Origin of the sequence: Mesorhizobium australicum, from assembly GCF_900177325.1 — a bacterium.
In the GTDB taxonomy this organism is placed as follows: Bacteria; Pseudomonadota; Alphaproteobacteria; order Rhizobiales; family Rhizobiaceae; genus Mesorhizobium_A; species Mesorhizobium_A australicum_A.
Map to the genome: position 1 here is coordinate 4,285,671 of NZ_FXBL01000004.1, position 55,222 is coordinate 4,340,892.

The window sequence follows — 55,222 nt, forward strand, 5'->3', positions numbered from 1 at the left end:
AGGGATAGGGCGCGAGGCCGGAGACCTGCGCCCGCTTGTAGGCGTGAATGATCAGCCAGTGCCCGAGCCCGCCGAAGAAGCCGAGCGAGATCAGCACGGCCCAGTGCAAAAGGTCGGGCGGCACCGATCCGGCGAGCGGAAGGGCGGGCGACATGAACACCACGGGCGCGAGCGCCGAGTAGAAGATCAGACTCGCCGACGTCTCCGTCGCCGCCATCCGCCGCGTCATCAGCACGTAGAGGGAATAGGAGAGCATCGACAGCAGCGCATAGGTGTGGCCGAGCCCGAACGTGCCGAAGCCCGGACGGATCACCACCACCATGCCGACGAAGCCGACGCCGATCGCCACCCACCGCCGCCAGCCCGCCCATTCGCCGAGCAGCGGCCCTGCCAGCGCGGTGATCACCATCGGGGCGAGGAAGTAGATCGCCATCGCATCGGCGAGCGGAAGCGTGAGCAGAGCCAGGAAGTTGAAGATGGTGGAGCCGAAGAGGAACACGCCGCGCAGGACCTGCAGCGGCAGGCTCCTCACCCGGTACATCTCGCGGTTGCGCCATCCCTGGAAGAGGATCAGCACCAGAACGACATGGACGGCGAACCGCACCCAGACGACGAAGGACGCCGACATGCCCGACAGAACGAGCCATTTCGCGCCGGCGTCGAGGAACGAGAACAGGATGCCCGAAGCGAGGATCAACAGGATCGCCGCGACGGGCGTCGCCTGTTCGCTACGTGGGGAATCACTCGCCAAGGGATGGGGCCGTAAAATGTTAGATTGAACGGCTCTTCATCCTTGATGCGCCGGCGGATCGCAAGTGCAAAAAAGCCGCGCCTGCTATTCCTCTTCGTCCGGCTCGTCGTCGTCGGTCACGGCGCCGAGGCTCTGCGACAGGTTCGCCTCGATCCGGCTCAGCATCTTGGCGAAGGCCTTGACGTCCTTCTTGTCGAGGCCGCGCATCGCCTGCTTCTCGGTCTTGCGGACGGACTTCTCGATCGCCCTGATCGCGTCCGCCCCGCGCTCGGTGAGGAAGATATGCGCCTGTCGGGCGTCCGAATCGGAGGCGCGCTTCTCGAGGAAACCTTGTGTCTGCAGGCGGTTGATCGTCTTGGTGATGGTGGGCGGGCGCACGCCGAGCCGCGCCGCCAGCTGTCCCGGCGTCTGGCCGCTCTCGATGCTCAGCGCCATCATGATCTGGTCCTGCCCGGCATAGAAGCCGTGCGCGAGCAGCCGCGAGGCGAGCACCGTGCGGGCGAGCCGCGCGGTGGACTGGAGTCTGGCCATCGTGGCGCCCTTGGCAGCTTTCGCCATGTCGTCCCCCCGCTCCTGGACCCGTTGCTGCCGCGGATTGTCGCGACGCGCCGGGAATGCGCAAGCCGTTTCTTTGCCGGCAACACGGCCGGTGCGCGGGAACATCTGGCAGAGCAATATTGCAGCGGAATGACAGCCGGCTGGCGGACCGGCGGCACACACGCCTCAAGGACGCCGGGGAGGTGCAATCGGCATCGCGGCATCCTATATGGATTTCGACCCATCACCTTCCTGCGAGCAGACCCATGGCAGACGCCCAGACCAGTGCCCAGATTCCCGTGACCGTGCTCACCGGCTATCTCGGGGCAGGCAAGACCACCCTCCTCAACCGCATCCTGTCCGAGAATCACGGCAAGCGCTACGCCGTCATCGTCAACGAGTTCGGCGAGATCGGCATCGACAACGACCTCATCGTCGAATCGGACGAGGAGATCTACGAGATGAACAATGGCTGCATCTGTTGCACGGTGCGCGGCGACCTGATCCGCACCGTCGAGGGCCTAATGCGCCGTCCGGGCCGCTTCGACGCGATCCTGGTCGAGACCACTGGTCTTGCCGACCCCGTTCCCGTCGCCCAGACCTTCTTCATGGACGACGACGTTCGTTCCAAGACCAAGCTCGACGCGGTCGTGGCGCTGGTCGACGCCAAGCACCTGCCGCTGCGGCTGAAGGATTCGAAGGAGGCCGAGGACCAGATCGCCTTCGCCGACGTGATCGTGCTCAACAAGACCGATCTCGTCACGCCGGAAGAGCTGGCGAAGGTGGAAGACCTGATCCGTGCCATCAACCCGACCGCCCGCGTCCACAAGACCAGCCGTTCGGCAGTCGAACTGTCCGCCGTGCTCGACCGCGGCGCCTTCGACCTGAAGCGCGCGGTCGAGAACGACCCGCATTTCCTCGACGCCGACGATCATGACCACCACGACCACGACCACGACCACGATCACCATCACGACCATGGCCCGTCCGACATCCACGACGTGACCGTGAACTCGATCTCGCTGCGCGGCGGCGAGATGGATCCGAAGAAGTTCTTCCCCTGGATCGAGAAGATCACCCAGGCGGAAGGCCCGAACATCCTGCGCCTCAAGGGCATCATCGCCCTCAAGGACGACCCCGACCGCTACGTCGTGCAGGGCGTTCACATGATCATCGAGGGCGACCACCAGCGCCCGTGGAAGGACGGCGAGAAGCACGAGAGCCGGCTGGTCTTCATCGGCCGCAACCTCGACGCCGACCGCCTGAAGCGCACCTTCGAGGCCTGCCAGGCGGCCTGACGTGCCGCTGCTGACTGAACTGGAGGACGCGCGGCTCTATGCGGGCGATATCCTGCGTCTGCCGCACAGCTATGATCTCGGCCCGGGCTCCGGGCCGGTCGACCTTCTTGTGTTCGACCCGCGCGACGGAAAGGCAGGGCTCGGCCTGATCACCGCTTCGGGCTACAAGGCGGGGCTTGTGTTCTGCGTTCTCCCGAAGGACAGCACTCATTCCGGCGGCGCCGGCCTCAGCGCCAAATGGCTGATCCGCAACTGGGATCGGTGGATCACCTACACCTACCATCCCGAAACGCGGATTCCGGTTGAAAAGGCGGTCGTTCTGCGCAAGGACGCCCGCACGCTTCCCGAGGAACGCTGAACAGACATGCCCACAGTCGCCCCTTTCGATCTCTCCGGCCACTGCATTGCCGCCGTCTTCCTCGACGACATCCCGCATTTCGCGCTGGCCGACGGGACGATCCATCGCCTCGACCATGGGGCGAAGTCGGTCCAGGCGCATGACGGCCTGCTGTGCGCCGCCCTGACGTGGGACGGCAAGGCACTGGTGACCGGCGGCGAGGACGGCAAGGTCGTGCTGACCCGTTCCGACGGATCGACCGAGACGCTGGCGGAGGTGCCGCGCAAGTGGATCACGTCGGTCGCGACCGGCCCGCAAGGCGCGGTCGCCTATGCCACGGGCCGCACGGCCTTCGTCCGCTTCGCCGACGGGAAAACGAAATCCTTCGATCATCCGCGCTCGGTGGAAGGCATCGCCTTCTCGCCCAAGGGCATGCGCATCGCGGTCGCCCGCTACAATGGCGCGACGCTGCATTTCCCCGCCACCGACGGCAAGCCGGCCGAGCTCGAATGGGCCGGCGCCCACACCGGCATCACCTTCTCGCCGGACGGCAATTTCCTCGTCACCACCATGCAGGAAAACGCCCTGCACGGCTGGAAGCTCGCCGACGGCCGCCACATGCGCATGACAGGCTATCCGGCCAAGGTGAAGAGCTGGTCGTGGAGCGCGAAGGGCAAGTGGCTCGCCAGCTCCGGCGCGCCCGCCGCGATCGTCTGGCCCTTCTCCGCGAAGGACGGGCCGATGGGCAAGGCGCCGGTGGAACTCGGCACGCGCGGCAACATGATGGTGACGGCCGTCGCCTGCCACCCCGGCGACGAGATCGTCGCCATCGGCTATGCCGACGGCATGATCCTCGCCGGCCGCATCGCCGACCTGAAGGAAGTGGTGCTGCGACGCGGCGGCAAGAGCGCCGTCACCTCGATGGCCTGGGATACCAAGGGCATCCGTCTCGCCTTCGGCTCCGAAGACGGAGACTGCGGCGTGGTCGACATCACGGCCTGAGCGCTATTCCACCATGCATTCGACCTTGCCGCTCGCAGTGTAGGTCTTGCCCTCGGGCGTTGCATCGTTGACGCCGTCGAACGCGGTCAGCTCGTAGCGCCCTCGCAGGCCTTCCTCGTCGCCCTTTGTCCGGATGACGACCTGGACATAGCCGTGCGGCTTGTCACCCTCGCGTTCGCGGTAGATCACCAGGTTGAGCTGGCCGTCCTCCGACCAGTACTGCGCCAGATGCGCGCCATCGAACTCCATCTGCCGCAGATCGGCGGCTACATCCTTCGATTTGATATCGACAGAGCCGCGAAAATTGAACACCGGCGACCCCATGCCGCGCGTCATGCCGCTCTCGAACAGGAACTCGACCTTGCCGTCCTTGGCATCGCAGCCGAACCCGCCGGATGCGACCGCGCCCGATGTCAACGGGAGGAGGGACATCAGAGCGATCGTGATCCGGCGCATCGGCTTCTCCAGAGTTCCCCGGGGCACGTCCCGGGCCGCTGGGCCTCTCTTTCGTCGCCCCGCGTTTCGGCCGCATGTCACATGGACAAGCCAACGTATCCGCCACCGTGGCGTTTGCTCCCTTTCGTGATAGCATCACGTTGGGAGCATCGTCATGAACGCGAACGTCAGCATCAAGGTCACCCTGCCTGCCGAACTGGCGGAGGCCATGCGCGTCAAGGTGGAAGCCGGCGAATACGCATCGGCCGAGGAGATGCTGAAGGCCGGCGTCCAGACCCTGATCGATCGGGACAAGGCATTGGACAGGTGGCTGCGCGAGGAGGTGGTTGCCGGTCATGCCGAGTATCTCGCCGATCCGGGCAAGGCCACGGATGCCGAGGATGTCCTTGCGCATCTGAAGGATCGCCGCACGCGCAGAGCCGCGAACGGCTGATCTTGCGTGTCGTCTTCACGCCTCGTGCGATCCGCCACCTCGAAGCCCTGCATGATCATCTCTGCGACGAGGCGAGCGAGCGCATCGCCAACGGTTACGTCGGCCGGATCGTGTCGGCCTGCCAGAAGCTGACGCTGTTTCCGCAACGCGGAACCCGTCGCGACGAAGTGCTTCCCGGACTTCGCACCGTCGGTTTCGAACGTCGGGCGACCATCGCATTTCTCGTCGACGGCGATCTCGTTCTGATCGAAGGGATCTTCCACGGCGGGCAGGATTTCGAATCCGCATTGCGCGCCGGGGAGTTTCCTCCGCCCGAGGAAGGGTGATATCCAGAAATCCTCTTTGCCGTTTTCAAACCGATGACATCGCAGACTTCGCCATCCCAGCCATCCGTGCAGCAGATCAACGCGTTTCGAGAACGCGAGGCGCGCGTCTATGCCAAGGCACGCCCCAAGTCGAAGAAGCGTTTCGCCGATGGTGTCGCTGGCTTTCTCGACGGCGTGCCGATGCACTGGATGCTCGACTGGCCGATGCCGTTTCCCATGGTCGTAGAGAAGGCCTCGGGTGCTGCGATCACCGACATCGACGGCATCGAGCTCGACGATTTCTGCCTTGGCGACACAGGCTCCATGTTCGGTCATTCGCCGCCGCCGGTCGCCCGCGCCATCCGCAGGCAGGCGCGGCGTGGGCTCACCTATATGCTTCCCTCCGAGGATGTGCTGGAACTCGGCCACCTGCTGACGACGATGTTCGGCCTGCCGCAATGGCAGATCGCCACCACCGCCTCCGACGCCAACCGCTTCGCGCTGCGCGTGGCCCGCGCCGTCACCGGGCGCGCGAAGATCCTCGTCTTCAACGGCTGCTACCACGGTGCGGTCGAGGAAACCTTCGTCAGGCTGAAGGACGGCAAGCCGGTCAACAAGCCGGGCCTCTCCGGCCAGTTCCGCGACCTGACCGAGGACACGAAGGTCATCGAATTCAACGATGTCGCAGCCCTCGAAGCCGTGCTCGCGCCGGGCGACGCCGCCTGCGTCATCGCCGAGCCGGTGCTGACCAATTCCTGCATGGTCCTGCCCGATCCGGGATACCACGCCGAACTGCGCCGGATCACCCGCGAGACCGGCACGCTGCTCTTGATCGACGAGACGCACACGATCTCCAGCGGTCTCGGCGGCTACACCCGCGTCCACGGCCTCGATCCGGACATCTTCGTGCTCGGCAAGCCGATCGCCGGCGGCGTGCCGGCGAGCGTCTGGGGCCTCTCGGCTGGCGTCGCCGAACGCTACAGCGACTACACGCGGAGAAAGCCCTGGGGCTATTCCGGCATCGGCACGACGCTGTCGGCCAATCCGCTGCAGTTCGCCTGCATGAAGGCGACGCTGACGGACGTGATGACCGCGAAGAACTACCGCCACATGGAAAAGCTCGCCGCGCGTCTTGCAGATGGCCTTTCGGACGCGGTCGCACGGGCGAAGCTGCCCTGGCATGTCGCCCGCGTCGGCGCGCGCGTCGAGTTCATCTGCGCGCCCGGCCCCTTGCGCAACGGCGCCGAGGCGGAAGCCGCGCATGCGCCGGCGCTGGAAGCCGCGATCCATGTCGGCCTCGTCAACCGCGGCTGCCTCATCGCACCGTTCCACAACATGATGCTGGTCTCGCCGGCGACGAGGAAGAAGCAGGTCGACCGGCTGGTGGATGCGTTCGGCGAGATTTGCGGGGAGCTGGCGGGGTGAGGTCTGCTACGTCGGCGTTCCTTCACGCCCCCCTCTGTCCTGCCGGCCATCTCCCCCACAAGGGGGGAGATCGGCCATCCTCTATGGCTTCGCCAATCGCCAACGTCTCAAAACAGGCATCATTATCGGAACTGCCAATCTCCTCCCGTGTGGGGGAGATGTCCGGCAGGACAGAGGGGGGCGCCGTGGAGCGCCAGCGGGCATATCCATGAGCGACCAGGTGACCTCCCCCTCCGGCTCCACTCCCGCCGAAGCCCAGGCCTTCCTCGACGCCCATCCCCAGATCGAAGCCATCGACATCGTGCTGACCGATTCCAACGGCGTCGGCCGCGGCAAGATCGTCCGCCGGCACGAGCTGATGTCGCTCTACCGGGGCGGGCGGCACATGCCGATCTCGGTGCTGGGCCTCGATATCACCGGCGAGGATGTGCACGAGACCGGCCTGATCTGGGATTCAGGCGACGAGGACCTGCGCGCCTGGCCGATCCCCGGCACGCTGAAGCCGCTCCACGGCACCTCGCCCGCCCGCGCGCAGGTGCTGATGTCGATGCATCTGCTCGACGGCACGCCGATGACGTCCGACCCGCGCCATGCGCTCGCGGCCCAGGTGGCGCGGCTGAACGCGATGGGGCTGAAGCCCGCCGGCGCCTTCGAGCTCGAATTCTTCCTACTCGCCAATGACCGCGACGCGGATGGCCGCGTCCGCCCCGCTTCCGCCGTGCTCGACGGCCGCCGCTCGCCGAAGACCGAAGTCTATTCGGTCGACCACCTGCATGGCATGGAGCCGTTGTTCTCCGACATCTATGCCTCGGCGAAGGCGCAGGGAATCCCGGCCGAGACCGTCATCTCCGAATATGCGCCCGGCCAGTATGAGCTGACGCTCAACTACCGCACCGACATCATGCAGGCGGCCGACGACCTGGTGATGCTGAAGCGCATCGTGCGCGCCGCCGCCCGCCGCCACGGCGTAACCGCCTGCTTCATGGCCAAGCCCATCGCCGACTATGCCGGCTCCGGCATGCACCTGCACGTCTCCATGCGCGACGAGGCGGGACAGAACGTCTTTACCGAGGCCGATGGCGAAAAATGGTCGCCGCGCCTTCTGCATGCGCTGGGCGGGCTGGCCGCGACCATGGCGGAATCGATGCTGGTCTTCGCCCCCCACGCCAACTCCTGGCGCCGCTTCGTGGCGCAGTCCTACGCGCCGGTGGCGCCCACCTGGGGCGTCAACAACCGCTCCGTCGCGCTGCGCGTGCCGGCCGGCGACGCCAAAAACCGCCGCATCGAGCACCGTCCCTCCGGCGTCGACGCCAACCCCTATCTCGTTGCCGCGACCGTGCTCGCCGGCATCGTGAAAGGCCTCGAGGAAAAGCTCGATCCGGGTCCCGAGATAGAAGGCAACGGCTACGAGCAGGCCGCCGGCCACGCGCACGACATGCCGGCCGACTGGCGCGAGGCGATCATGCGGGCGAAGGCGTCGGCATTTCTGAAGGAGGCGCTGGGCAAGGACATGCACCGCACCTTCACGGCCATCAAGGAAGCCGAATATCTCCGCGTCGCCCGCACGGTCAGCGAGCTGGACTACCACCTCTATCTGCACGAGGTGTGAGAAAAAATCGACGCGTATTAAAATTGTGAATAGCGAAGGCGTTTGTTGGAACATATCATGAACATATGCCAGCGCCCACCATCCGCGAAAAACTCGCCATCCTCGCCGATGCCGCCAAATACGACGCCTCCTGCGCTTCGTCGGGCGCGGACAGGCGCGACTCGCTGAAATCGGGCGGCATCGGTTCCACCGAGGCCACAGGCATCTGCCACGCCTATGCGCCGGACGGCCGCTGCATCTCGCTGCTCAAGATCCTGCTCACCAACTTCTGCATCTACGACTGCGCCTACTGCATCAACCGCTCGTCCTCCAACGTGAAGCGTGCCCGTTTTACAATCGACGACGTCGTTACCCTCACGCTCGACTTCTACCGCCGCAACTACATCGAGGGCCTGTTCCTCTCCTCCGGGGTCATCCGCTCGCCGGACGAGACCATGGCCGAGATGGTCGAGGTCGGCCGCCGGCTGAGGCTCGACCACGCCTTCGCCGGCTACATCCACCTGAAAACCATTCCGGAAGCCTCGCAGGAGCTCATCGAGCAGGCGGGACTTTATGCCGACCGGCTGTCGATCAATGTCGAGCTCCCCACCGACGAGGGTGTGCAGCGCCTGGCGCCGGAGAAGCGACCGCAGACCATCCGCCGCTCGATGGCCGGCCTGCGCGAGAAGCTGGACGCGGCGGCCGAACCGACATTGCGGACGAAGAAAAGGCCGCGCTTCGCGCCCGGCGGGCAGTCGACGCAGATGATCGTCGGCGCCGATCCGACGCCGGACGCGACGATCCTGAAGACCAGCGCCCGGCTCTATGGCTCCTACCGTCTCCGCCGGGTCTATTACTCCGCCTTCAGCCCGATTCCCGATTCCTCCGCCGCGCTGCCGTCGATGAAGCCGCCGCTGATGCGCGAGCACCGCCTTTACCAGGCCGACTGGATGATGCGTTTTTACGGCTTCGAGGAGCGCGAGATCCTTGCCGGCCGGCCCGACGGCATGCTCGACCTCGCCATCGATCCAAAGCTTGCCTGGGCCCTGGACCATCGCGCGATCTTCCCGGTCGACGTCAACCGCGCGCCGCGGGAACTGCTGCTGCGCGTGCCGGGCCTCGGCACCAAGGCGGTCAAGCGCATCCTCGCCTCGCGTGTCCATCGCCGGCTGCGGCTGGAGGACGTCGGGCGCGTCTGCCAGTCGATCGCCGCGGTCCGGCCGTTCATCGTCGCCGAAGGCTGGTCGCCCGGCGGAACGATCGACTCCGAACGCCTGCGCGAGACGGCGGCGCCGAAGGCCAGGCAGTTGGAGCTTTTCTGATGGGAATGGTCGAGAAGCGCCCGCTCTCCGCGCACCATGCAATCCTGCTCGCTTCCCAAACCGATTTTTCCGGCTGGCGCGAGGCGGCGCGAGCGCTCGCGCTGAATGGCGTCGACCCGTCGGATGTTGCATGGGCGGTGGAGGGCGAGGAGACGGGCAACCTGTTCGCCGCACCGCCGGATTCAACGCCACTGCCGGCAATCCCCCCCGGCGCCGAACTCCGCGTCCCGCGCCGCTTCGTCGACCTCGCCGAGGCCGTGATCTGCCATTCCGACCCGGCCCGCTTCGGCTTCCTCTACCGCATCCTCTGTCGGCTGCAGCGCGAGCCGCATCTGCTCGACGTCGCCACCGATCCGGATGTGCGCAAGCTCGAGGAGATGGAAAAGTCCGTCCGCCGCGACATCCACAAGATGCGCGCCTTCGTCCGCTTCCGGCGCATCGCCGACGAGACCGGCGAGCGCTTCGTCGCCTGGTTCGAGCCGGCGCATTTCATCGTCGAGCGCAATGCGCCCTTCTTCATGCGCCGGTTCACCGGCATGCGCTGGACGATCCTCACGCCCCATGCCACGGCCGACTGGAACGGCGAACGCCTGGCGATCGGTCCCGGCGCCTCCAGGGCCGACGCGCCCGCCGAGGATGCCGCGGAGGAGCTGTGGCGCACCTATTTCCGCTCGATCTTCAACCCGGCCCGGCTGAAGGTGAAGGCGATGACGGCCGAGATGCCCAAGAAATACTGGCGCAACCTTCCGGAGGCCTCGCTCATTCCTGACCTGATCGCCGGTGCTGAGAAATCCGCCCGCGACATGATCGAGAGGATGCCGACCATGCCCGCCCCCCATCATGAGACGGTCCAGGCAAAACACTGGCGCAACCGGCCCGCGGAGACGCAGACGGACGGGGCGGATGCGACGTCGATCGCCGAGTTGAGGAAGGCCGCCGCCGGCTGCCGCCGCTGCCCGCTGTGGCGAAACGCCACGCAGACCGTGTTCGGCGAAGGCCCGGACGATGCCAGAGTCGTCTTCGTCGGCGAGCAGCCGGGCGACCAGGAGGATATCGCCGGAAAACCCTTCGTCGGTCCGGCCGGCCGGCTGTTCGATACGATCATCGAGGAGGCCGGCATCGACCGCGCGACAACCTACGTCACCAATGCGGTGAAGCACTTCAAGTTCGAGCCGCGCGGCAAGCGCCGTATCCATTCCAGGCCGAACGCCGGCGAGGTGCAGGCCTGCCGCTGGTGGATCGATCGCGAGCTGAAGCTGATCAGGCCGGATTTCGTCGTGGCGCTCGGCGCGACCGCGGCGCAATCCCTGCTCGGCAAGGCAGTGCCGATCACCAGGATGCGGGGCCAGACGGTCACGCGGGAGGACGGCCTGAAGGTGTTCCTGACCGTCCACCCCTCCTACCTGCTGCGCCTGCCGGATGATGCCAAGGCGGCGGAGCGGGAGCGGTTTCTTGAGGATCTCAAGCGTGTGAGAACGCTCATGGACGACACGCGGTCGATGGATGCTCGCGGGCGTTGACTCTCTGCCGCCTCGGCGCGCACCTTGCCGTCCACGCGAGGGGAAACGGTCGCATGCGGCTCCATCAGGACGTATTCACCGAACCGGATTTCGACCCGGATACGCTCGCCAACCTCGGCCCGTTGCGGCCCCTGGCCGGCAGTTGGAAAGCGACGAAGGGCGTCGACCTCAATCCGAAGGCCGATGGTCCCGAACGCGACGTCTATATCGAGCATGTTCGCATGGACCCGATCGATCCGCAGACCAACGGGCCGCAGTTGTTCTACGGCCTGCGCTATCACATCCACATCAACACCGCCGACGAAGACATCACCTTCCACGATCAGGTGGGCTACTGGCTTTGGGAGCCGGCGACCGGCCTTGTCATGCAGACGATCGCGATCCCGCGCGGCCAGGTGGTCCTCGCCTCCGGCCATGCAAAACCGGACGACACGACGTTCGCCGTGGCAGCCAAGCGCGGCCAGACCAATTATGGGTTGTGCTCGACGGATTTTCTCGAAGCCAACTTCCGGACCGACAGCTACAGGATCGTCGTCACGATCCATGGCGAAGACCGCTGGAGCTATGCGCAGCATTCTGTTCTGCGCGTCGGCGGCCAGCCCGACCCGTTCGATCACCATGACACCAATACGCTGATGCGCACGGGCAAACCAAAGCCGAATCCGCTTGCGGTGATCATGTCCAGAAAGGCGGAGAAAAACCCGGCGGCCGGAACTACCTGACGAGAACGACCCTCAGGTCGTTCACATTCGTCCCCGTCGGCCCCGGCTGGAACAGGTCGCCGAGGGCATCGAAGGCGCCCCAGCTGTCGTTGACGTTGAGAAGCGCCTTGGCGTCCAGGCCTTTTGCCCGCAGCCGCGCGACACTGGTCGAATCCGCGAAGCCGCCGGCGTTCTCTTCCGATCCGTCGATGCCGTCCGTGTCGGCCGCGAAGGCATGGACACCGTCGACGCCCTCGATACCGATCGCCAGCGACAGCAGGAACTCGCCGTTGCGGCCGCCGCGCCCGCCCGTTCCGCGCAGCGTCACCGTCGTCTCGCCGCCGGACAGGATCGCAACCGGCTTGCGGAAGGGCCGCTCCTTCGCAGCCACTTCCCGCGCGATCGCCGCGTGCACCTTCGCCACCTCGCGCGCCTCGCCCTCGATCGCGTCGGAGAGGATGACGGCCTCCAGCCCGGCCCGGCGCGCGACCTCGGCCGCCGCCTCCAGCGACCTGGCGGCGGACGCGATCACGCGCACCTCGTTGCGGGCAAAGCGCGGATCGTCCGGCAGCGGCGCATCCGCCACCTGAGAGTTGAGGTGTCGCATCACCGCGCCGGGCAGGTCCATGCGGTATGCCTCGACGATCCCGAGCGCATCCGCGCGAGTAGAGGCGTCCGGCACGGTCGGGCCGGACGAGACCAGCGAAGGCTGGTCGCCGGGGATGTCGGACACGATCAGCGACACGACCTTGGCCGGAAAGGCCGCGGCCGCGAGCCGGCCGCCCTTGATCGCCGAGACGTGCTTGCGCACCGTGTTCATCGCCGAGATCGGCGCCCCGGAGGCGAGCAGCACTCGGTTGACCGCGATCTCGTCGTCCAGCGTCAGGTCTCCGGCTGGACAGGGCAGCAACGCCGAGCCGCCGCCGGAGATCAGCGCCACGACGAGGTCGTCTTCGCCGAGCCCGCTCACCGTCTCGAACAGCCGCCGTGCGCCGACAAGTCCCGCCGCATCCGGCACCGGATGCGCCGCCTCGATGACCTCGATCCGCTCGCAGGGCGCGGCATAGCCGTAGCGCGTGACGACCAGCCCGGAGAGCGGTCCGTCCCAGGCGCGCTCGAAGGCGCGCGCCATCTGGGCAGAGCCCTTGCCGGCGCCGATCACCACCGTCCGCCCCTTCGGCTGCGCAGGCAGAACGTCGCGCATGATCCGCTCCGGATCGGCCGCCGCCACCGCCGCTTCGAACATGGCGGTGAACAGGCGCCTGGCGTCGAACGCGCTCATTCGGATCCCCCAAGCCACGGCCGCGCCCAGCCCAGCCCGTCCTCGGTCTTGCCCGCCGGCCAGTATTCGCAGCCGACGAAGCCAGCATAGTTCGCCGCGTCCAGCGCGGCGAAAGCCGCCTGCCAGTCCAGCACGCCGACATCCGGCTCATGGCGGCCCGGCCAGCCGGCCACCTGCACGTGGCGGATGCGATCCGCGTGTTTCAGATAGGGCGAAACAAGATCCTCGCCGACGAAGCGGCGGTGGTAGAGGTCATACTGGAGAAAGACGTTGTCCTCACCCGCCTCGTCGATCAGATCGGCCGCCATGTCGAGCCCAGTCAGAAAATAACCCGGCACGGATTCGCGGCTGATCGGCTCGATCAGCACCTGGATGCCGGCCGTCGCACAAAACTGGGCCGCGTAGCGCAGATTGTCGACATAAGTGGCGCGCAACGTCTCCTCGTCGTCACCCGGCGACACGACGCCGGCCAGCATGTGCAGCCGCGTGCAACCGAGTTCGAGCGCAAGATCGATCGCCTGGCCGACGCCCGTGCGGAACTCCTCGCGCCGGGCGGGTCGCGCCGCGAGCCCCCGGTCGCCGTGCTCCCAGTCGCCCGCCGGCATGTTGAACAGCGCCGGCGTCAGCCCGGTGCCGGAGAGCCGCGCCGCGATCTCAGCCGGCTCGAAGACATAGCCAAACTGGAACTCGACGGCCGTGAAACCGACCTTCGCCGCCCGCTCGAACCGGTCGAGGAACGGCGCATCGGTGAACAGCGTCGAGAGATTGGCGGCGAGACGCGGCACCCCTCACTCCGGCCCGAGCGCGAGGGAAGCGCCGTCAGCGCCGAGCAGGTCCGCGAGAACGGCCACGACCGAGTTGTGATCTTCTCGCGACGGCAGTCCCGAGATCGCCACGGCGCCGATCACGCCTGCATTGCGCACGCGAATCGGGAAAGCCCCGCCGGCGAAGATGTAGTCCGTCGCAGGCAGGCCGTGATGCGCGGCGATGACCTGATCCTTTCCGCCCTGCTCGAGGAACAGCCGATAGCTCGGCTTCAGGAAGTGGCGCACGGCATTGATCTTGCGCCGCGCCCAATCCTGGTTCGAGGACCGTGAACCCGGCATCGCGGCATAGAACAGCGGCCGGTCCCACAGCCGGATGTCGATGTTGATCGGCAGGCTGTCCGCAAGCGCCCTCGCCCGCAGCGCACTGCCCAACTCGAACGCCGCCGCCTCGTCGAAAGCATCGAATACGAGCGCCTTCTCCTGCTCGATGATCTTCGCGATGTCGTCGGCTGCGGGCATGGGCTCCTCCGGGCGGCGACCCTATCGTCGCGGCCCGGGAAGTCAAACCTCCTTCGCGGCACGCCCCGCAATATAGACCTGCTTCACGGCGCGGTCGTCGCCCAGCGTCTGCAGCAGGAAAAGTTCCTCCGACAGCGTCTTCACTGTCTCCATGCGCAGCGCCATGCCGGGCGTGGCGCGGGCGTCGAGCACGACGAGGTCGGCATCGGTGCCTGTTTCCAGCGTGCCGGCGCGGTCGGCGATCGACAGCGATTCGGCGTTGCCGCGCGTCAGCTGCCAGAAGCTCCTCAACGGATCGAGCTTCTCGCCGTTGAGCGCGATTACCTTGTAGGCCTCGTCCATCGTGCGCAGCATCGAATAGTTGGTGCCGCCGCCGACATCCGTGGCCGTCGCGATCCTCAGCGGCTTCGCGCGCCGCCGGTAGCGCTGGTAGTCGAACAGGCCCGAGCCGAGGAAGAGGTTCGAGGTCGGGCAGAACACCGCGACCGATCCCGCCTCCGATATCGCATCCGCCTCGCGCTCCGACAGGTGGATGCAGTGGCCGAGCAGCGTCTTTCGCCCGAGCAGCCCGTAGCGCGCGTAAACGTCGGTATAGTCCTGCGCCTCCGGATAGAGTTCCTCGGTCCAGCGGATTTCGGCGTGGTTCTCCGACAGGTGCGTCTGGATGTGGCAGTCCGGATGCTCGCGCGCCAGCGCCCGCGCCATCTCCATCTGTTCGGGCGTCGAGGTGATCGCGAAGCGCGGCGTGATCGCGTAGAGCTGCCGGCCTTTGCCGTGCCATTCGGCGATCAGCGCTTTGGTGTCGTCGTAGCCAGACTGCGGCGTGTCGAGCACGGTGTCGGGCGCGTGCCGGTCCATCATCACCTTGCCGGCGATGTTGAGCATGTTGCGCGAATGGCTCTCCTCGAAGAACGCTTCCGCGCTGGCCTTGTGCACCGAGCAGTAGGCCGCGACCGTCGTCGTGCCCTGCCGCACCATCTCGTCCAGGAACAGCCGCGCGATGCGCCGGGCGTGCTGCGCGTCGGCAAACTTCGATTCCTCGGGAAACGTATAGGTGTTCAGCCAGTCCAGCAGTTCCGCGCCGTAGGAGGCGATGATCTGCATCTGCGGCACGTGCACATGGCCGTCGATGAAGCCGGGCAGGATCAGGTAAGGCCGGTGATCGACGGTCTCGGTGTCCGGCCCAGCCTGCGCCTTCACCGCATCATAGTCGCCGCTCGCGACGATCTTGCCGTCACGTACCAGCACCGCGCCGTCCTCGTCATAGGCATAGGCCGCATGGTCGTCCGCCGCCTCGGGGGCGCGGAGGAAGGAGAGCGTACGGCCGCGGATGAGGAGGGAGGTCACTTCCCCGCCCCCTCGAACCACGCCGTGAGCAGTGCGCGTTCCTCGGGCGTGACCTCGGTCACGTTGCCCGGCGGCATGGCGTGGCTGCGGCCGGCCTGGAGATAGATCTCGCGCGCGTGCTCGGCGATGTCGGCGTCGTTGTCCAGAATCACGCCCTTCGGCGCGCGGTAGAGGCCGTCCCAGGCCGGCTCGGCCGTGTGGCACATCGAGCAGCGGCTGATGACCGTGTCCTTCACCGCCGGGAAATGCGCCGAGGCGATGAAGGTCTCGGCCGCACTCGACACCTTTTTCTCGCCCGTCAGCACCGCCGGCACGGTCGACAGCCACATGATGATGATGAACAGGACGACGGTCGCGCCCCAGGTCCAGTGCGGATTGCCCTTCCGCGCATGCACGGTGTTGAAATAGTGCCGGATCAGCACGCCGATGATGAAGATGATCGAGGCGATGACCCAGTTGAACTCGGTCGCGAAGGCGAGCGGGTAATGGTTGGAGAGCATCAGGAAGATGACCGGCAGCGTCAGGTAGTTGTTGTGCAGCGACCGGGTCTTGGCGATCTTGCCGTATTTCGGGTCGGGCTTGCGGCCGGCGATCAGGTCGGCCACCACGATCTTCTGGTTGGGAATGATCACCAGCGCAACATTGGCCGACATCACCGTGGCGGTGATCGCGCCGAGATGCAGGAAGGCGGCGCGGCCGGTGAAGAGCTGCGTATAGCCCCACGCCATCGCCACCAGGAACACGTAGAGTACCAGCATCAGCGCCGTGTCGTTGTTGCCCAGTGGCGATTTGCAGAGCTGGTCGTAGAACAGCCAGGCCAGCGCCAGCGAGGCGAGCGAGATCAGGATTGCGACCGTCGGCGACACGTCGAGCACGTTGCGGTCGATTAGGAACAGATCGGCGCCGGCGTAGTAGACGACGCAGAGCATGGCGAAGCCGGACAGCCATGTCGCGTAGCTCTCCCACTTGAACCAGGTCAGGTGCTCCGGCATCTCGGCCGGTGCCACCAGGTATTTCTGGATGTGGTAGAAGCCGCCGCCATGCACCTGCCACTCCTCGCCATGCGCGCCTGCCGGCAGGCCGGGGCGCTGGCGCAGCCCCAGGTCCAGCGCGATGAAATAGAAGGAAGAGCCGATCCAGGCGATGGCCGTGACGACGTGCAGCCAGCGCACGGCGAAGGAGAGCCAGTCCCAGAAAAGCGCAAGGTCCTGCATCGATCCGCCCCTGTTCGTCAGCCGGTTCACTGTAAATGCTGCGTTGCGAAGGGAAAGGGCCGGCACGCCCGATGACTTTCAAAAAAATCTGGATAATGACCCGACGATTGCCTAGGAAAGATGCAAAGCGAGGCAATTCATGGCCTATCTCGACAACATTGCCGTCTTCGTCCGCGTCGTGGAGCTGGAGAACCTGTCCGCCGCCGGCCGCGACATGCGCATCTCGCCCGCGGTGGCGTCGAACCGCATCAAGGAACTGGAAAAGTATCTCGGCGTGCGGCTGTTCAACCGCACCACCCGCCAACTCACCCCCACCGAGCATGGCCGGGTGTTCTACGAAGGCGCCAGGCGGGTGCTCGAGGCCGTCACCGAGGCCGAGGCCGCCGTCAGCGCCCTGTCGGGCCGGCCGCGCGGCACGATCCGCGTCACCGCCCCGCTCGGCCTCGGCCGCCGGCTGATCGCCTCGGGCATCCCGGAATTCCGTCGCCGCTATCCCGAGATCGAGGTGCGGCTGAGGCTCTCCGACCACGACGTCGACATCATGAAGGAAGGCATCGACGTCGCCTTCAAGCTCGGCACGCTTGAGGATTCCAGCCTGAAGATGCGCGGCATCATGGAGTGCGAGCGCGTGCTGGTCGCGGCTCCTTCCTATCTGGAGGAGCGCGGCGAGCCCGGGACGCCCGAAGAACTGGTCGATGCCGGCCACGACTGCCTGATGCTGCGCTATCCCGGCATCCGCGAGCATTTCTGGACGCTGAAGACGGCGTCCGGCTACCGCAAGTTCGACGTGCGCGGCCCCTACGATTCCGACGACGGCGACGTGCTCACCGGCTGGGCGCTCGCCGGCCACGGCATCGTCAACAAGCCGCGCTTCGAGGTCGAACCGTTCCTGCGCGACTGGCGGCTGAAGGTCATCCTGCCGGACAACGCCCCGCCGCCGGTGCAGCTTGCGGCGGTCTATCCGCACCGCAATTTCCAGGACCAGAAGATCAGGCTGCTGCTCGACTTCATGGCCGAGCGCTGCCAGCGCCTGATCCGCGAGACTCTCAAAGGCAGCTGAAACAAGGGCAAGCCTGCGGCGCGCCTCTCCAAGCTCGCGTCATTCTCGGGCTTGTCCCGAGAATCTATTGCCGCTGGCCGGAGCGGCCTGTCGCAAAGATCGCCACGGCCGGCAGATCCTCGGCACAAGGCCGAGGATGACGGAACCGTCTGCAAGCAGAAGGCCGCCTCGCGGCGGCCTCCGGGACGTCTTTCTGCCCGCTCATCACCAGGGACGATACCACCCCTCGACCACGGTCTGCTTGTCGCGATGGTTGCCGCCCATCGTCGCGGCGCCGTAGGACACGGCCGCACCAACCAGCAGCGAGGCCGCCGCCAGGAAGGCCGCCACAAGCGACGCTCTCCTCGCCTGCTCGGCCGTCTCGCGGGCCTGGGCCTCGATCTCCCTCGCCTGCACCACGGCCTGGTCGATCCGCTGGCCGGCTTCCTCGGGCGAAATGCCGGCCCGCGCGGCGACCACAGAGGCGAGATAGTCGCGATCGGCAGGATCGATCGTGTCGCCGGTGGCGGCCGAGACGAGAATGCGGCCGACCGCAGCCCGGTCCGTATCGGACAGCGGTGCGGCATCCGGACGGCCGCGCAGGGTGCGGTCGATGAGCAGGTCGGACGGATCGGCGACAGCCGCGGCGGCATTGCCCGCCGCCGACGCCACCGCACCTGCCGTCTGCCCGGCGACATTGGCTGCGCCCATAAGCCCGGAATACGCGATCGCGCCGGCCACCAGTGTGCCGAGCGCCCAGGTGACGAGGCCGTTTGAGCCGTCACGTACGTCCGATTCATATTCGCTAGCGTCGCCGATACGCCGGCGCATGCGACCGGTGAGATAACCGCCGGCGAAGGAAGCGATGACCTGAACCCACAGGATCCAGAGGCCGCCGACGATGGCGATCCAGAACAGCGAGGCCGACTGGCCTTCCCGCGCCGAGGTCATGGACAGGCCGATGGCCGATCCGAAGGTGAGAAGGACCAGCGACAGCGCGCTGGCGAGCACGACGCCGGCAAAGATCGCCGGCCAGTCGACATAGGATGTTCCGTCCGCAGGTCCGGTTTCCGAGACCACGACGGTGGCGGGGGCTTCGCTGATGGACATTGTCTTGTCTCCTGTTCCCGAGTTCAGCGCAGGCCGAGAGCGGACAGGATGAACAGGATCACGACCACGAGGCCGACCAGATAGATGATGCCGTGCATGTTGGGCCCTCCAGTTGATTGCGGAGGAGTAACAATCGTGCGCTGACAAGGTTCCGCCACATTCGCGACACCCGCCGGGCGGTCCCGTTCTCGGTGAGGCTATGCCGCTCGGTTCCGGCTCAGCGCGGTCATGATCTCGGCTGCCGCCAGCGCGGCGATCACCGCCGGCCGCTTGTCGCGCACGTCTTCGCCGCCGATCGGGGAGACGAGGCGCGATAAAGCCGCCTCGTCGCCGCCGGCCTCCTTCAGATACCAGCTCCGGAAGGTGGCGCGCTTGGTCTTCGAGCCGATCATGCCGACATAGGCCGCGCCGTCGCGCTTCAGCGCCTCCGCGACGATCAGGAAATCGAGCGCGTGGTCATGCGTCAGCACCACGAAGGCGCTGCCGGGCGGCGCATCGCGCACCGCCTCTTCCGGCACCGGCGTCAAGAGTGTGTCGACGGCCGGCGGCATCCCGTCCAGCGCCTCGGCACGCACGTCGACCACGATCACCTTCACCGGCAGCAGCGCGAAGGCCGCGGCCAGCGCATGGCCGACATGTCCGCCGCCGAAGATCAGAATCCGCGGCAGCTTCGCCTCTTCGGCTTCCGCCTGCCGCAACAGCTCCGCGCGGATCTGGTCGTCCGCAACCCCGATCGACAGCTCGACCCGCCCGCCACAGCACTGTCCGATCTCTGGCCCGAGGGGGATCGAGAGACGCTCTCCCTTCTCCCCGTTTGCGGGGAGAAGGTGCCCGAAGGGCGGATGAGGGGCAGCGCCACCGCCAGCCAGCATCTCCCGCGCGCGGTCGATCGCCATGAATTCGAGCTGGCCGCCGCCGATGGTCCCGAACATCGCGCCCGGCGAAACCAGCATCCACGCGCCCTTCTCGCGCGGGGTCGAACCCAGCGCCTCGACCACCTTCACCAGCGCGACCTGCGGATGCGCGTCGAGGAAACGGACGAGATTGGCGCGGGAGGCGGTCATCGGCGTAACCGGTCGAGTTGCCGGAGGCCATTGCGCCCCGTCACGCCCCCTCTGGCCTGCCGGCCATCTCCCCCACAAGGGGGGAGATTGGCTGTCGCAACTGCCTTCGCCAACCTCCGACGTTCGGATAGGAGCGCCGACACGGAAACTGCCGATCTCCCCCCTTGTGGGGGAGATGGCCGGCAGGCCAGAGGGGGGCGTGACGGGGCGCTGACATATCCGCAGGATAACGCCGCCTCGGCGCCCTCGCTACATCCCCGCCTCGCGCCGCACCCGCTCCACCGCCATCAGCACGCGCTCCGGCGTGGCGGGTGCGTCGAGGCGGGGGCAGATGCGATGGTCGGCGACGCTGGCGACCGCGTCGGACAGCGCGTGCAGCACCGACATCGCCAGCATGAACGGCGGCTCGCCCACGGCCTTCGACTTGTGCACCGTCGGCTCGACGTTCTCCGGCCAGTCGGCCAGCGTTACGTTGAAGATCTTCGGCCGGTCCGAGGCGAGCGGGATCTTGTAGGTCGAGGGCGCATGCGTCCTGAGCCGGCCCTTGTCGTCCCACACCAGCTCCTCGGTCGTCAGCCAACCCATGCCCTGGATGAAGCCGCCCTCGATCTGGCCGAGGTCGATCGCCCGGTTCAGCGACTTGCCGGTCTCGTGCAGGATGTCGGTGCGCTCGACGACATATTCGCCCGTCAGCGTATCGATCGATACTTCCGAGCAGGAAGCGCCGTAGGAGAAATAGTAGAACGGCCGCCCTTGCCCCTTGTCGCGGTCCCAGTGGATCTTCGGCGTCTTGTAGAAGCCCGCGGCGGAAAGTTGCACGCGCGCCATATAGGCCTGCCGGATCAGGTCGGCGAAGGCGATTTCCTGGTTGCCGACCCGTACCCGGTTGGGCAGGAACACCACCTGCTCCTTGGGCACGCCGTGCTTCTCGGCCGCGAAGTCGATCAGCCGGTCCTTGATCTGCCGCGCCGCGTTCTGCGCCGCCATGCCGTTGAGGTCCGTGCCGGACGAGGCCGCCGTCGCCGATGTGTTCGGCACCTTGCCGGTCGTCGTCGCGGTGATCTTCACCTGTTCGATGTCGATCTGGAACTCCTCGGCCACCACCTGCGCCACCTTGACGTAGAGCCCCTGCCCCATCTCGGTGCCGCCATGGTTCAGGTGCACCGATCCGTCGGTGTAGACATGCACCAGCGCGCCGGCCTGGTTGTAGAAGGTCGCTGTGAAGGAGATGCCGAACTTCACCGGCGTTAATGCGATGCCGCGCTTGACGATCGGGCTGTTGGCGTTGAACGCCGCGATCTCGCGCCGCCGCCGCTCATAGTCCGAACTCGCCTCCAGCTCGCCGACGATCCGCTCGAGGATGTTGTCCTCGACCGTCTGGTGGTAGGGCGTCACGTCGCGCTCGCCGACACCGTAGAAATTGACCTTGCGGATTTCCAGCGGATCCTTGCCCAGCGCGAACGCCACCTCGTCGATGATGCGCTCCGCGCCCACCATGCCCTGCGGCCCGCCGAAGCCTCGGAAGGCTGTGTTCGAGACCGTGTTGGTGTAGAGCGGCGCCGAGGTCGCCTTCACCGCCGGGTAGAAATAGGCGTTGTCGCAATGGAACAGCGCACGGTCCGTCACCGGCCCCGACAAGTCGGAGGAGAAGCCGCAGCGCGCCGCGTAGTGGAAATCCGCGCCGAGGATGCGCCCCTCGTCGTCGAAGCCCACCTCATAGTCGATCAGGAAGTCATGCCGCTTGCCGGTCGCGGTCATGTCGTCGTCGCGGTCCGGGCGGATCTTCACCGCGCGATGGAGCTTCTTCGCCGCCACGGCCGCGATCGCCGCGAACTGGTTGCCCTGCGTCTCCTTGCCGCCGAAGCCGCCGCCCATGCGCCGGATCTCGATGGTGACCGCGTGCGAGGGCACGCCCAGCACATGTGCCACCATATGCTGCACCTCGCTCGGATGCTGCGTCGAGGAATAGACCGTCACGTCCTGGTCCTCGCCCGGCACGGCAAGCGCGATCTGGCCTTCGAGATAGAAGTGGTCCTGGCCGCCGCAGCGCATCTGGCCGCTGATCCGGCGCGGGGCGGATGCGATCGCGCCCGCCGCGTCGCCGCGCTCCAGCTTCAGCGGCGGCGTCACCATTTTGCCGTTCCGGCGGTCGGTCTCTCCAACATCGGTGAAGAACGGCAGGTCCTCATATTCCACCTTCGCCAGCCGGCAGGCGCGCCGCGCCTGCTCGCGCGTCTCGGCGATCACGGCGAAGATCGGCTGACCGTAGAACTGCACCAGCCCGTCGGCGAGCACCGGCTCGTCGTGCCGGCCGGTCGGGCTGATGTCGTTGGAGGCCGGCATGTCCTTGCCGGTCAGCACCAGCTTCACACCCGGCGCGGTGCGCACGGCATCGAGATTCATCGACAGAACCTTGGCATGTGTAGCCGTGGACAGGCCCAGGCAGCCGTGCAACAGGCCGGCTGGCTCCGGCATGTCGTCGATGTAAACCGCCGTGCCGGTGACATGCTTGTGCGCGGAATCGTGCCGCCGGTCGGTCGCGACGCCGCCGGAGATTTTTTCGGCGCGAAGGTTCGGGGCGTGATGGGTCATGCCGCGCGCTCCCGCGTGACAGTGATCGGCTTTTTCGTGCCGGTCGTTTCGAAATAGAAGCGCAGCAGCAGGTTCTTCGCCACGGTCATGCGATAGTCCGCCGAGGCGCGCATATCGGACAGCGGAGTGAAATCCTTCGGATATTCCGCCATCGCCGCCTCGACGGTCGCGACCGACCATTCCTGGCCGACAAGCGCCGCCTCAACCGCGCTCGCCCGCTTCGGCGTCGCCGCCATGCCGCCATAGGCGATGCGCGCCGAGGCCACGCGACCGCCCTCGACCTCGACATGGAATGCGCCGAGCGTCGCGGTGATGTCCTCGTCCCGGCGCTTGGTGACCTTGTGCACGCCGAAATGCGCGCCCGCCTTCGGCAGCGGCACGTGCACCGCCTCGACGAACTCGCCCGCCTGCCGGTCCTGCTTGCCATAGGCGACGAAGAAGGTTTCGAGCGGGATCGTCCGCCGGGCACCGCCCTTGCGCAGCGTGATCGAGGCCCCCAGCGCGATCAGCGGCGGTGGCGTGTCGCCGATGGGCGAACCGTTGGCGATGTTGCCGCCGATCGTGCCCATGTTGCGCACCTGCTCGCCGCCGATCCGGTCGATCAGCGGACCAAAGGCCGGGATGCGCGCCGCAAGCGTCTCGCGCGCCTGGGTGTAGGTGACGCCGGCGCCGATCGTCAGCATGCCGTCCGTCTCCTCGATGCCCTTCAGGTCGTCGAGATGGCCGACGAAGACGACCGGCGCGATATCGCGCATGAATTTGGTCACCCACAGGCCGACGTCGGTCGAGCCGGCGACGATGCGCGCGCCCGGCTCCGCGTCGAGAATCTCGGCCAAATCATCCGCCGAGACGGGAATGACCAGCCGGTCCTTGCCCGCACCGATCTCGACCCGCGAGCCGTCACGCATCTCCCACAGCGCGTCGCTGATCCGGCCGCGTTCGGCGGCGAGCTCGCTGTCGGCCGCGACGCCATATTCCGAGATCGCCTTCGCGGCCTTCACGATCGCGTCGTAGCCGGTGCAGCGGCAGAGATTGCCCTGCAGCGCCTTCTCGATCGCCGCCTCCGACGGCCACGGCTCGCGCATCCACAAGCCGTAAAGCGACATCACGAAGCCGGGCGTGCAGAAGCCGCATTGCGAGCCGTGAAAGTCGACCATCGCCTGCTGCACCGGATGCAGCCGGCCGTTCTGGCCCTTGAGATGCTCGACGGTGACCACATGGCAGCCGTCGAGGCTGGCGAGAAACCGGATGCAGGCATTGACGCTCTCATAGACCAGCCCGTCGCCGGCCAGCCGCCCCACCAGCACCGTACAGGCGCCGCAGTCGCCCTCGGCGCAGCCCTCCTTCGTGCCGCGCAGCGACCGGCGCAGCCGCAGCCAGTCGAGCAGGGTCTCGTCGGGCTTGAGGTCGGAGATCTCGACCGCCTCGTCGTTCAGGAGGAAGCGGATCGTGGAGCGGATCGTGGGCATCAGCGCGCTCCAGCCAATATGAGGTGCTGGCACTCCACGGCGCCCCCCTCTGTCCTGCCGGACATCTCCCCCACGAGGGGGGAGATTGGCAGCTTCAATGAAAGTGTTCGCCTTGCAACGTGTGCAATTGGCGAAACAGATCGCGACAGCCGATCTCCCCCCCTGTGGGGGAGATGGCCGGCAGGCCAGAGGGGGGCGCCGTAGAGCACCGAGCGACGCGAACTAAGCATCCAAGCCGCCATCAGCTCCCCCTGTAGGTCGAATAGCCATAGGGCGAGATGAGCAGCGGGACGTGATAGTGCGTCTCTTCCGCCATGCCGAAACGGATCGGCACCTGGTCGAGGAACAGCGGATCCGGCAGCGCCGAACCCTGCGCCCGCAGGTAATCCCCGGCGAGGAACACCAGCTCGTATTGCCCCGTCTTGAAGTCCTTGCCGGCCAGCAGCGGCTCGTCGCAGCGGCCATCTGTATTGGTCGTCACGGCCTTGATCTTCTTGTGCGAATTGCCGCTGACCCGGTAGAGCCAGATCTCCAGGCCGGCCGCCGGCTTGCCCGTCGCGGTGTCCAGCACGTGGGTTGTCAGCTTTCCGCCGCTGCCTTGCGCCATTCGTCCCTGCCTCTTGTCCAGGCACGGCATTCGCCGTGCCTGCAGATTGTGCGGCATTTCAAGGGAATGGATAAGCCCTGGCGCGGCGCGTGGCTACACAAAGACTTTCAAAATTTTCGAGGGGTATCGCACTCATCCCCTTTGATAGTGTTGAATGGGAGCAGTTGACCTCCCGGCAGGACACCGATGACCGAACCAAGACGCTATGTGCGCGACATGCGCGGCTACGGGGCCAATCCGCCCGATCCAAAATGGCCGGGCGGCGCCCATGTCTGCGTCCAGTTCGTGCTGAACTACGAGGAAGGCGGCGAGAACTCGATCCTGCATGGCGACGCCGCCTCCGAAGCGTTCCTGTCCGAGATCACCGGCGCCCAGCCCTGGCCGGGCCAGCGCCACTGGAACATGGAATCGATCTACGAATACGGCGCACGGGCCGGCTTCTGGCGGCTGCATCGCATGTTCACCGCGGCCGGTATCCCGGTGACGATCTACGGCGTCGCCACCGCGCTTGCGCGCTCGCCCGACCAGGTCGCGGCGATGCAGGCGGCCGGCTGGGAGATCGCCTCGCACGGCCTGAAATGGATCGACTACCGCGACACGCCCGAAGAGGTCGAGCGCGCGCATATGGAAGAGGCGATCCGCCTGCATGCCGAGGTGACCGGCGAGCGGCCGCGCGGCTGGTACACCGGCCGCACCTCGGTCAACACCGTGCGGCTTGCCGCCGCCGAGGGCGGCTTCGACTACGTGTCGGACACGATGGACGACGACCTGCCCTACTGGCTCGACCATGACGGCCACGGCAACGCAATCCCGCCGCAGCTGATCTTGCCCTACACGCTCGACGCCAACGACATGCGCTTCGCCATCCAGGCTGGCTATGCCGAAGGCCAGCAGTTCTTCACCTACCTCAAGGACGCCTTCGACACCCATTACGCCGAAGGCCGCGCCGGCCGGCCGTCGATGATGAACATCGGCCTGCATTGCCGCCTCGTCGGGCGTCCGGGCCGCGCGGCGGCGCTGAAGCGCTTCATCGACTATGTCCAGTCCCACGACCGGGTCTGGATCGCGCGACGCACCGACATCGCCCGCCACTGGCGCGAGCACCACCCCTACCGGCCGGCAGCGCTTCGCCCTTCGCGCATGAACCGCGAGGATTTCGTCGCCCGCTTCGGCTCGATCTTCGAGCACTCGCCCTGGGTTGCCGAGCGCGCCTTCGAGCTGGAACTCGGCCCGGCGCACGATTCGGCCGGCGGCCTGCACAACGCGCTCTGCCGCGCCTTCCGCTCGGCGGGCGAGGACGAGCGGCTGGGCGTGCTGAAGGCGCATCCGGACCTCGCCGGCAAGCTCGCCGCCGCAAGGCGGCTCACAGCGGAATCGACCTCGGAACAGGCCTCTGCCGGCCTCGACGCGCTGACCGACGCCGAGCGTGAGACCTTCACGCAGCTCAACGCCGACTACGTCGCGAAATTCGGCTTCCCGTTCATCATCGCGGTGCGCGACAACACCAAGGCCTCGATCCTGGAAGCCTTCGGCGCGCGCCTGGCGAACGATCGCGACGAGGAATTCGCAGCAGCCTGCCGGCAGGTGGAGCGCATCGCCTGGTACCGGCTGCGCGACCTGCTCCCGGCCTAGGAAGGACAACAGAGATGGCCGGACCCCAATATGTCGCCCCGCCCGGAGGCCATCCGCCGCAGACGGACCTGCTCACCGGCCGGGCAGTCTTCACCGAGGCCTATGCCTTCATCCCGCGCGGCGTGATGCGCGAGATCGTCACCTCCTACCTGCCGCACTGGCAGCGCACCATCGCCTGGATCATCGCGCGGCCGCTCTCCGGCTTCTCCGAGACCTTCACCCAATATGTGATGGACGTCTCGCCAGGCGGCGGCAGCGACCGGCCCGAGCCGGACGCGGAGGCCGAGGGCGTCATCTTCCTGATGGACGGCGAGCTGACGGTCACCGTCGACGGCGCCGCGCACCGCATGCTCAAGGGCGGCTGGGCCTTCCTGCCGCCCGGCAGCGGCTGGACGCTGCGCAACACCGGCACCGTGCCGGCGAAATTCCACTGGATCCGCAAGATCTACGAGAAGGTGGACGGCATCGACATGCCGCCGCTCCAGTTCTCCAACGACCAGGACGTGGTGCCGCTCTCCATGCCCGGCACCGCCGGCAAATGGGCGACGACCCGCTTCGTCGATCCCGAGGATCTGCGCCACGACATGCACGTCAACATCGTCACCTTCGAGCCCGGCGCGATCATCCCCTTCATGGAAACCCACGTCATGGAGCACGGGCTCTACGTGCTGGAGGGCAAGGCGGTCTACAAGCTCAACCAGGACTGGGTGGAGGTGGAAGCCGGCGACTTCATGTGGCTGCGCGCCTTCTGCCCGCAAGCCTGCTACGCCGGCGGCCCGGGCAAATTCCGCTACCTGCTCTACAAGGATGTGAACCGGCATCCGAAGCTGTGGCGGCGATGACGATGGAAAAAGCGGTTGGCGCCCCCTCCACCGCCTTCGGCGGTCCCCCTTCCCCGCTTCGCAGGGGAGGATCCAGGGTCGCGGCCGGCCTCGACGTTAATCCTCCGTTTACGGGGGAGGGGGACCACGCGAAGCGTGGTGGAGGGGGCGCAGTTCCTTGCCCGTGACCCGCACCCTCACCGCCCGCCCCCTCACCCGCGAGGCGTTCGCTCCCTTCGGCGACGTGCTCGATACAGACTGGCCGAACCACTATCCGATCAATGCCGGCAAGTGCGAGCGCTACCACGGCCTCGCCATCGCCGAAGCGGCAGGCACCGATGCGCGCGTCATCCTCTCCATCTTCCGCGCCACGCCCTACGCCTTCCCGCTGGTGCTGACGATGATGGAGCGCCACCCTTTCGGCAGCCAGGCCTTCATGCCGCTGTCGCCGCGCCCTTTCCTTGTCGTCGTTGCTCACGACGACAATGGCGCGCCCGGCACCCCGCACGCCTTCGTCACCGCGCCCGGCCAGGGCGTGAACTATCCGCGCAACCTCTGGCACGCGGTGCTGACCCCCATTGGCGCGCCACAGGATTTCCTCGTCGTCGACCGGGCGGGCGTGGAAAAGAATCTCGAAGAGCACCATTTCGCCGAACCCTGGACAATCATCTTGCCGGAGGGCCTCGCATGACCGACACAGCCCTGATCGAACGCCTGCTCGACGTGATGGAACACGACATCGTCCCGAAGACCGCGGCCGGCGTCGCGGCGGGCAACAAGCTGTTCGGCGCCGCGATCCTGAGGAAATCCGACCTCTCCGTTGTGATCGCGGAGACCAACAACGAACTGGAAAACCCGCTCTGGCATGGCGAGGTTCACGCGCTGAAGCGCTTCTACGAACTGCCGAAGGCCGACCGTCCCGAGACAAAGGACTGCATCTTCCTCGCCACGCACGAGCCCTGCTCGCTCTGCCTCTCGGCCATCACCTGGACCGGCTTCGACAATTTCTACTATTTCTTCAGCCACGAGGATTCGCGCGACGCCTTCGCCATCCCGCACGATCTGAAGATCCTCAAGGAGGTCTTCACTCTCGATCCCGGCGGTTACAACGCCACCAACGCCTTCTGGACCGGCCGGTCGCTGCGTCGCATGATCGCCGCCCTGCCCGAACCCGACCGCACCCGCCTCTCCGCCCGCGCCGACGCGCTGGCCGCGACCTACGACAGCCTGTCGGCGACCTATCAGGCTCAGAAGCAGGACAACGACATCCCGTTGAACTAGGCGGCAACCGCGACCGCACCCACCTCGCTCCTCTGCCTGAAACGACCCGGGCAGCGTGCGCCGCTCCTATCGCATCAATCCCGCGGCCTTCAACGCATCTTCAATGATCGTTTTCACGCCAGACGCGTTGGCGGCCGAACCCGGGGAGGAACGAGGTTGCCGGGTTGTAGCATCGACCTTCACCTTTTCTGCAGCGGACAGGCCCAATGACGGTCGCTCTCCTTTGGCGGCTGCATCAGGCCTCAATGGCGCGGGTTCGCGCTTGTCGGCATCCGCGATACCCCAGACGCGGGCGATCTCCCGCGTCGAGGAGATGCCGACATCGAGCATGAACGGTCCTGGAGTGCCGAGGCCATCGCCTCCGAGGGGCGTTCCGTGGGCCATGCCCGCAATGATGTTGACCTCGATGGCCGCCAGCCCCTCGGCGTCGTGCCACACATGTCGGGTATGACGCCCAGATGCTTCGGAGCGCGTCGGGCGTTTTTCAAGCGCATGGACACCGCGCCACTGGGTCACCAGGGCTTCAGCGTTCGAAGGGGCCACGGTTGGATCGGCCGAACCGTGCCAGATCGAGATTCTCGGCCACGGACCTTCGTGCGTGGAGGCATTCTGGACGAGCCGTTGCAGGTTTTCCTCGGAGGGACCACCATGGCCGCGCATTCGGTCGAAGGCTTCCGGTATCGTGGTCGCGCTGCCATAGGGAAGCCCGGCGATGATCGCGCCACCCGCGAAGACCTCCGGATAGCTGGCAAGCATCGCCGAGGCCATCGCGCCGCCCGCCGAGAGCCCGGTTATGAAGATGCGGTTCCGATCGAGACAGTGCGTCGCGACCATCGTCTCGATCATCTCCCGTATCGAAAGAGCCTCGCCCGAACCGCGTCTGGCATCACCCGGAAGGAACCAGTTGAAGCAGAGATTCGGATTGTTGGCGCGTTGCTGCTCGGGAAACAGGAGTGCGAAGCCCGCTTCGTCCGCGAGTTGCGACCAGCCGGAATGATGGTCGTAACCGGCCGCGGTCTGTGTGCAGCCGTGCAGCACGACGACGAGCGGAGCGCCTTTGTCTATACCGTCGGGGACGTGGAATTTGGCTGCCAACGCACCCGGATTGGTGCCGAAACGCGCAAGGGCATGGAGACGGTCTGAGACGCCCGAGGTAGCGGCCTGAGGCGCAAGCCGCGCCTGCAGCGCGGTGAGCCGCGCGATCGTGTCGGAGATTTTTCGCAATGGAGGCGTCCCTTCTGTGACGTCCGGGATGGACGCAATCTCTGCAACACGGTCGCAGCAATATCGTTGCTGCACTGCACAATAACAAGAGAAGCGGACGACCGCCCCTTTCGGCGCGCCAGTCGGGCCGTGTCGCATTCAGGCCTTGCCTCGCCACGCGCCGCATAGTCGGATGCGGTCATGAAAACCGTCACCTCCTTCCCGCGCCGGGTGGTCGAGCATCCCGACATCGGCATCGTCATGCCCGACGGGTGCCGGCTCTCGGCCCGCATCTGGATGCCGGACGATGCCGCGGAGAACCCGGTTCCGGCGATCCTTGAGCATCTGCCCTACCGCAAGCGCGACGGCACGACCGCGCGGGATGAGCTCACCCACCCGTATTTCGCCGGCCATGGCTATGCCTGCCTCCGCGTCGACATGCGCGGCAACGGCGACTCCGACGGATTGATGGAGGACGAATACGCGCCGCAGGAGCTGCGGGACGCCTGCGACGTCATCGCCTGGGCCGCCGCCCAGCCCTGGTGCAACGGCAGGGTCGGGATGATGGGCATATCCTGGGGCGGCTTCAATTCGCTGCAGGTCGCGACGCTGAGGCCGCCCGCGCTCAAGGCCATCATCACGCTCTGCTCGACCGTCGACCGCTACGCCGACGACATCCATTACAAGGGCGGCTGCCTGCTGAACGAAAACCTCGGCTGGGCGGCCAACATGCTGTCCTATTCCTCGCGCCCGCCGGACCCCGCCCTTGTCGGCGAGCGGTGGCGCGAAATGTGGCTGGAGCGGCTGGAAAACACGCCCTTCCTCGCCGAGACATGGCTCTCGCACCAGACGCGCGATGCCTACTGGAAGCATGGCTCTGTCTGCGAGGACTATGCGGCGATCGAGGCGGCGGTTCTGTCGATCGGCGGCTGGCACGATGGCTACCGCAACACGATCTCGCATCTGGTGACGAACCTGTCGGCCCCGGCGAAGGGCATCGTCGGACCGTGGATCCACAAATACCCGCATTTCGCCGCGCCCTTGCCGGCGATCGGCTTCCTGCAGGAGGCGCTGCGCTGGTGGGACCGCTGGCTGAAGGATCTCGACACCGGCGTGGAAGACGATCCGGCCATGCGGCTGTGGTTGATGGACAGCGTGCGCCCGGCCTACTGGCATCCCGAACGTCCCGGGCGCTGGATCGCGGAAGGCCAATGGCCCTCGCCCGACATCTCGATGCGCGCACTGCACCTCACAGCCTGGGGACTTGCCGAAACGCCCTCTCCGTTCCTGCGTCTCGTCGCCTCGCCGCAGGATTGCGGCCTCGCCACCGGCGAATATTTCCCCTTCAACTTCGGCCCCGAGCTGCCGGGCGACCAGCGGCCGGACGATGCGCTCTCCGTCTGTTTTGACGGCGAAGCTCTGGACGAGGCACTAGACATCGTCGGCGCCCCGTCCATCGAACTCGCCTTCACGCCGGATCGACCGCAGGCGAACCTCTGCGTCCGCCTCTGCGACGTGCATCCCGATGGCGCGTCGGAACTGATCTCTTACGGCCTGCTCAACCTCACGCATCGCGCCTCGCATGAATCCCCCGAACCGCTGAGGCCAGGAGCATCGGCCGATGCGACGGTGGTCCTCGACCAGTGCGCCTATCGAGTCCCGGCAGGCCATCGCCTGCGCATCGCGATATCGACGTCCTACTGGCCCGCCATCTGGCCGTCGCCGCAAGCGGCGTCGATCGAGCTGACCGCCGGCACGCTGGCGCTTCCGGTCCGTCCCCTGGCCAAAGGCGACGGATGGCGCTTTGAGGCGCCACAGGCCGCGTCGGCATGGCAGGTCGAGGAGCTTCGCCCGCCGTCCTCCGAACGCCGCATCGAGCGCGACCTGGAGACCGGGCTGGTGACGGTCGTCGTCGCCAACGACTTCGGCGAGGTGCGCGACCTCGACCACGGTCTCGTCAGCGGCTCGCGCATGTCCGAGCGCTGGACGATCAGGCCGGACGATCCGCTCTCGGCCCGCGCGGAGATCTGGTGGGAGCAGACTCTCGGCCGCGGCGACTGGTCGGTCCGCACCGAGGCGCGATCCGCTATGAGGTCCGACCCGGAGCACTTCCATCTCACCGCCCGGCTGGACGCGTGGGAAGACCATGCGACGGTGTTCGGGCGGGACTTCGCGGCGTCGATTCCGAGGCGCCATCTCTGACAAATGCCCTCACCGAGGGCATTTGTTTGCCCACATTCATTTACGCCACGGAATGTCGCATACGGCCTTGCCGGTTGCGTGCTTTCAGCGCCAATATCCCTGTCACAATGAGGCCGTCTAATTGGCCCAGGGGCAACACAATTCGAGTGAGGAGAATACCATGTCCAATGAACTGGAATTCCTGAGCCGTTACGTCGTGGTCGGGAAGCTGAGCCGCCGCGACTTTCTCGGTCGCGCCGCCGCGCTCGGCGTCACCGCAACCTTCGCCAACACCCTCCTCGGCAGCGCCGCGCGCGCTCAAGGTGCGGTCAAGGGCGGCATCCTCAAGGCCGGCCTGCAGGGCGGTGAGGCGACCAACAGCCTCGACCCGGCTTCGTTCCTCAGCCAGGTTCCCTTCTCCTTCGGCAAGTGCTGGGGCGAGTATCTCTTCCGCCTGAAGCGCGATGGCTCGGTCGAGAATCGTCTCTGCGAGGAGGTCGGCGCCTCCCCCGACGCCAAGACCTGGACGATGAAGATCCGCAAGGGCGTCGAGTTCCACAACGGCAAGACGGTGTCCCCGGAAGACGTCGCCGCGACCATCGAGCGCCATTCCGACGCCAACTCCAAGTCCGGCGCGCTGGGCGTCCTCGGCAACATCGCTGGCATCAAGGCGAGCGGCGACGAGGTCGTCGTCACCCTCAAGGAAGCCGACGCCGACTTCCCCTACCTGATGGCCGACTACCACCTGATCATCCAGCCGAACGGCGGCAAGGACAATCCGACCGAGGGCATCTCCGCCGGACCGTACAAGGTCACCGTCAACGAGCCCGGCGTTCGCCAGGGCGGGGAGCGTTTCGCCAACTACTGGGGCGGCGACGCGATGGGTCATGCCGACCAGATCGAGATCATCGTCATCAATGACGCGACCGCGCGCACCGCGGCCCTGCAGGGCGGCCAGGTGCACATAATCAACCGCGTCGAGCCGAAGATCGTCGAGCTGGTGAAGCGCGTCCCGGGCGTCGTGATCCAGAACGTCGCGGGCCGCGGCTTCTATCCCTTCAACATGTTCTGCGACACCGCTCCCTTCGACAACGTCGACCTGCGCATGGCACTGAAGCTCGCCATGAACCGCGAGGAGATGCTGGACAAGATCCTGTTCGGCTACGGCTCGGTCGGCAACGACTTCCCGATCAACGCTGCCTATCCGCTGTTCCCGGAGGGTATCGAGCAGCGCAAGTATGATCCCGAAGCGGCGGCTGCCGCCTACAAGAAGTCCGGTCACTCGGGCTCGATCCTGTTGCGAACCTCCGACGTCGCCTTCCCGGGCGCGGTCGACGCCGCCCAGCTCTACCAGCAGTCCTGCGCGGCCGCCGGCATCACCATCGAGATCAAGCGCGAGCCCGGCGACGGCTACTGGTCCGAAGTCTGGAACAAGCAGCCCTTCTCGCTCTCCTACTGGGGCGGCCGCTCGACCCAGGACCAGATGTATTCCACCGGCTACGTCTCGACCGCCGACTGGAACGACACGCGCTGGAAGCGTCCGGACTTCGACAAGATGCTGTTCACCGCCCGTGCCGAGCTCGATCAGGAGAAGCGCAAGGCGATCTACCGCGACATGGCGATCATGATGCGCGACGAAGGCGGGCTGGCCATTCCCTTCTTCAACGAGTTCATCGACGCCTCGTCGGGCAAGGTCGGCGGCTACGAAAAGCATCCGGCCGGCGAGATGATGGACGGCTACGCGCTCGCCGAGTGCTGGGTCGCGGCCTGACCTCGCGGCGGCCGGTCCGATGTCGCCCATCCTCAAGCTGATTGCCCAGCGCGTTGCGCTGGGCGTCATCCTCCTGTTCGCGGTGTCCGCGCTGATCTTCGCGGGCACGCAGATCCTGCCGGGCGACGTCGCCTCCTCGATCCTCGGCCAGTCGGCCACGCCGCAGGCGCTCGCCAACCTGCGCCAGGAGCTCGGCCTCAACGATCCGGCGATCGTGCGCTATTTCCGCTGGGTCGGCGGCGTGCTCACCGGCGATCTCGGCACGGCGCTCACCACGCGCCAGGACATCGCCACGACGCTCGGGCCCCGCCTGTGGAACACCCTCTTCCTCGCCTTCTGGACCGCGGTGGTTGCCATTCCCCTGGCGATCGTGCTCGGCATGCTCGCCGTCATGTATCGCAACGGACCGGTCGACAAGGCGATCTCCGGCTTCGCATTGGCATCGACCTCCGTGCCGGAGTTCTTCGTCGGCTATCTCCTCATCTTCTTCTTCGCCGTGAAGCTGCAATGGTTCCCGTCGATCTCGACCGTCTATGACGGCATGCCTTTCCTGCAGAAGCTGCAGGCGATCGTGCTGCCCGGAACGGCGCTGCTGCTCGTCGTGCTGGCGCATATGATGCGCATGACCCGCGCGGCGATCCTGAACGTCATGCAGTCGGCCTATATCGAGACGGCGGAGCTGAAAGGCGTGTCGCCGTTCGAGATCATCCGCAGGCATGCCTTCCCCAACGCGATCGCGCCGATCGTCAACGTCGTCATGCTCAACCTCGCTTATCTCGTGGTCGGCGTCGTCGTGGTCGAGGTGATCTTCGTCTATCCGGGCATGGGCCAGTATCTGGTCGACCATGTCGCCAAGCGCGACGTGCCGGTGGTGCAGGCGGTCGGGCTGATCTTCGCGGCGGTCTACATCAGCCTGAACATCGTGGCGGACGTCGCCTCGATCCTCGCCAATCCACGCCTGCGGCACCCGAGGTGAGCCCGTGCTGAAGACCATCACCCCAGGCTCTGCGATCGGCCTCGTCGTCACGTCGCTGTTCCTTCTCGTCGCGATCTTCGCGCCGCTGATCGCCCCCTTCGGCAACGGCCAGATCGTCGGCGGCGTGTGGGAGCCGATGTCGGCGACCCACTTGCTCGGCACCGACAATCTCGGCCGCGATCTCTTGTCGCGGATGATCTATGGCGCGCAGGTGACGATCTTTATCTCCGTCGCAGCCACGGCCCTGTCATTCACGCTCGGCTCCGTGCTCGGTTTCGCCGCGGCGGTCATCGGCGGCTGGTTCGAAACCGTCATGTCGCGCTTCGTCGACCTGATGATGTCGATCCCGACGCTGATCTTCGGCCTCGTCGTCCTGTCGGTGCTGCCGACCACGATCCCGGTCCTGATCCTGGTGATGGGCCTGCTCGACTCCACTCGCGTCTACCGTCTCTCGCGCGCGGTGGCTGCCGACATCAACGTCATGGATTTCGTCGAGGCGGCGAAGCTGCGCGGCGAGGGCACGGGCTGGATCATCTTCCGCGAGATCCTGCCCAACGCGCTGTCGCCGCTCGTCTCCGAGCTCGGCCTGCGCTTCATCTACGCCGTCCTGTTCCTCTCGGCCCTGTCCTTCCTCGGCCTCGGTGTCCAGCCGCCGGCCGCCGACTGGGGCGGCATGGTCAAGGAGAACAAGGAAGGCATCGTCTTCGGCATTCCGGCGGCGCTGATCCCGGCAGGCGCGATCGCGCTGCTCGCGATCTCGGTCAACCTCGTCGCCGACTGGGTGCTGAACCGCACGTCGAGCCTGAAGGGAGGACGCGGCTGATGGCTTCCCCCACGCATCACGTCGACACTCCTCCCCGGCCGAAGCCGGAGGATCTGCTCCTCGACGTCCGCAACCTGAAGATCGAGGCCAAGGTCTTCCCGCCCGGCGAGGCGCCGCGCATGGTGACCATCGTCGACGGCGTCTCGCTGACGCTGGCGAAGGGCAAGGTGCTCGGCCTCATCGGCGAATCCGGCGCCGGCAAGTCGACCATCGGGCTCTCCTCGATGGCTTATGGCCGCGGCAGCGTGAAGATCACCGGCGGCGAGGTCGTGCTCAACGGCCGCGACATTCTTAAGGCTGGCAAGGACGGCGTGCGCAAGCTGCGTGGCAGCGAGGTCTGCTACGTCGCGCAGTCGGCCGCCGCCGCCTTCAATCCTGCGCACCGCCTGATGGATCAGGTGGTCGAGGCCGCGATCCTGCACGGTTCCGCCACCCGCGCCGAGGCCGAGAAGCGGGCGAAGCAGCTCTTCCGCAAGCTCAGCCTGCCGAACCCCGACACGATCGGCGACCGCTATCCGCACCAGGTCTCGGGCGGCCAGCTCCAGCGCGTCATGACGGCGATGGCGCTCTGCTCTGAGCCCGACCTGATCGTCTTCGACGAACCCACGACCGCGCTCGACGTAACCACCCAGATCGACGTGCTCGCCGCGATCAAGGACGCGATCCGCGACACTGGCGTCGCGGCCCTCTACATCACGCACGACCTCGCTGTGGTGGCACAGGTGTCAGACGAGATCATGGTGCTGCGCCACGGCAAGCTGGTCGAATGGGGCGGCACGCGGCAGATCATCAAGGAGCCGCGGCAGGAATACACCAACGCCCTCGTTTCGGTGCACCACATCGAGCACAAGGAGAAGGCGCCGGGCACCACGCCGATCCTCTCGGTCAAGAACGTCACGGCCGCCTATTCCGGCGGTATGGCCAAGGTGCTGAAGAATGTCAGTGTCGACATCTTCCCCGGCCAGACGCTGGCCGTCGTCGGCGAATCCGGCTCCGGCAAGTCGACGCTCGCCCGCGCCATTACCGGCCTTCTGCCGCCGGAGGAGGGCACCGTAACCTTCGCCGGTCGGCTGCTGTCGAAGGCGCTCAAGGATCGGACGCGGGATGACCTGCGCGAACTGCAGATGATCTACCAGATGGCGGACGTGGCGATGAACCCGCGCCAGACCGTCGGCACGATCATCGGCCGCCCGCTCGAATTCTACTTCGGCGTCCGAGGCCGCGAGCGCGACAAGCGGGTCGCCGAACTGCTCGACAAGATCGAGATGGGCAAAGGCTTCGTCGACCGCTATCCGGCCGAGCTCTCGGGCGGCCAGAAGCAGCGCGTGTGCATCGCCCGCGCGCTCGCCGCCAAGCCGAAGCTGATCATCTGCGACGAGGTCACCTCCGCGCTCGACCCTCTGGTGGCGCACGGCATTCTGGAACTGCTCCTCGACCTGCAGAAGGAAGAGGACGTCGCCTATCTGTTCATCACCCACGACCTCGCAACCGTGAAGTCGATCGCCGATTCCATAGCCGTGATGTATCGCGGCGAAGTCGTGCGCTACGGGCCGAAGAGCAAGGTGCTCACGCCCCCCTTCGACGCCTACACCGACCTGCTGCTCTCCTCGGTTCCCGAGATGGAACTCGGCTGGCTGGAGAAGGCGATCAAAGGCCGGCGGATGGAGAGCGCAGGGAACTGAGCCGGAGACACGTTGGCGGTTCGGGCGAATTCTGGTAGGTTGCAGGCCATGAACAAGCACACGACCCTGTCGCTGGATGACCACTCCGCCGAGTTCATCGAACAGCAGATCGATGGTGGCAATTTTGCGTCAGCCAGTGAAGTCGTCGCGGCAGGATTGAAGCTGCTGGAAAAGCGGCAGGCATATGTGGAGGCGGTTCGAGCGGCATTGATCGAGGGCGAGGAAAGCGGCGAACCGCAGCCCTTCGACTTGCAGGAATTCCTGGCAGAGATGCATCTCGAACACGCGAAATGAACCGCTTCACGGTTTCTCCCGCCGCGCGGGCCGACCTTCGCAAAATATGGTTCTATACGGCGGAGAACTGGAGTGTCCGACAAGCGGACCGGTATGTGACACTGGTCGAGAGTGCTTTCCGTCGCATCGCGTCAGGCAAAGCAAGCGGCCGCAACGCTGATGAGTTCAAGCAGGGATATCTGCGCCTGCCGGTTGAATCTCATTTCGTATTTTACCGAACACATGCATCCGGAAGCATCGAAATAATGCGCGTGCTTCATCAGCGAATGAACCTGGCCGAACGACTTAGAGACGATTGAGAAGACGCATGCCCCTCTCCTCCAAGCTCCTCCTCATCATCATCGACGGCGTGCCGGAGCGGAACTTCCGCCGCTATTTCGGCAATCTCGAAGGCTGGGTGAAGAACGGCGACGCCCGCGTCTGGAAGCTGCGCAGCACGCTGCCGTCGATCTCCGGCCCCTGCTACGCCTCGATCCACACCGGCGTGCCGCCGCAGGAGCATGGCATCCTGTCGAACGAGGCCCGCTTCCGCGTCTCCCAGCCCGACCTCTTCTCGGAGATCTCGAAGGCCGGCGGCAAGACGGGCGCCGTCACCCATTCCTACTGGTCCGAGTTCTTCAATCGCTATCCGTTCGATTTCGTCCGCGACCTCGAATATGACGAACCGGACAGCCCGATCACCCACGGCCGCTTCCACACGATGACCGGCTATGGCCGCGACAACCAGATGACGCCCTCGGACGTCGACCTCTTCGCGACGCTGACCATGCTCACGGAGCGTTTCGGCATCGACTACGGCATCCTGCACACCTGCACGCTTGACTCGATGGGCCATCGCTTCGGCCACGACTGCGTCGAGATGGACAATGCCTGCCTGCACATGGACGGCATGCTGGCCGCCTTCCTGCCGCGCTGGCTGAAGAACGGCTACGAGGTGATCGTCACCGCCGACCACGGCCAGACCGATCGCGGCACGCATGGCGGTCACGAGGACCTGCAGCAGGACACGGCCTTCTATTATTTCGGCCCGGCCAAGGGCCCGAAGCCGGATGCGCTGCTCGACCAGCTCGCGCTCGCGCCTTCCATCCTCAAGCGGCTGGGGGTGAAGATCCCGGCGACGATGAAGGCGAAGCCCTTCTTCTGAGACGAGAGGACAACGGCATGGCGCAGGCGACCTTTACCGATGTCATGCTGCCGGAAGAGGCAAACCATCTCGCTCCGGATGGTTCGCAGGTTCGCGAGCTCGCCCGGCTGGCGGGCGGAACGATGGCGCATTTCACCTTGCCGCCCGGGGCCGTCTCCAAGGCAGTCAGGCATCGCACGGTCGAGGAGATCTGGTTCATTCTCTCCGGCCGCGGCCAGATGTGGCGACGCAGCGGCCGCATGCACGAGATCGCCGATCTCGCGCCCGGCCTGTCGCTGACCATCCCGCTCGGCACAAGCTTCCAGTTCCGCACCGACGGCGATGCGCCGTTGACCGCCGTCGCGATAACTATGCCGCCCTGGCCGGGCGCCGAAGAGGCCGAGTTCGTCGACGGGATCTGGTGAGGCTCAGGCGAAATCGTAGGGCCCGGGAAAGGTCCCAATCGGCACCACATGCGAGACGAGGCCCGCATCCGGCCGCCAGTGGTGCAGCAGCATCGCGGGCGGCTCGACGAACGAGGCCGGCTCTGCGTCGGGCCATGGCCGCAGGGCGATGCTCGTCGTCGTGCTGGGCGCCGTCATCAAGAGCGTGCCGCCGAAGCGCACCTGCATCATGCGGTGGACATGGCCGCACAACACGCGCTCTACGGCCGGAAACCGGCGCACGATCGTCTCCAGCCGCGCCGCGTTGAAGCAGCGATACGCGTCCAGATACGGGACGCCTGTCTCCAGCGGCGGCTGGTGCATCATGATAATCGTCGGCCGCTCCGGATCGGCCTCCAGCGTGTCGACAAGCCATGCCGCAGCCGCCTCGTCGACCTCGCCATGATGCGCGCCGGGCACGGTCACGTCGAAGCCGATGATCCGCACCGGTCCGAACCCGTCGGCGACAACGTGGAGCGGGCCTGAACGAACCATCCACGGCCTGTCGAGAAAGGCCGCGCGAAACGCCTCCCGCTCGTCGTGATTGCCGGGGATGGCCAGCAGCGGTTTGCCGATCGTCGCCAGCAGGTCGAGCGCATGGGCATACTCGTCGCGCGATCCGGTGTCGACGAGGTCGCCACTGAGGATCACGAGGTCCGGCTCGGGCCGCAGTCCGTTGAGATGGTGGATCGCTGCCTTAAACATCGCGTTGGAATCGACCACGCCCTGATACAGCACGCCGCGCGGACGCAGGTGCGGGTCGGACAGGTGGGCAATCAGCATGAGGGCGAATCCGCAAGAGGCGGCCGCCACACTGCTGTCGAACGTCGTGCACGGCAACCCCGGATGGCCCCTGAAATGACGTCCTCCCGACCGGGTTCGAAACGGAACGGATTTCCGCAGCGTTCGGATCAGGGGGTAATCCGGCGCTGGTATATCGATCGCGACCGATATACATATCGTCCATCTCCGATTTCGGAAAGATCATGGACCGCGACACAATATTGAAAGCACTGGCGCATCCGGTGAGGCGCGACATGCTCTCCTGGCTCAGGGAGCCGGAGAAGCACTTCGCCGGCCAGGCGCATCCGCTCTCGATGGGCGTCTGCGCCAGCCAGTTCGAGCGCTGCGGCCTGTCGCAGTCCACCGTCTCGACCCACCTCTCCACCCTCGTCTCCGCCGGCCTGCTGAAGCAGCGCAAGGTGGGGCAATGGGTGTTCTACAGCCGCGACGAAGAGGCGATCGACGCCTTCCGCGCCTCCCTCACCGACCTCTGACCTCCCTGCAAAAAGGACTGCCCATGCCCACCCTCTACGATCCGATCAAGCTCGGCGACCTCACGCTGCCAAACCGCCTCGCAATGGCGCCGCTGACGCGCAACCGCTCGCCGAAGGCCGTGCCCGGCCCGCTCGCCATCACCTATTATACGCAGCGCGCGACGGCCGGCCTGCCGATCAGCGAAGGCACCGCGATTACCCAGCAGGGCCAGGGCTACGCCGACGTTCCCGGCCTCTACGGACCCGAACAGCTTGCCGGCTGGAAGAAGGTCACCGATGCCGTCCACGCCGCCGGCGGGCACATCTTCACCCAGATCTGGCATGTCGGCCGCGTCTCGCACTCGTCCCTCCAGCCGAACGGCGGCCAGCCGGTGGCGCCCTCGGCGATCACCGCGAAGACCAAGACCTACATCATCCACGCCGACGGCAACGGCGAGTTCGCACCGACCTCCGAGCCTCGCGCGCTCGACCGTTCGGAACTTGCCGGCATCGTCGACGACTATCGGCGCGCCGCCCGCGCAGCGGTGAAGGAGGCCGGCTTCGACGGCATCGAGATCCACGGCGCCAACGGCTACCTCATCGACCAGTTCCTGCGCTCAGGCACCAACCAACGCACCGACGACTATGGCGGCTCGATCGAGAACCGCGCCCGCCTGTTGTTCGAGGTGGTGGACGCGATCGTCGCCGAGATCGGCGGCGCGAAGACAGCGATCCGCATCTCGCCCGTGACGCCTGCGAACGATGCTGCCGATCCCGACCCGCAGCCGCTCTTCGAGCATGTCGTGCGCGGCCTCGCCTCGCGCGGCCTCGCCTACGTCCACGTCATCGAGGGCGCCACCGGCGGCGCGCGTGACTTCCAGCAGGGCGAAAAGCCGTTCGACTGGGTAGCCCTGAAGGCCGCCTATCGCGCTGCCGGCGGAACGGGCGTCTGGATGGTCAACAACGGTTACGACCGCGAGCTCGCCGAAGAAGCCGTCGCCAGCGGCCGCGCCGACATGGTGGCATTCGGCCGGCTCTACATCGCCAATCCCGACCTCGTCGCCCGGTTCAAGGCCAGGGCTCCGCTCAACGAGCCGCAGCGCGCGACCTTCTACGGCGGCGGCGCGGCAGGCTACACCGACTACCCGGCAGCCGACCTCTCGGCCGTAGCGGCCTGACCTCGCAACGCTGGGCGGCGGTCACGCCGCCGTCCAGTCCTCGACGGTGAGACCGGGAAAGTGCCGGAAGGCGCTATCTGATGAAACCAGCACCGCCCCCGCTTCCAGCGCATGCGCTGCGATCAGCATGTCGAGGGGCTCGAGGGTTTTACCAAGCTTCCGCATCACTGCGCGCAGACGACCATAGGTTTGAGCCGTTAGATCTGTCCAAGACAACACTTCTATCTCGACAAAGAAATCGGCGATCGCCTCTGCTAGCCTCTTTGAATCAGGCCTTTGCGCCAGTCCACGTTGAACCTCGCCATAAGTTATCGAAGAAACCTTGAGCTGGTTTGTATCAAGGTCCAGCAGTCGCTTCGCCACCGCGTCCGAGCGCCTGTGGACCGCATTGCTCACCACGTTCGTATCGAGCAGATAGATCGTCATTCGAACGGATCGTCGCGCAACTGAACGCCCTGGTCGCGATCCTCCATGAACCCCTCCAGTTCTTCAGGGGGGATGGTATCGCGCAGTTCAAAGAAACGGGCGAGAGAACCGGTCCGTTGTCTCTTTGCAGAGAGGATAACGTCCCCCGTTCCCTCGTCTCGCCTGATCTCCACTTCGTCTCCGTCGAAGCGAAAGTCCGCAGGCAGGCGCACCGCCTGGCTGCGGCCGTTCTTGAAGAGTTTCGCTGTCCGGACTGGCCTGGCATGCTCGTTCATGAGCACCTCCGCAATGATCTATACCACCCCGCCCCTCACTTCAACGCTCACGCCCTTCTCATCAGCGCCGGCGCCTTGCCGAACCCGGCCTTGAACGCGCGGCTGAAGGCAGAGGCGGACGAGAATCCCGTCCGCGCCGCGATGTCGGCCATCGGCTCGGCCGTATCGAGCACCAATCTCCGCGCGGCGTTCAGGCGCAGCCTGAGATAATAGGCGCCCGGCGTCTCACCGATCGAGCGCGAGAACATCAGTTCGAGCGCCCGCGCCGACAGGCCGACGCGCCGCGCGATCGCGGCGACGGTGAGCGGCCGGTCGACATGGCTCTCCATAAGCCGGATCGCCTGCGCCAGCCGCGGGTCGTAGCCGTCGAGCCGGCCGAGCGAGACCAGCGGCTGCGCATCGGTCGCCGCCCGCGCCTGGTCGTAGATGAACACCGATGCGACATCGAGCGCCACTGCCATGCCGAGCCGGCAGCGCACCAGATGCAGCATCAGGTCGAAGGTCGGCGAGGCGCCGCCGGTGGTGAACACCGGCCCGTCGATCACATAGCGGTCCGGTCGCACGTCGGTGTCCGGAAAGCGCGCCGCGAAGTCCTCGAAATCCTCCCAGTGGGTGGTCGCCGGCCTCCCCTCGAGCAGGCCGGCATGGCCAAGCAGCCAGCCGCCCGCCTCGATCCCCCCGACGGCGCGCGCAACCCGCCCGGCGCGCCGAAATCCCGAGACCAGCGCGGCAGACGTCTCGTGCCGCGTGCCGAACCCGCCGATGGCCATGAGCACGTCCACCTTGGCCTGCGGATCGAAGCGGCCCGACACCGCGACCGGCAGGCCGGCGGTGGTGACCGGCGCTTCTCCATCGGCGGAGACAAGCGTCCAGTCGAACACCGTCCGGCCCGCGATCCGGTTCGCCGCGCGCAGCGGATCGACCGCCGAGGCCACGCACATGATCGAGCAGCCGGAGAACACCAGCATCGTCAATGTGAGCGGTGAAGGATCGACCGTGAAGACAGATGGCCTTTCGCTTTTCGGCATACGGAATTCGTAAATCGTGAAGCGCCAAGGCGCAAGGCGGGAGAAGCTGCGTGCAGTCGAAGACAGGGGTTCGTCCGACGCCCGGACGGAACGCCACGGAGGAGAACTGCCCATGCCGCTCGAAATGAACCGCGAGGTCTTCATCACCTGCGCCGTCACAGGCTCGGGCGGCACGCAGGACCGCTCGCCGCATGTTCCCCGCTCGCCGAAGCAGATCGCCGACTCCGCCATTGCCGCCGCCAAGGCGGGCGCCGCGATCGTCCACTGCCATGTCCGCGATCCCGAGACCGGCAAGCCGCGCCGCGACGTGCATCTCTACCGCGAGGTCACCGAGCGCATCCGCGACGCCAATGTCGACGTGGTGCTGAACCTCACCGCCGGCATGGGCGGCGACATGGTGTTCGGCAGCGTCGAGAAGCCGCTGCCGTTGAAAGAAGCCGGCACCGACATGGGCGGCGCCACCGACCGCGTCGAGCATGTCCGCCAGTGCCTGCCCGAGATCTGCACGCTCGACTGCGGCACGATGAACTTCGCCGAGGCCGACTACGTCATGACCAACACGCCCGGCATGCTGCGCGCCATGGGCGGCATGATGACGGCGATGGGCGTGAAGCCGGAGATCGAGGCCTTCGACACCGGCCATCTCTGGTTCGCGAAACAATTCGTCGAGGAAGGCGTGCTCAAGCCCGACGCGCTGGTGCAGCTCTGCATGGGCGTGCCGTGGGGCGCGCCGGACGACCTGAACACCTTCATGGCGATGGTCAACAACGTGCCCAGGACCTGGACCTTCTCCGCCTTCTCCCTCGGCCGCAACCAGATGGCCTATGCGGCGGCGGCGGTTCTCGCCGGCGGCAATGTCCGCGTCGGGCTGGAGGACAATCTCTGGCTCGACAAGGGCGTACTCGCCACCAACGCACAGCTGGTCGAAAAGGCGGTGACGGTGATCGAGAACATGGGCGCGCGCGTCATCGGCCCGGAGGAAGTGCGCAAGAAGCTCAACCTGACCAAGCGCGCGCCGGTTTCGGCGAAGGCGGCGTAAAGATCCGGGAGCGGCGAACGTCGTGATCCTTCGCGCCCCCCTCTGTCCTGCCGGACATCTCCCCCTCAAGGGGGGAGATCGGCAGCGTAAACTTTGGCTCCAGGCTTCCAAAGATTGGCGAAACCATACCGGTCGTCCAATCTCCCCCCTTGAGGGGGAGATGTCCGGCAGGACAGAGGGGGGTCTGACGGATTGCTCCCTCGCTAGGGAGATTTCCACATGACCATCACCAAAGCAGCCTGCATCGGCGGGGGCGTCATCGGCGCGGGCTGGGTCGCGCGTCTCGTGCTCAACGGCATCGACGTCGCGGTCTTCGATCCGGACCCCGAGGCCAGGCGCAAGGTCGACGAGGTGATGAAGGGCGCCCGCCGCGCCTACAAGCGCCTAGCCACCGCCGGCCTGCCGAAGGAAGGAAAAATCACCTACGCGAAAACCATTGCCGAGGCGGTCGCCGACGCCGACTTCATCCAGGAGAGCGTGCCGGAACGGCTCGACCTCAAGCACAGGGTCCTGGCCGAGATCGATGCACACGCCCCCTCCTCCGCACTGGTCGGCTCGTCCACCTCCGGCATCAAGCCGACCGACATGCAGGTGGCGATGAAGAAGCATCCGGAACGGCTGGTCGTCGGCCATCCGTTCAACCCGGTCTACCTCTTGCCGATCGTCGAGATCGTCGGCGGCGAGCAGACCTGGCCGGAGGCGATCGAACTCGCCCGCGAATATTATGCCGAGATCGGCATGAAGCCGGTCGTCATCCGCAAGGAGATCGAGGCCTTCGTCGGCGACCGCCTGCTGGAGGCCATGTGGCGCGAGGCGCTGTGGCTGATCAAGGACGGCATCTGCACGGTCGAGGAACTGGACGACATCATGCGCTACGGCTTCGGCCTGCGCTGGGCGCAGATGGGCATGTTCCAGATCTATCGCGTCGCCGGCGGCGAGGCCGGCATGCGCCATTTCATGGCCCAGTTCGGCCCCTGCCTCTCCTGGCCCTGGACCAAGCTGATGGACGTGCCGGAGTTCAACGACGAGTTGGTCGACCTGATCGCCGGCCAGTCCGACGAACAGTCCGGCAAATGGTCGATCCGCGAACTCGAAAAGATCCGCGACGACAACCTGGTCGCGATCATGGAAGCGCTGTCGAAGGAGAACAGGGGCAAAGGCTGGGGAGCCGGCGAGCTGCACAAGACCTATGTGAAGCAGCTCGGCGCGGCGGCCAAGGCGAAGGTCTCGAAAGCGGCAGAGAAGGCGAAGGCGACGAAGCCGAAGAAGGTGGCAAAGGCGAAGAAATGACCGCTCTTTCGCCCCCTCGAAACGGAGCCACACCCATGAACTTCGGCCTCACCGACGAACAGAAGCTGATCGTCGACACCACCCGGTCCTTCGTCGAGACCGAGCTCTATCCGCACGAGGCGAAGGTGGAGCGCACCGGCAGGCTCGAGCTCGATCTGATCCGCGAGTTGCAGAAGAAGGCGATGGCCGCGGGCCTCTACGCCGCCAACATGCCGGCCGAGGTCGGCGGCGCGGGGCTCGATACGCTGTCCTGGCTGCTCTACGAGAAGGAACTCGGCCGCGCCAACTACGCGCTGCACTGGACCTGCGTCGCACGCCCGTCGAACATCCTGCTCGCCGGCACCGATGCGCAGAAGGAGAAGTATCTCTATCCCTGTATCCGCGGCGAGACCTGGGACTGCCTGGCGATGACCGAGCCGGGCGCCGGCTCCGACCTGCGCGGCATGAAAGCGACCGCGCGCCAGGACGGCGACGACTGGGTGCTCAACGGAACGAAACATTTCATCAGCCACGCCGACATCGCCGGCTTCGCCATCGTCTTCATGGCCTCGGGCGAGGAAGACTCGCCGCGCGGCAAGCGCAAGAAGATCACCGCCTTCTTCGTCGACAAGGGCACGCCCGGCTTCACGGTCCGCGACGGCTACCGCAACGTCTCCCATCGCGGCTACACCAACGCGATCCTCGAATTCGACGACTGCCGCCTGCCCAAGGAACAGATCCTCGGCGAGGTGCATCGCGGCTTCGAGGTGGCGAATTCCTGGCTCGGCGCCACCCGCCTGCAGGTCGCCTCCACCTGTCTCGGCCGCGCCGAACGCGCCCTGCAGCATGCCATCGAATATGCCGCGCAGCGCGAGCAGTTCGGCCAGCAGATCGGAAAATTCCAGGGCGTCTCGTTCAAGCTCGCCGACATGGCGATGGAGCTGAAGGCGGCGGAACTGCTGACCCGCGAGGCCGGCTGGAAATACGACGCCGGCACCGTCACCGACGAGGACATGGCGATGGCCAAGCTGAAGGCGACGGAGGTTCTCGCCTTCATCGCTGACGAGGCGATCCAGATCCACGGCGGCATGGGTCTGATGGACGACCTGCCGCTGGAACGCATCTGGCGCGACGCCCGCGTCGAGCGCATCTGGGAAGGCACCAGCGAGATCCAGCGCCACATCATCAGCCGTGCGCTGCTGCGGGCGATGGGGGGATGAGCGGCCGGTTTGCGCAGCAAATTCACCGTGCCGGTGGCACGATGAAAGGCCGCGAATGCCGGGGAGCTGCGAAGCAGCGGGCCCCCGGCCGGGCGGCGCTGCAGCTCCACGGCGCCCATCCAACTCATCCGCGAGACGCCGCGCACCGACCCACCTTCTCCCACAAAGGGAGAAGGACTAGACCTTGCCCCATGACCCGAATCCGCGAGACCGACCTCTATCTCCCCGTCAAGCGCCTGCTCGAAGGGCAAGGCTACACGGTCAAGGGCGAGATCGGCGCCGTCGATGTCGTCGCGGTGCGCGACGGCGACGAGCCGGTCATCGTCGAGCTGAAGGTCGGGTTCTCGCTGTCGCTGTTCCATCAGGCCATCGCGCGGCAGACGATCACCGATGCGGTCTATATCGCCGTGCCGCGCGGGACAGGTCGTGCCTCGATGACTGCGATTGCCGACAACACCGCGCTCTGCCGCCGTCTCGGCCTCGGCCTCATCACGGTGCGCCTGCCCGATGGCTTCGTCGAACTCCACTGCGACCCGGCACCCTACAAGCCGCGACAGTCCAAGCCGCGCAAGACCCGCCTGCTGCGCGAGTTCGCGAAGCTCGTCGGCGACCCCAACAGCGGCGGATCGACCCGCCGCACGCTCATCACCGCCTACCGCCAGGAAGCGCTCCTGTGCCTGCGGATGCTGACCGAGCAGGGCCCGACCAAGGCGTCGGAGATCGCGCGGCAGACCCGTATTGCCCATGCGCGGCGGCTGATGGCCGACAACCACTACGGCTGGTTCGAGCGCGTCTCGACCGGCATCTACGCCCTCAGCCCCAAGGGCCTCACGGCGGCAGCCGACTATGCCGTCGAGATTGAGAAACTCGTCTCCAGCCGAGTCCCCGGCCCGGACGCCGCGATCGCCACATGACCCGCCTCGAACGCCTGCTGCGCCCCAAATCCATCTGCGTCGTCGGCGGCGGAGGCTTCGGCACCAACGTCGTCAGGCAGACGCTGAAGATGCGGTTCCCGGGTGAGCTCTGGGTCGTCCACCCGACGAAGGACACGGTCGAGGGCGTCAGGACCTACAAGACCATCGCCGATCTCCCCGGAGCGCCGGACGCCGTCTTCATCGGCGTCAACCGCGCCCTCACCATCGACGTCATCCGCCAGTTGCGCGCCAAGGGCGCGGGCGGCGCGGTCTGCTTCGCGGCCGGCTTCCGCGAGACCGGCGACTACGACGCCGACGGCGAGCGCCTGCAGCGCGAGCTGGTCGAGGCGGCCGGCGACATGCCGGTGATCGGGCCGAACTGCTACGGCCTGATCAACTATGCCGATGGCGCGCTGCTGTGGCCTGACCAGCATGGCGGCCGCCGGCTCGCGCCGGGCGAAAAGGGTGTGGCGATCATCACCCAGTCCTCCAACATCGCCTGCAACCTCACCATGCAGACGCGCGGCCTGCCGGTCGCCTACCTGATGACCGCCGGCAACCAGGCGCAGACCGGCCTCTCGGAAATGGCGCTCGGCCTGATCGAAGACGATCGCGTTTCCTGCCTCGGCCTGCACATCGAGGGCTTCGACTCGGTGGGCGGCTTCGAACGCCTCGCCGCCCGGGCACGCGAGTTGAAGAAGCCGATCGTGGCGATGAAGGTCGGCCGCTCGGAACAGGCCCGCGCCGCCACCGTCTCGCACACCGCCTCGCTCGCCGGCTCCGACGCCGCCTCGGATGCGTTCCTGCGCCGCCTGGGCATCCCCCGCGTCGACACTATCCCCTCTTTCCTCGAAACCTTGAAGCTGTTCCACGCCGTCGGCCCGCTTGCCGGCAACACGCTGTCCTCGATGAGTTGCTCGGGCGGCGAGGCCTCGGTCATGGCCGACAGCGCCGAGGGCCGCCGCGTCCGCTTCCCCGCATTGTTGCCCGAGCACAAGGCGCGCTTGGCCGAAGCGCTGGGGCCGCTGGTCGCCGTCGCCAATCCGCTCGACTACAACACCTACATCTGGAACAACGAACCGGCGATGACCGCGGCCTTCTCGGCGATGGTGTCCGGCGGCTTCGACCTCAACATGCTGGTGCTCGACTTCCCGCGGACCGACCGCTGCTCCGACGCCGACTGGTGGCCGACGGTGAACGCCTTCGAGACGGCGCTGAAGGCCAACGGCGCCAGGGGCGCGATTGTCGCCTCGATGGGCGAGAACATCCCCGAAGCCCACGCCGAGGAACTGCTGCGGCGCGGCATCGTGCCCATCCTCGGCATCGCCGAGGCGTTTGACGCGGCGGAGGCTGCGGTCTTCGTCGGAGACGCGTGGGGGAGAGCAGTTCCCCCCTCAATAGGCTCTGCCTATTCGCCCCCCTCTGCCCTGCCGGGCATCTCCCTCTCAAGGGGGGAGATTGCGCATCTAGAGAGGTCTGCCCCTGGTGCAAACGCAGATAGAAGACGGCCGTTGGCGGAACTGCCGATCTCCCCCCTTGAGGGGGGTCCGAAGGACGGGCGAGACGCGTGGCTCGCCCCGGCAGCCGGCAGGGCAGAGGGGGGTATCGCAGCCATCACGCCCGACGAAGCCGCCGCCAAGTCCCTCCTCGCCGCCGCCGGCCTGCCCGTCCCCGCCGGCCTGCGCGCCGCGACCCCCGACGAGGCCGTCGTCGCCGCCGAAACGCTCGGCTATCCCGTCGTCGTGAAGGCGCTGGGTGTGGCGCACAAGTCCGAGGCCGGCGCGGTGAAGCTGAACCTCCGCGACGCTGAAGCCGTGCGCACCGCTGCCGCCGCCATGGCCGGCCTCGGCACCGGCCTCTATGTCGAGCGCATGATTTCCGGCGCTGTCGCCGAACTGATCGTCGGCGTCACCCGCGACCCGCTGTTCGGTCCGGTGATGACGATCGGCAGCGGCGGCGTGCTGGTTGAGCTGCTGCAAGACTCGCGCACCCTGCTCCTGCCGTCGAGCCGCGACGAGATCGAGGCGGCACTCCGTTCCCTCAGGCTGTTCCCGCTGCTCGATGGCTATCGCGGCCGGCCTAAGGCCGATCTTGCCGCCACGATGGACGCCATCACCGCGATTGCCGCTTTCGCGCTGACAAATGTCGACGAGCTGGTGGAACTCGACGTCAATCCGCTCATTATATGCGAACGTGACGCCTGGGCGGCGGACGCGCTGATGGTGCTCGCCCCGATCTCAGACTTTCGGCGCGATCGCATCGGAACTGCCACTTGAGGTATTGCCCACCGGTACGTTGCCTGAAATATCCCACCATCGTCGGTCGGCCCCGCCGGTCGCCCCCAGCTGACGACGAGCATCGCGCCGGAGGAGTTCATGTCCGTTATCAAATTGCGCAGTAACGGCCCCGTGCTGGAGGTCACCCTCGACCGGCCGAAGGCCAATGCCATCGACCTCGCCACCTCGCGCATGATGGGCGACACGTTCAAGGCGTTCCGCGACGATCCGGACCTGCGCGTCGCGATCGTCAAGACGGCGGGCGACAAGTTCTTCTCCGCCGGCTGGGACCTGAAGGCAGCCGCCTCCGGCGACGCGGTCGACGGCGACTACGGCGTCGGCGGCTTCGGCGGGCTGCAGGAGCTGATCGACATGAACAAGCCGGTGATCGCCTGCGTCAACGGCATGGCGGTCGGCGGCGGCTTCGAGCTGGCGCTGTCCTGCGACCTGATCTATGCCTCCGAGCACTCCTCCTTCGCGCTGCCCGAGATTCGCGCCGGCACGCTCGCCGACGCAGCCACCATCAAGCTGCCGAAGCGCATTCCCTACCACGTCGCCATGGACCTTCTGCTCACCGGCCGCTGGATGGACGCGGCGGAGGCGCACCGCTGGGGCCTCGTCAACGAGGTGCTGCCGGCAGACCGGCTGGAGGCCCGCGTCTGGGAGGTCGCCCGCCTGCTCGCCTCCGGCCCGCCGCTCGTCTTCTCCGCCATCAAGGAGGTCGCCCGCGAGGCGGAGTCGATGAGCTTCCAGGAGGCGATGAACTGGATCACCAAGCGCAAGTTCCGCACCGTCGACACGCTCTACGCCTCGGAGGACAACATGGAGGGCTTCAAGGCCTTCGCGGAGAAGCGCGATCCGGTGTGGAAGGGGAAGTGATGACCGACTACACCGACCTGCTCGACGCCGAGACTTGGGCCTTTGTCGAGCGGACCAATTCCTTCTACCCGCCGGACACGATCGACTACACGATTGCCGAGCAGCGCGAGATCTACGACCGGATGTGCCGCGAGTTCCATGCCGGCTATCCGGACGGGCTGGTCACCGAGACGACCGCGATCCCCACCCCGACGCACGACATCCCCATCCGCATCTACCGCGCCGCGCAGCCCGACGCGGCGGCGATGGTGCTCTATTTCCACGGCGGCGGCTTCATGCTGGGCGGGCTGGAAAGCCATGATGACGTCTGCGCCGAAATCTGCCAGCGCACCGGCTTCGAGGTCGTCTCGGTCGACTACCGCCTCTCGCCCGAACATCTCTATCCCGCCTGCCATGACGACGGCTACGCCGCCTTCGAATGGGCGGCGAAAACCTATGCCGGGCGCGCCATCGTACTCGCGGGCGATTCCGCCGGCGGCAACATCGCCGCCGCCGTCGCCGGGCGCTACCGGCGCCATGCACATGCGCCGGCCGGCCAGGTGCTGATCTATCCCGGCCTCGGCGGCGACCACAGGAAGGGTTCCTACGTCACCCACGCCGACGCGCCGCTCTTGTCGATCCGCGACATGGCCTTCTACCAGAAGATCCGCACCGGCGGCGCCGACGTGTCGAAGGACGCGGGCTTCGCGCCACTGCGCGACACGGACTTCTCCGGCCTGCCGCCCACCGTCTGCATCACCGCCGAATGCGATCCGCTCTCCTCCGACGGCCCCGCCTATCGCGACGCCATCCGCGCCGCCGGCGGCAAGGCGGTCTCGGTCGAGGAGAAAGGATTGGTCCACGGCTATCTGCGCGCGCGGCACACGGTCGGGCGGGCGCGAAAAAGCTTTGCGCGGATCGTCGCCGCCGTGCGAATGCTTGGCCTCGGACACTGGAACGAGGACTCGCTCGCATGAAACTGCCCCTGGCCGCCGCCTTCCTCACTCTGGCGACCATCTCGGCCGGGGCGGCGGAGAACCGCTGCGGCTGGCTCGTCAACCCGACGCCGGGCAACTACTGGCTGACCGACAAGGACGCCACCTGGATCCTCGCCACGCAGGGTATCGAGGCGCCGGACGCCGTGATGCTCAACCTGCCGGCGTTCGACGAGAAGGAATATGTCGCGGCGAACGGCAGCTACGGTTATGGCTGCGCCTGCATCAGCGTCGACGTCGACACGGCGAACAACAAGGTCCTGCGCGTCTACTCCGGCAAGACGCTGCCGCTGAAGCGCTGCAAGGCGGACAAGACACTGCCGTCCCCCTATTGATCGGCCGGCTGGCGGAAACGGAGGCGTCATGGCGAGCCAGGGCGGATCGAAGACGGTCATCTACGCCGCGCTCGCCGGCAACCTTCTGATCGCGGCGACCAAGTTCGTCGCGGCCTGGTTCACCGGCAGTTCCGCCATGCTGTCCGAAGGCGTCCACTCGCTGGTCGACACCGGCAATGGCGGCCTGCTGCTCTACGGCATGCACCGCGCCGAGCGCCCGCCGGACCGCAGCCACCCGTTCGGCCACGGCCGCGAGATCTATTTCTGGAGCTTCGTCGTCGCGCTGCTGGTCTTCGCGCTCGGCGCGGGCGTCTCCTTCTACGAGGGCGTGATCCACATCATGCATCCCGAAGAGATCAGCAACCCGACGATCAATTTCATCGTGCTCGGCCTGTCGATCGTCTTCGAGGGTTCGTCTTGGTTCGTGGCGCTGCGCGAGTTCAGCAAGACCAAGGGCAATCTCGGCTATTTCGAAGCCGTCCGCAAATCCAAGGACCCCAGCGTCTTCACCGTCCTGTTCGAGGACTCGGCCGCCCTGCTCGGCCTGGTCATCGCGCTTGCGGGCGTCACCGGCGCGCATCTGCTGCGCATGCCTGAGCTCGACGGCGCAGCCTCCATCGGCATTTCCTTCGTGCTCGCCGGCACGGCGATCTTCCTCGCCCGCGAGACCAAGGGCCTGCTGATGGGCGAACCCGCCTCGCCCGAAATCCAGGCGCGCGTGCTGGAGATCGTCCAGGCCGATCCCGCCGTGCACAAGGCCAACGGCGTGCTCACCGTCCATCTCGGCCCGCACCAGATCGTCATCGGCCTCAGCGCCGATTTCGAGGACACGCTGACCACGCCCGAGATCGAGGCCTGCGTCGAGCGCATCGAGGCGAGGCTGCGCGAGGCGGTGCCGGAGATCACCGGCGTCTTCGTCAAGCCGCAGACCTCGGGCGAATGGCGCCAGCGGCGCGACGAGATCCTGGCCAATGGCTGACCTGACGCCCATCAGCGAGGACGCGCTGCCCCCCATCCTCGCGCTCAACAACGAGCATGCGCGGGAACTCTCCTGGCTGGAGCTGCCAAAGCTCAGGCATCTCGTCGACGAGGCCTTCCTCGCCCTTCGTGCCGGCGAGGCCGACGCCTTCCTGCTCGCCTTCGACCAGGACGCCGACTACGATTCGACAAACTTCCTCTGGTTCAAGGCCCGCTACCCGCGCTTCACTTATGTCGACCGCGTGGCCGTTGCCAGCCATGCCCGCGGCCGCGGCCTCGCCCGCGCCTTCTACGAAACGCTGTTCGCCAAGGCCCGCGCCGCCGGCCACAAGGTCGTGGCCTGCGAGGTCAATTCCGACCCGCCCAATCCTAGCTCCGACGCGTTCCATGCCGCGATGGGCTTTCGGGAGGTGGGTACCGCCGCGATCTATGGCGGCGAGCGGACCGTGCGGTATTTCGTGCGGGAGCTGTGAAGCGCGGCGAAGTTCATCCGCCTGCCCTTACCATCCGCCACCCTAGCGTAAAGGTATAGGGCTCACACCCTCTCGATCGCAATCGCGATGCCCTGGCCGACGCCGATGCACATCGTCGCCAGCGCGAGCTTGCCGCCGCGTTCGCGCAACTCGAGCGCCGCCGTGCCGGCGATGCGCGCACCCGACATGCCGAGCGGATGGCCCAGCGCGATCGCGCCGCCGTTCGGGTTGACGTGCTGCGCGTCCTCGGCGATGCCGAGTTCGCGCAGCACGGCGATGCCTTGGGAGGCAAAGGCTTCGTTCAGTTCGATCACGTCGAAGTCGGTGGGCTTCAGGCCAAGCCGGGCGCAGAGCTTCTGCGTCGCCGGTGCGGGACCGATGCCCATGATGCGCGGCGCAACACCCGCCGTCGCCACGCCCAGAACGCGCGCGATCGGGGTGAGGCCGTATTTCCTCGCCGCCTCCGCCGAGGCGATGATCAGCGCCGCCGCGCCATCGTTGACGCCGGACGCATTGCCCGCCGTCACCGTGCCGCCCTCCTTCTTGAACGGCGTGCCGAGCTTGGCCAGCGCCTCGATCGTCGTGCCCGCGCGCGGATGCTCGTCCTTCGACACGATCACCGGGTCGCCCTTGCGCTGCGGGATCGTGACGGACACGATCTCCTTGCCGAGTCGGCCCGAGTTCTGCGCCGCCACCGCCTTGTCCTGGCTGCGCACCGCGAACGCGTCCTGCGCCTGCCGCGTCACGCCGAACTCCTCGGCGACGTTCTCGCCGGTCTCCGGCATCGAATCGACCCCGTACTGCTTCTTCATCAAGGGGTTGACGAAGCGCCAGCCGATGGTGGTGTCGTAGATCTCGGCATTGCGCGAGAAGGCTTCCGTCGCTTTCGGCATGACGAAGGGCGCGCGCGACATGCTCTCGACGCCGCCCGCGATCATCAGCTCCGCCTCGCCGGCCTTGATCGCACGCGCGGCGATGCCGACCGCGTCCATGCCCGAGCCGCAGAGGCGGTTGACCGTCGAGCCGGGGATCTCCTTCGGCAGGCCGGCGAGCAGCACCGCCATGCGCGCGACGTTGCGGTTGTCCTCGCCCGCCTGGTTGGCGCAGCCGTAGATCGCATCGTCCACCGCGCCCCAGTCCATGCCCGGATTGCGCTCCACCAGCGCCTTCAGCGGCACCGCCGCCAGATCGTCCGCGCGCACCGACGACAGCGACCCGCCAAAGCGGCCGATCGGCGTGCGGATGTAGTCGCAGATATAGGCTTCGGTCATGGTCTCACAGCTCCGGAACGTTCAGGTCTTTAACAGTGCCATCGGCCACCAGCGTCGCCCCGGTCAAGGCCTGCAACTCGTCGAGGCTCATGCCGGGCAGCTTTTCACGAAGGTGAAACTGGCCGCCGACGATGTCGACGACGGCAAGGCTGGTGAAAACGGTCGTCACGCAGCCGACGCCTGTCAGCGGCAGGCGGCACTGCTTGAGCAGCTTCGGCTTGCCGTCCTTGGTGACATGGTCGGTGACCACCCAGACCTGCTTGGCGCCGTGCACGAGGTCCATCGCGCCGCCGACGGCGGGCACCGAGCCGGGGCCCGTGCTCCAGTTGGCGAGGTCGCCGTTCTCGGCCACTTCGTAGGCGCCGAGCACGGCCACGTCGAGATGGCCGCCGCGCACCATCGCGAAGGAATCCGCATGGTGAAAGAAGGATGCGCCCGGATTGAGCGTCACCGCCTTCTTGCCGGCATTGATCAGGTCCCAGTCCTCCTCGCCAACCGGCGGCGCCTCGCCGAAGT

The 55,222-nt window shown here is 66.6% G+C and carries 56 protein-coding genes (2 of these 56 only partly in view); 36 read left to right on the forward strand and 20 right to left on the reverse strand.

Features of this window, described 5'->3' with window-relative positions; genetic code table 11:
* Together B9Z03_RS23555 and B9Z03_RS23560 are read right to left on the reverse strand one after the other, a co-directional pair.
* Nucleotides 1-751: the 5' portion of a DMT family transporter gene (locus tag B9Z03_RS23555; protein WP_244561825.1), read on the reverse strand. 191 nt of this gene lie to the left of the window's left edge; only the first 751 of its 942 coding nucleotides appear in the window; the start codon lies at nt 749-751; its stop codon lies beyond the left edge, outside the window.
* A gap of 84 nt (nt 752-835) precedes the next feature.
* On the reverse strand, nt 836-1,309 hold the full coding sequence (locus tag B9Z03_RS23560) for a MarR family winged helix-turn-helix transcriptional regulator (RefSeq protein ID WP_085466449.1): 474 nt from the start codon (nt 1,307-1,309) through the stop codon (nt 836-838).
* 245 nt (nt 1,310-1,554) lie between these two features.
* On the opposite strand from B9Z03_RS23560, the gene B9Z03_RS23565 reads away from it, so the two are divergent.
* The 3 genes from B9Z03_RS23565 to B9Z03_RS23575 are packed head-to-tail and all read left to right on the forward strand — an operon-like array spanning nt 1,555 to nt 3,925.
* Nucleotides 1,555-2,586 (forward strand): CobW family GTP-binding protein, encoded by a 1,032-nt coding sequence (locus B9Z03_RS23565; protein ID WP_085466450.1) that lies wholly within the window; start codon nt 1,555-1,557, stop codon nt 2,584-2,586.
* A 1-nt stretch (nt 2,587) separates the two neighbouring features.
* On the forward strand, nt 2,588-2,944 hold the full coding sequence (gene imm45 / locus B9Z03_RS23570) for an Imm45 family immunity protein (protein ID WP_085466451.1): 357 nt from the start codon (nt 2,588-2,590) through the stop codon (nt 2,942-2,944).
* A gap of 6 nt (nt 2,945-2,950) precedes the next feature.
* Complete coding sequence (locus B9Z03_RS23575) at nt 2,951-3,925, forward strand: WD40 repeat domain-containing protein (protein ID WP_085466452.1); 975 nt, start codon at nt 2,951-2,953, stop codon at nt 3,923-3,925.
* A 3-nt stretch (nt 3,926-3,928) separates the two neighbouring features.
* Here B9Z03_RS23575 and B9Z03_RS23580 read toward each other — a convergent pair whose 3' ends face one another.
* Nucleotides 3,929-4,381: a hypothetical protein gene (locus tag B9Z03_RS23580; protein ID WP_085466453.1), complete on the reverse strand. Its 453-nt coding sequence runs from the start codon at nt 4,379-4,381 to the stop codon at nt 3,929-3,931.
* A gap of 154 nt (nt 4,382-4,535) precedes the next feature.
* On the opposite strand from B9Z03_RS23580, the gene B9Z03_RS23585 reads away from it, so the two are divergent.
* The 7 genes from B9Z03_RS23585 (at nt 4,536) to B9Z03_RS23620 (ending at nt 11,696) form a co-directional block, all read left to right on the forward strand.
* Complete coding sequence (locus tag B9Z03_RS23585; RefSeq protein WP_085466454.1) at nt 4,536-4,814, forward strand: ribbon-helix-helix domain-containing protein; 279 nt, start codon at nt 4,536-4,538, stop codon at nt 4,812-4,814.
* 2 nt (nt 4,815-4,816) lie between these two features.
* Complete coding sequence (locus tag B9Z03_RS23590) at nt 4,817-5,140, forward strand: type II toxin-antitoxin system RelE/ParE family toxin (RefSeq protein ID WP_244561826.1); 324 nt, start codon at nt 4,817-4,819, stop codon at nt 5,138-5,140.
* A 33-nt stretch (nt 5,141-5,173) separates the two neighbouring features.
* Complete coding sequence (locus tag B9Z03_RS23595; RefSeq protein ID WP_085466455.1) at nt 5,174-6,544, forward strand: aspartate aminotransferase family protein; 1,371 nt, start codon at nt 5,174-5,176, stop codon at nt 6,542-6,544.
* Between the two features lie 208 nt (nt 6,545-6,752).
* The gene (locus tag B9Z03_RS23605; RefSeq protein WP_085466457.1) at nt 6,753-8,153 is read left to right on the forward strand and encodes a glutamine synthetase family protein; all 1,401 of its coding nucleotides are present in this window, start codon (nt 6,753-6,755) and stop codon (nt 8,151-8,153) included.
* Nucleotides 8,154-8,218: 65 nt separating this feature from the next.
* The gene (locus B9Z03_RS23610; protein ID WP_085466458.1) at nt 8,219-9,454 is read left to right on the forward strand and encodes a putative DNA modification/repair radical SAM protein; all 1,236 of its coding nucleotides are present in this window, start codon (nt 8,219-8,221) and stop codon (nt 9,452-9,454) included.
* Nucleotides 9,454-10,974: a UdgX family uracil-DNA binding protein gene (locus B9Z03_RS23615; RefSeq protein ID WP_348529061.1), complete on the forward strand. Its 1,521-nt coding sequence runs from the start codon at nt 9,454-9,456 to the stop codon at nt 10,972-10,974. Before B9Z03_RS23610 ends, B9Z03_RS23615 begins: the two co-directional genes overlap by 1 nt.
* A gap of 53 nt (nt 10,975-11,027) precedes the next feature.
* Nucleotides 11,028-11,696: an FABP family protein gene (locus B9Z03_RS23620; RefSeq protein WP_085466459.1), complete on the forward strand. Its 669-nt coding sequence runs from the start codon at nt 11,028-11,030 to the stop codon at nt 11,694-11,696.
* Here the strand turns inward: B9Z03_RS23620 and B9Z03_RS23625 are convergent.
* The 5 genes from B9Z03_RS23625 to B9Z03_RS23645 are packed head-to-tail and all read right to left on the reverse strand — an operon-like array spanning nt 11,689 to nt 16,804.
* Nucleotides 11,689-12,957, reverse strand: coding sequence for a glycerate kinase type-2 family protein (locus B9Z03_RS23625; RefSeq protein ID WP_085466460.1), 1,269 nt, complete (start codon nt 12,955-12,957; stop codon nt 11,689-11,691). The genes B9Z03_RS23620 and B9Z03_RS23625 overlap by 8 nt on opposite strands.
* The gene (locus B9Z03_RS23630) at nt 12,954-13,742 is read right to left on the reverse strand and encodes a hydroxypyruvate isomerase family protein (RefSeq protein ID WP_085466461.1); all 789 of its coding nucleotides are present in this window, start codon (nt 13,740-13,742) and stop codon (nt 12,954-12,956) included. Before B9Z03_RS23630 ends, B9Z03_RS23625 begins: the two co-directional genes overlap by 4 nt.
* A gap of 3 nt (nt 13,743-13,745) precedes the next feature.
* A complete protein-coding gene (locus B9Z03_RS23635) occupies nt 13,746-14,243 on the reverse strand; it encodes a heme-degrading domain-containing protein (RefSeq protein WP_085466462.1) in 498 nt (165 codons plus the stop codon).
* Nucleotides 14,244-14,285: 42 nt separating this feature from the next.
* Complete coding sequence (gene guaD / locus B9Z03_RS23640) at nt 14,286-15,590, reverse strand: guanine deaminase (RefSeq protein ID WP_085466463.1); 1,305 nt, start codon at nt 15,588-15,590, stop codon at nt 14,286-14,288.
* A complete protein-coding gene (locus B9Z03_RS23645) occupies nt 15,587-16,804 on the reverse strand; it encodes a urate hydroxylase PuuD (protein ID WP_085466464.1) in 1,218 nt (405 codons plus the stop codon). The genes guaD and B9Z03_RS23645 overlap by 4 nt, the downstream gene beginning before the upstream one ends.
* A 139-nt stretch (nt 16,805-16,943) precedes the next feature.
* Here B9Z03_RS23645 and B9Z03_RS23650 point away from each other — a divergent pair, with 139 nt between their 5' ends.
* Nucleotides 16,944-17,864, forward strand: a complete 921-nt coding sequence (locus B9Z03_RS23650; RefSeq protein ID WP_085466465.1) for a LysR family transcriptional regulator — start codon at nt 16,944-16,946, stop codon at nt 17,862-17,864.
* A 204-nt stretch (nt 17,865-18,068) separates the two neighbouring features.
* On the opposite strand, the gene B9Z03_RS23655 is transcribed toward B9Z03_RS23650, so the two are convergent.
* From B9Z03_RS23655 to uraH, 5 genes are all read right to left on the reverse strand, one after another.
* Complete coding sequence (locus B9Z03_RS23655; protein WP_085466466.1) at nt 18,069-18,953, reverse strand: hypothetical protein; 885 nt, start codon at nt 18,951-18,953, stop codon at nt 18,069-18,071.
* A gap of 197 nt (nt 18,954-19,150) precedes the next feature.
* Nucleotides 19,151-20,017, reverse strand: a complete 867-nt coding sequence (xdhC, locus tag B9Z03_RS23660) for a xanthine dehydrogenase accessory protein XdhC (protein WP_085466467.1) — start codon at nt 20,015-20,017, stop codon at nt 19,151-19,153.
* A gap of 249 nt (nt 20,018-20,266) precedes the next feature.
* A complete protein-coding gene (gene xdhB / locus B9Z03_RS23665; protein WP_085466468.1) occupies nt 20,267-22,609 on the reverse strand; it encodes a xanthine dehydrogenase molybdopterin binding subunit in 2,343 nt (780 codons plus the stop codon).
* Nucleotides 22,606-24,078, reverse strand: a complete 1,473-nt coding sequence (gene xdhA, locus B9Z03_RS23670; protein ID WP_085466469.1) for a xanthine dehydrogenase small subunit — start codon at nt 24,076-24,078, stop codon at nt 22,606-22,608. Before xdhA ends, xdhB begins: the two co-directional genes overlap by 4 nt.
* A 241-nt stretch (nt 24,079-24,319) precedes the next feature.
* Nucleotides 24,320-24,685: a hydroxyisourate hydrolase gene (uraH, locus tag B9Z03_RS23680; RefSeq protein WP_085466470.1), complete on the reverse strand. Its 366-nt coding sequence runs from the start codon at nt 24,683-24,685 to the stop codon at nt 24,320-24,322.
* A 186-nt stretch (nt 24,686-24,871) separates the two neighbouring features.
* Between uraH and puuE the strand changes: the two genes are divergently transcribed.
* The 4 genes from puuE to B9Z03_RS23700 all read left to right on the forward strand — a co-directional run bounded on the left by puuE (nt 24,872) and on the right by B9Z03_RS23700 (nt 28,419).
* Nucleotides 24,872-26,317: an allantoinase PuuE gene (gene puuE, locus B9Z03_RS23685; protein ID WP_085466471.1), complete on the forward strand. Its 1,446-nt coding sequence runs from the start codon at nt 24,872-24,874 to the stop codon at nt 26,315-26,317.
* A gap of 14 nt (nt 26,318-26,331) precedes the next feature.
* Nucleotides 26,332-27,159: a bifunctional allantoicase/(S)-ureidoglycine aminohydrolase gene (locus B9Z03_RS23690; protein WP_085466472.1), complete on the forward strand. Its 828-nt coding sequence runs from the start codon at nt 26,332-26,334 to the stop codon at nt 27,157-27,159.
* 163 nt (nt 27,160-27,322) lie between these two features.
* The gene (locus B9Z03_RS23695; RefSeq protein WP_085466473.1) at nt 27,323-27,829 is read left to right on the forward strand and encodes an ureidoglycolate lyase; all 507 of its coding nucleotides are present in this window, start codon (nt 27,323-27,325) and stop codon (nt 27,827-27,829) included.
* Nucleotides 27,826-28,419: a nucleoside deaminase gene (locus B9Z03_RS23700; RefSeq protein ID WP_085466474.1), complete on the forward strand. Its 594-nt coding sequence runs from the start codon at nt 27,826-27,828 to the stop codon at nt 28,417-28,419. The genes B9Z03_RS23695 and B9Z03_RS23700 overlap by 4 nt, the downstream gene beginning before the upstream one ends.
* 66 nt (nt 28,420-28,485) lie before the next feature.
* Here the strand turns inward: B9Z03_RS23700 and B9Z03_RS23705 are convergent, their stop codons facing one another.
* Nucleotides 28,486-29,643: an extracellular catalytic domain type 1 short-chain-length polyhydroxyalkanoate depolymerase gene (locus B9Z03_RS23705; RefSeq protein WP_139832376.1), complete on the reverse strand. Its 1,158-nt coding sequence runs from the start codon at nt 29,641-29,643 to the stop codon at nt 28,486-28,488.
* 180 nt (nt 29,644-29,823) lie between these two features.
* Here B9Z03_RS23705 and B9Z03_RS23710 point away from each other — a divergent pair, with 180 nt between their 5' ends.
* From B9Z03_RS23710 to B9Z03_RS23750, 9 genes are all read left to right on the forward strand, one after another.
* Complete coding sequence (locus tag B9Z03_RS23710) at nt 29,824-31,824, forward strand: CocE/NonD family hydrolase (protein ID WP_085466475.1); 2,001 nt, start codon at nt 29,824-29,826, stop codon at nt 31,822-31,824.
* 160 nt (nt 31,825-31,984) lie between these two features.
* A complete protein-coding gene (locus B9Z03_RS23715) occupies nt 31,985-33,574 on the forward strand; it encodes an ABC transporter substrate-binding protein (RefSeq protein ID WP_085466476.1) in 1,590 nt (529 codons plus the stop codon).
* A 19-nt stretch (nt 33,575-33,593) separates the two neighbouring features.
* Nucleotides 33,594-34,550: an ABC transporter permease gene (locus tag B9Z03_RS23720; RefSeq protein WP_085466477.1), complete on the forward strand. Its 957-nt coding sequence runs from the start codon at nt 33,594-33,596 to the stop codon at nt 34,548-34,550.
* A 16-nt stretch (nt 34,551-34,566) separates the two neighbouring features.
* Nucleotides 34,567-35,373 (forward strand): ABC transporter permease, encoded by an 807-nt coding sequence (locus B9Z03_RS23725; protein ID WP_432417047.1) that lies wholly within the window; start codon nt 34,567-34,569, stop codon nt 35,371-35,373.
* The gene (locus tag B9Z03_RS23730; RefSeq protein WP_085466478.1) at nt 35,373-37,055 is read left to right on the forward strand and encodes an ABC transporter ATP-binding protein; all 1,683 of its coding nucleotides are present in this window, start codon (nt 35,373-35,375) and stop codon (nt 37,053-37,055) included. The genes B9Z03_RS23725 and B9Z03_RS23730 overlap by 1 nt, the downstream gene beginning before the upstream one ends.
* Nucleotides 37,056-37,103: 48 nt before the next feature.
* Complete coding sequence (locus B9Z03_RS23735; protein WP_085466479.1) at nt 37,104-37,349, forward strand: type II toxin-antitoxin system ParD family antitoxin; 246 nt, start codon at nt 37,104-37,106, stop codon at nt 37,347-37,349.
* Nucleotides 37,346-37,648, forward strand: a complete 303-nt coding sequence (locus B9Z03_RS23740; protein WP_085466480.1) for a type II toxin-antitoxin system RelE/ParE family toxin — start codon at nt 37,346-37,348, stop codon at nt 37,646-37,648. The genes B9Z03_RS23735 and B9Z03_RS23740 overlap by 4 nt, the downstream gene beginning before the upstream one ends.
* A gap of 8 nt (nt 37,649-37,656) precedes the next feature.
* Nucleotides 37,657-38,493: an alkaline phosphatase family protein gene (locus B9Z03_RS23745; RefSeq protein WP_085466481.1), complete on the forward strand. Its 837-nt coding sequence runs from the start codon at nt 37,657-37,659 to the stop codon at nt 38,491-38,493.
* Between the two features lie 17 nt (nt 38,494-38,510).
* Nucleotides 38,511-38,897 carry a cupin domain-containing protein gene (locus tag B9Z03_RS23750; RefSeq protein ID WP_085466482.1) on the forward strand — a complete coding sequence of 129 codons (387 nt, stop codon included), beginning with the start codon at nt 38,511-38,513 and terminating at the stop codon, nt 38,895-38,897.
* A 3-nt stretch (nt 38,898-38,900) separates the two neighbouring features.
* Here B9Z03_RS23750 and B9Z03_RS23755 read toward each other — a convergent pair whose 3' ends face one another.
* Nucleotides 38,901-39,698 (reverse strand): phosphodiesterase, encoded by a 798-nt coding sequence (locus B9Z03_RS23755; RefSeq protein WP_085467845.1) that lies wholly within the window; start codon nt 39,696-39,698, stop codon nt 38,901-38,903.
* Between the two features lie 203 nt (nt 39,699-39,901).
* Here B9Z03_RS23755 and B9Z03_RS23760 point away from each other — a divergent pair, with 203 nt between their 5' ends.
* Both B9Z03_RS23760 and B9Z03_RS23765 read left to right on the forward strand, forming a co-directional pair.
* The gene (locus B9Z03_RS23760; RefSeq protein ID WP_085466483.1) at nt 39,902-40,192 is read left to right on the forward strand and encodes an ArsR/SmtB family transcription factor; all 291 of its coding nucleotides are present in this window, start codon (nt 39,902-39,904) and stop codon (nt 40,190-40,192) included.
* A gap of 23 nt (nt 40,193-40,215) precedes the next feature.
* On the forward strand, nt 40,216-41,349 hold the full coding sequence (locus tag B9Z03_RS23765; RefSeq protein ID WP_085466484.1) for an alkene reductase: 1,134 nt from the start codon (nt 40,216-40,218) through the stop codon (nt 41,347-41,349).
* A gap of 21 nt (nt 41,350-41,370) precedes the next feature.
* Here the strand turns inward: B9Z03_RS23765 and B9Z03_RS23770 are convergent, their stop codons facing one another.
* From B9Z03_RS23770 to B9Z03_RS23780, 3 genes are read right to left on the reverse strand one after another with little or no spacing between them, the layout of a single operon-like run.
* Complete coding sequence (locus B9Z03_RS23770; RefSeq protein WP_085466485.1) at nt 41,371-41,775, reverse strand: type II toxin-antitoxin system VapC family toxin; 405 nt, start codon at nt 41,773-41,775, stop codon at nt 41,371-41,373.
* Nucleotides 41,772-42,050 carry an antitoxin gene (locus B9Z03_RS23775; protein ID WP_085466486.1) on the reverse strand — a complete coding sequence of 93 codons (279 nt, stop codon included), beginning with the start codon at nt 42,048-42,050 and terminating at the stop codon, nt 41,772-41,774. Before B9Z03_RS23775 ends, B9Z03_RS23770 begins: the two co-directional genes overlap by 4 nt.
* A gap of 47 nt (nt 42,051-42,097) precedes the next feature.
* Nucleotides 42,098-43,078 carry a GlxA family transcriptional regulator gene (locus B9Z03_RS23780; RefSeq protein WP_085466487.1) on the reverse strand — a complete coding sequence of 327 codons (981 nt, stop codon included), beginning with the start codon at nt 43,076-43,078 and terminating at the stop codon, nt 42,098-42,100.
* A gap of 112 nt (nt 43,079-43,190) precedes the next feature.
* On the opposite strand from B9Z03_RS23780, the gene B9Z03_RS23785 reads away from it, so the two are divergent.
* The 10 genes from B9Z03_RS23785 to B9Z03_RS23830 all read left to right on the forward strand — a co-directional run bounded on the left by B9Z03_RS23785 (nt 43,191) and on the right by B9Z03_RS23830 (nt 53,435).
* Complete coding sequence (locus tag B9Z03_RS23785) at nt 43,191-44,117, forward strand: 3-dehydrocarnitine:acetyl-CoA trimethylamine transferase BcoG (RefSeq protein ID WP_085466488.1); 927 nt, start codon at nt 43,191-43,193, stop codon at nt 44,115-44,117.
* 219 nt (nt 44,118-44,336) lie between these two features.
* Nucleotides 44,337-45,407, forward strand: a complete 1,071-nt coding sequence (locus B9Z03_RS23790; protein ID WP_085466489.1) for a carnitine 3-dehydrogenase — start codon at nt 44,337-44,339, stop codon at nt 45,405-45,407.
* A gap of 35 nt (nt 45,408-45,442) precedes the next feature.
* Complete coding sequence (locus B9Z03_RS23795; RefSeq protein ID WP_085466490.1) at nt 45,443-46,606, forward strand: acyl-CoA dehydrogenase family protein; 1,164 nt, start codon at nt 45,443-45,445, stop codon at nt 46,604-46,606.
* 191 nt (nt 46,607-46,797) lie between these two features.
* Nucleotides 46,798-47,520, forward strand: a complete 723-nt coding sequence (locus B9Z03_RS23800; RefSeq protein WP_085466491.1) for a DUF2161 domain-containing phosphodiesterase — start codon at nt 46,798-46,800, stop codon at nt 47,518-47,520.
* Nucleotides 47,517-49,796, forward strand: coding sequence for an acetate--CoA ligase family protein (locus B9Z03_RS23805; protein ID WP_085466492.1), 2,280 nt, complete (start codon nt 47,517-47,519; stop codon nt 49,794-49,796). Before B9Z03_RS23800 ends, B9Z03_RS23805 begins: the two co-directional genes overlap by 4 nt.
* A gap of 99 nt (nt 49,797-49,895) precedes the next feature.
* On the forward strand, nt 49,896-50,675 hold the full coding sequence (locus B9Z03_RS23810) for a carnitinyl-CoA dehydratase (RefSeq protein ID WP_085466493.1): 780 nt from the start codon (nt 49,896-49,898) through the stop codon (nt 50,673-50,675).
* Nucleotides 50,675-51,631 (forward strand): alpha/beta hydrolase, encoded by a 957-nt coding sequence (locus B9Z03_RS23815; protein ID WP_085466494.1) that lies wholly within the window; start codon nt 50,675-50,677, stop codon nt 51,629-51,631. Before B9Z03_RS23810 ends, B9Z03_RS23815 begins: the two co-directional genes overlap by 1 nt.
* On the forward strand, nt 51,628-51,984 hold the full coding sequence (locus B9Z03_RS23820) for a DUF4087 domain-containing protein (protein WP_085466495.1): 357 nt from the start codon (nt 51,628-51,630) through the stop codon (nt 51,982-51,984). The genes B9Z03_RS23815 and B9Z03_RS23820 overlap by 4 nt, the downstream gene beginning before the upstream one ends.
* Nucleotides 51,985-52,012: 28 nt before the next feature.
* Nucleotides 52,013-52,963 (forward strand): cation diffusion facilitator family transporter, encoded by a 951-nt coding sequence (locus B9Z03_RS23825; RefSeq protein ID WP_085466496.1) that lies wholly within the window; start codon nt 52,013-52,015, stop codon nt 52,961-52,963.
* Nucleotides 52,956-53,435 carry a GNAT family N-acetyltransferase gene (locus tag B9Z03_RS23830; protein WP_085466497.1) on the forward strand — a complete coding sequence of 160 codons (480 nt, stop codon included), beginning with the start codon at nt 52,956-52,958 and terminating at the stop codon, nt 53,433-53,435. The genes B9Z03_RS23825 and B9Z03_RS23830 overlap by 8 nt, the downstream gene beginning before the upstream one ends.
* A gap of 62 nt (nt 53,436-53,497) precedes the next feature.
* Here B9Z03_RS23830 and pcaF read toward each other — a convergent pair whose 3' ends face one another.
* Together pcaF and B9Z03_RS23840 are read right to left on the reverse strand one after the other, a co-directional pair.
* A complete protein-coding gene (gene pcaF, locus B9Z03_RS23835) occupies nt 53,498-54,706 on the reverse strand; it encodes a 3-oxoadipyl-CoA thiolase (protein WP_085466498.1) in 1,209 nt (402 codons plus the stop codon).
* Between the two features lie 4 nt (nt 54,707-54,710).
* Nucleotides 54,711-55,222 carry the 3' portion of a 3-oxoacid CoA-transferase subunit B gene (locus B9Z03_RS23840; protein ID WP_085466499.1) on the reverse strand. The gene runs 157 nt beyond the window's last position, so only the last 512 of its 669 coding nucleotides appear in the window; the start codon falls outside the window, past its right edge — the gene reads right to left on this strand; it ends in the stop codon at nt 54,711-54,713.

What these genes read in the sequence shown, in the direction of transcription:
- B9Z03_RS23560 (WP_085466449.1), bottom strand. Translation starts at nt 1,309, where the DNA reads ATGGCGAAAGCTGCCAAGGGCGCCACGATGGCCAGACTCCAGTCCACC.
- B9Z03_RS23565 (WP_085466450.1), top strand. Translation starts at nt 1,555, where the DNA reads ATGGCAGACGCCCAGACCAGTGCCCAGATTCCCGTGACCGTGCTCACC.
- B9Z03_RS23575 (WP_085466452.1), top strand. Translation starts at nt 2,951, where the DNA reads ATGCCCACAGTCGCCCCTTTCGATCTCTCCGGCCACTGCATTGCCGCC.
- B9Z03_RS23580 (WP_085466453.1), bottom strand. Translation starts at nt 4,381, where the DNA reads ATGCGCCGGATCACGATCGCTCTGATGTCCCTCCTCCCGTTGACATCG.
- B9Z03_RS23585 (WP_085466454.1), top strand. Translation starts at nt 4,536, where the DNA reads ATGAACGCGAACGTCAGCATCAAGGTCACCCTGCCTGCCGAACTGGCG.
- B9Z03_RS23595 (WP_085466455.1), top strand. Translation starts at nt 5,174, where the DNA reads ATGACATCGCAGACTTCGCCATCCCAGCCATCCGTGCAGCAGATCAAC.
- B9Z03_RS23605 (WP_085466457.1), top strand. Translation starts at nt 6,753, where the DNA reads ATGAGCGACCAGGTGACCTCCCCCTCCGGCTCCACTCCCGCCGAAGCC.
- B9Z03_RS23610 (WP_085466458.1), top strand. Translation starts at nt 8,219, where the DNA reads ATGCCAGCGCCCACCATCCGCGAAAAACTCGCCATCCTCGCCGATGCC.
- B9Z03_RS23615 (WP_348529061.1), top strand. Translation starts at nt 9,454, where the DNA reads ATGGGAATGGTCGAGAAGCGCCCGCTCTCCGCGCACCATGCAATCCTG.
- B9Z03_RS23620 (WP_085466459.1), top strand. Translation starts at nt 11,028, where the DNA reads ATGCGGCTCCATCAGGACGTATTCACCGAACCGGATTTCGACCCGGAT.
- B9Z03_RS23625 (WP_085466460.1), bottom strand. Translation starts at nt 12,957, where the DNA reads ATGAGCGCGTTCGACGCCAGGCGCCTGTTCACCGCCATGTTCGAAGCG.
- B9Z03_RS23635 (WP_085466462.1), bottom strand. Translation starts at nt 14,243, where the DNA reads ATGCCCGCAGCCGACGACATCGCGAAGATCATCGAGCAGGAGAAGGCG.
- B9Z03_RS23645 (WP_085466464.1), bottom strand. Translation starts at nt 16,804, where the DNA reads ATGCAGGACCTTGCGCTTTTCTGGGACTGGCTCTCCTTCGCCGTGCGC.
- B9Z03_RS23650 (WP_085466465.1), top strand. Translation starts at nt 16,944, where the DNA reads ATGGCCTATCTCGACAACATTGCCGTCTTCGTCCGCGTCGTGGAGCTG.
- B9Z03_RS23655 (WP_085466466.1), bottom strand. Translation starts at nt 18,953, where the DNA reads ATGTCCATCAGCGAAGCCCCCGCCACCGTCGTGGTCTCGGAAACCGGA.
- xdhC (WP_085466467.1), bottom strand. Translation starts at nt 20,017, where the DNA reads ATGACCGCCTCCCGCGCCAATCTCGTCCGTTTCCTCGACGCGCATCCG.
- xdhB (WP_085466468.1), bottom strand. Translation starts at nt 22,609, where the DNA reads ATGACCCATCACGCCCCGAACCTTCGCGCCGAAAAAATCTCCGGCGGC.
- xdhA (WP_085466469.1), bottom strand. Translation starts at nt 24,078, where the DNA reads ATGCCCACGATCCGCTCCACGATCCGCTTCCTCCTGAACGACGAGGCG.
- uraH (WP_085466470.1), bottom strand. Translation starts at nt 24,685, where the DNA reads ATGGCGCAAGGCAGCGGCGGAAAGCTGACAACCCACGTGCTGGACACC.
- puuE (WP_085466471.1), top strand. Translation starts at nt 24,872, where the DNA reads ATGACCGAACCAAGACGCTATGTGCGCGACATGCGCGGCTACGGGGCC.
- B9Z03_RS23690 (WP_085466472.1), top strand. Translation starts at nt 26,332, where the DNA reads ATGGCCGGACCCCAATATGTCGCCCCGCCCGGAGGCCATCCGCCGCAG.
- B9Z03_RS23700 (WP_085466474.1), top strand. Translation starts at nt 27,826, where the DNA reads ATGACCGACACAGCCCTGATCGAACGCCTGCTCGACGTGATGGAACAC.
- B9Z03_RS23710 (WP_085466475.1), top strand. Translation starts at nt 29,824, where the DNA reads ATGAAAACCGTCACCTCCTTCCCGCGCCGGGTGGTCGAGCATCCCGAC.
- B9Z03_RS23715 (WP_085466476.1), top strand. Translation starts at nt 31,985, where the DNA reads ATGTCCAATGAACTGGAATTCCTGAGCCGTTACGTCGTGGTCGGGAAG.
- B9Z03_RS23720 (WP_085466477.1), top strand. Translation starts at nt 33,594, where the DNA reads ATGTCGCCCATCCTCAAGCTGATTGCCCAGCGCGTTGCGCTGGGCGTC.
- B9Z03_RS23730 (WP_085466478.1), top strand. Translation starts at nt 35,373, where the DNA reads ATGGCTTCCCCCACGCATCACGTCGACACTCCTCCCCGGCCGAAGCCG.
- B9Z03_RS23735 (WP_085466479.1), top strand. Translation starts at nt 37,104, where the DNA reads ATGAACAAGCACACGACCCTGTCGCTGGATGACCACTCCGCCGAGTTC.
- B9Z03_RS23740 (WP_085466480.1), top strand. Translation starts at nt 37,346, where the DNA reads ATGAACCGCTTCACGGTTTCTCCCGCCGCGCGGGCCGACCTTCGCAAA.
- B9Z03_RS23745 (WP_085466481.1), top strand. Translation starts at nt 37,657, where the DNA reads ATGCCCCTCTCCTCCAAGCTCCTCCTCATCATCATCGACGGCGTGCCG.
- B9Z03_RS23750 (WP_085466482.1), top strand. Translation starts at nt 38,511, where the DNA reads ATGGCGCAGGCGACCTTTACCGATGTCATGCTGCCGGAAGAGGCAAAC.
- B9Z03_RS23755 (WP_085467845.1), bottom strand. Translation starts at nt 39,698, where the DNA reads ATGCTGATTGCCCACCTGTCCGACCCGCACCTGCGTCCGCGCGGCGTG.
- B9Z03_RS23760 (WP_085466483.1), top strand. Translation starts at nt 39,902, where the DNA reads ATGGACCGCGACACAATATTGAAAGCACTGGCGCATCCGGTGAGGCGC.
- B9Z03_RS23765 (WP_085466484.1), top strand. Translation starts at nt 40,216, where the DNA reads ATGCCCACCCTCTACGATCCGATCAAGCTCGGCGACCTCACGCTGCCA.
- B9Z03_RS23770 (WP_085466485.1), bottom strand. Translation starts at nt 41,775, where the DNA reads ATGACGATCTATCTGCTCGATACGAACGTGGTGAGCAATGCGGTCCAC.
- B9Z03_RS23775 (WP_085466486.1), bottom strand. Translation starts at nt 42,050, where the DNA reads ATGAACGAGCATGCCAGGCCAGTCCGGACAGCGAAACTCTTCAAGAAC.
- B9Z03_RS23780 (WP_085466487.1), bottom strand. Translation starts at nt 43,078, where the DNA reads ATGCCGAAAAGCGAAAGGCCATCTGTCTTCACGGTCGATCCTTCACCG.
- B9Z03_RS23785 (WP_085466488.1), top strand. Translation starts at nt 43,191, where the DNA reads ATGCCGCTCGAAATGAACCGCGAGGTCTTCATCACCTGCGCCGTCACA.
- B9Z03_RS23790 (WP_085466489.1), top strand. Translation starts at nt 44,337, where the DNA reads ATGACCATCACCAAAGCAGCCTGCATCGGCGGGGGCGTCATCGGCGCG.
- B9Z03_RS23795 (WP_085466490.1), top strand. Translation starts at nt 45,443, where the DNA reads ATGAACTTCGGCCTCACCGACGAACAGAAGCTGATCGTCGACACCACC.
- B9Z03_RS23800 (WP_085466491.1), top strand. Translation starts at nt 46,798, where the DNA reads ATGACCCGAATCCGCGAGACCGACCTCTATCTCCCCGTCAAGCGCCTG.
- B9Z03_RS23805 (WP_085466492.1), top strand. Translation starts at nt 47,517, where the DNA reads ATGACCCGCCTCGAACGCCTGCTGCGCCCCAAATCCATCTGCGTCGTC.
- B9Z03_RS23810 (WP_085466493.1), top strand. Translation starts at nt 49,896, where the DNA reads ATGTCCGTTATCAAATTGCGCAGTAACGGCCCCGTGCTGGAGGTCACC.
- B9Z03_RS23815 (WP_085466494.1), top strand. Translation starts at nt 50,675, where the DNA reads ATGACCGACTACACCGACCTGCTCGACGCCGAGACTTGGGCCTTTGTC.
- B9Z03_RS23820 (WP_085466495.1), top strand. Translation starts at nt 51,628, where the DNA reads ATGAAACTGCCCCTGGCCGCCGCCTTCCTCACTCTGGCGACCATCTCG.
- B9Z03_RS23825 (WP_085466496.1), top strand. Translation starts at nt 52,013, where the DNA reads ATGGCGAGCCAGGGCGGATCGAAGACGGTCATCTACGCCGCGCTCGCC.
- B9Z03_RS23830 (WP_085466497.1), top strand. Translation starts at nt 52,956, where the DNA reads ATGGCTGACCTGACGCCCATCAGCGAGGACGCGCTGCCCCCCATCCTC.
- pcaF (WP_085466498.1), bottom strand. Translation starts at nt 54,706, where the DNA reads ATGACCGAAGCCTATATCTGCGACTACATCCGCACGCCGATCGGCCGC.